The 57220-nt window shown below is 62.1% G+C and carries 53 protein-coding genes, 2 tRNA genes and 1 pseudogene (1 of these 56 only partly in view); 26 read left to right on the top strand and 30 right to left on the bottom strand.

Annotated elements, in window-relative coordinates; genetic code table 11:
- The 3 genes from groL to HS968_RS05770 form a co-directional block, all read left to right on the top strand.
- Window positions 1–1034: the 3' portion of a chaperonin GroEL gene (gene groL / locus HS968_RS05780; protein WP_119694691.1), read on the top strand. It extends 613 nt beyond the left edge of the window; 1034 of the gene's 1647 nt are visible here — the last part of the coding sequence; its start codon lies off the left edge, out of view; its stop codon occupies window positions 1032–1034.
- Window positions 1035–1243: 209 nt separating this feature from the next.
- Complete coding sequence (locus HS968_RS05775) at window positions 1244–1948, top strand: lipopolysaccharide kinase InaA family protein (protein WP_182370528.1); 705 nt, start codon at window positions 1244–1246, stop codon at window positions 1946–1948.
- Between the two features lie 445 nt (window positions 1949–2393).
- A complete protein-coding gene (locus HS968_RS05770; protein ID WP_119694843.1) occupies window positions 2394–2630 on the top strand; it encodes a hypothetical protein in 237 nt (78 codons plus the stop codon).
- Here the strand turns inward: HS968_RS05770 and HS968_RS26315 are convergent, their stop codons facing one another.
- A complete protein-coding gene (locus HS968_RS26315) occupies window positions 2631–3359 on the bottom strand; it encodes a lysozyme inhibitor LprI family protein (protein WP_119694693.1) in 729 nt (242 codons plus the stop codon).
- 256 nt (window positions 3360–3615) lie between these two features.
- Here HS968_RS26315 and HS968_RS05760 point away from each other — a divergent pair, with 256 nt between their 5' ends.
- Window positions 3616–4347 carry a carbonic anhydrase gene (locus HS968_RS05760; RefSeq protein WP_407681642.1) on the top strand — a complete coding sequence of 244 codons (732 nt, stop codon included), beginning with the start codon at window positions 3616–3618 and terminating at the stop codon, window positions 4345–4347.
- Between the two features lie 84 nt (window positions 4348–4431).
- Window positions 4432–5943, top strand: a complete 1512-nt coding sequence (locus HS968_RS05755; protein WP_182370527.1) for a SulP family inorganic anion transporter — start codon at window positions 4432–4434, stop codon at window positions 5941–5943.
- A gap of 268 nt (window positions 5944–6211) precedes the next feature.
- On the opposite strand, the gene HS968_RS05750 is transcribed toward HS968_RS05755, so the two are convergent.
- Complete coding sequence (locus tag HS968_RS05750) at window positions 6212–7039, bottom strand: arylamine N-acetyltransferase family protein (RefSeq protein ID WP_182370526.1); 828 nt, start codon at window positions 7037–7039, stop codon at window positions 6212–6214.
- Between the two features lie 218 nt (window positions 7040–7257).
- On the opposite strand from HS968_RS05750, the gene HS968_RS05745 reads away from it, so the two are divergent.
- Window positions 7258–7653, top strand: coding sequence for a phosphatidylethanolamine N-methyltransferase family domain-containing protein (locus tag HS968_RS05745; RefSeq protein WP_182370525.1), 396 nt, complete (start codon window positions 7258–7260; stop codon window positions 7651–7653).
- A 275-nt stretch (window positions 7654–7928) separates the two neighbouring features.
- On the opposite strand, the gene HS968_RS05740 is transcribed toward HS968_RS05745, so the two are convergent.
- From HS968_RS05740 to HS968_RS05730, 3 genes are all read right to left on the bottom strand, one after another.
- Window positions 7929–9425 (bottom strand): CoA-acylating methylmalonate-semialdehyde dehydrogenase, encoded by a 1497-nt coding sequence (locus tag HS968_RS05740; protein ID WP_182370524.1) that lies wholly within the window; start codon window positions 9423–9425, stop codon window positions 7929–7931.
- A 136-nt stretch (window positions 9426–9561) separates the two neighbouring features.
- Window positions 9562–9855, bottom strand: coding sequence for a cupin domain-containing protein (locus HS968_RS05735; RefSeq protein WP_119694698.1), 294 nt, complete (start codon window positions 9853–9855; stop codon window positions 9562–9564).
- Complete coding sequence (locus tag HS968_RS05730) at window positions 9855–11201, bottom strand: aspartate aminotransferase family protein (RefSeq protein ID WP_119694699.1); 1347 nt, start codon at window positions 11199–11201, stop codon at window positions 9855–9857. The genes HS968_RS05735 and HS968_RS05730 overlap by 1 nt, the downstream gene beginning before the upstream one ends.
- A 190-nt stretch (window positions 11202–11391) precedes the next feature.
- Between HS968_RS05730 and HS968_RS05725 the strand changes: the two genes are divergently transcribed.
- The 9 genes and pseudogenes from HS968_RS05725 (at window position 11392) to HS968_RS05690 (ending at window position 20406) form a co-directional block, all read left to right on the top strand.
- Entirely contained in the window at window positions 11392–12309 is a 918-nt protein-coding gene (locus HS968_RS05725) for a LysR family transcriptional regulator (RefSeq protein ID WP_182370523.1), read from the top strand.
- A 259-nt stretch (window positions 12310–12568) separates the two neighbouring features.
- Window positions 12569–13660: pseudogene (locus HS968_RS26620) on the top strand (HAMP domain-containing protein); the annotation flags it as partial.
- A gap of 42 nt (window positions 13661–13702) precedes the next feature.
- Window positions 13703–14566, top strand: a complete 864-nt coding sequence (locus HS968_RS26615) for a methyl-accepting chemotaxis protein (RefSeq protein ID WP_407681653.1) — start codon at window positions 13703–13705, stop codon at window positions 14564–14566.
- A 154-nt stretch (window positions 14567–14720) separates the two neighbouring features.
- Window positions 14721–15383 (top strand): TetR/AcrR family transcriptional regulator, encoded by a 663-nt coding sequence (locus HS968_RS05715; RefSeq protein WP_182370521.1) that lies wholly within the window; start codon window positions 14721–14723, stop codon window positions 15381–15383.
- A complete protein-coding gene (locus HS968_RS05710) occupies window positions 15383–15967 on the top strand; it encodes an IMPACT family protein (protein WP_119694702.1) in 585 nt (194 codons plus the stop codon). Before HS968_RS05715 ends, HS968_RS05710 begins: the two co-directional genes overlap by 1 nt.
- On the top strand, window positions 15964–16533 hold the full coding sequence (locus tag HS968_RS05705) for a DUF922 domain-containing protein (RefSeq protein WP_182370520.1): 570 nt from the start codon (window positions 15964–15966) through the stop codon (window positions 16531–16533). The genes HS968_RS05710 and HS968_RS05705 overlap by 4 nt, the downstream gene beginning before the upstream one ends.
- A gap of 209 nt (window positions 16534–16742) precedes the next feature.
- Window positions 16743–18290 (top strand): ABC transporter ATP-binding protein, encoded by a 1548-nt coding sequence (locus HS968_RS05700; protein WP_182370519.1) that lies wholly within the window; start codon window positions 16743–16745, stop codon window positions 18288–18290.
- A gap of 11 nt (window positions 18291–18301) precedes the next feature.
- Window positions 18302–19399 (top strand): ABC transporter permease, encoded by a 1098-nt coding sequence (locus HS968_RS05695; RefSeq protein WP_182370518.1) that lies wholly within the window; start codon window positions 18302–18304, stop codon window positions 19397–19399.
- 80 nt (window positions 19400–19479) lie between these two features.
- Window positions 19480–20406, top strand: coding sequence for an ABC transporter permease (locus tag HS968_RS05690; protein WP_182370517.1), 927 nt, complete (start codon window positions 19480–19482; stop codon window positions 20404–20406).
- A gap of 80 nt (window positions 20407–20486) precedes the next feature.
- Here HS968_RS05690 and HS968_RS05685 read toward each other — a convergent pair whose 3' ends face one another.
- Window positions 20487–20951: an REP-associated tyrosine transposase gene (locus HS968_RS05685; protein ID WP_182370516.1), complete on the bottom strand. Its 465-nt coding sequence runs from the start codon at window positions 20949–20951 to the stop codon at window positions 20487–20489.
- Window positions 20952–21043: 92 nt separating this feature from the next.
- Window positions 21044–21460, bottom strand: a complete 417-nt coding sequence (locus tag HS968_RS05680; protein ID WP_182370515.1) for a hypothetical protein — start codon at window positions 21458–21460, stop codon at window positions 21044–21046.
- 82 nt (window positions 21461–21542) lie between these two features.
- Between HS968_RS05680 and HS968_RS05675 the strand changes: the two genes are divergently transcribed.
- From HS968_RS05675 to HS968_RS05640, 8 genes are all read left to right on the top strand, one after another.
- Window positions 21543–21893 (top strand): MerR family transcriptional regulator, encoded by a 351-nt coding sequence (locus HS968_RS05675; RefSeq protein ID WP_119694709.1) that lies wholly within the window; start codon window positions 21543–21545, stop codon window positions 21891–21893.
- 132 nt (window positions 21894–22025) lie between these two features.
- Window positions 22026–23381, top strand: coding sequence for an 8-oxoguanine deaminase (locus HS968_RS05670; protein ID WP_182370514.1), 1356 nt, complete (start codon window positions 22026–22028; stop codon window positions 23379–23381).
- A gap of 270 nt (window positions 23382–23651) precedes the next feature.
- Window positions 23652–24734 carry a BMP family ABC transporter substrate-binding protein gene (locus HS968_RS05665; RefSeq protein WP_179624008.1) on the top strand — a complete coding sequence of 361 codons (1083 nt, stop codon included), beginning with the start codon at window positions 23652–23654 and terminating at the stop codon, window positions 24732–24734.
- A 340-nt stretch (window positions 24735–25074) separates the two neighbouring features.
- Entirely contained in the window at window positions 25075–26037 is a 963-nt protein-coding gene (locus tag HS968_RS05660) for a 2-oxoglutarate and iron-dependent oxygenase domain-containing protein (protein WP_182370513.1), read from the top strand.
- A 110-nt stretch (window positions 26038–26147) separates the two neighbouring features.
- Window positions 26148–27164 carry a class I SAM-dependent rRNA methyltransferase gene (locus tag HS968_RS05655; protein ID WP_182370512.1) on the top strand — a complete coding sequence of 339 codons (1017 nt, stop codon included), beginning with the start codon at window positions 26148–26150 and terminating at the stop codon, window positions 27162–27164.
- A 101-nt stretch (window positions 27165–27265) separates the two neighbouring features.
- Complete coding sequence (locus HS968_RS05650) at window positions 27266–30142, top strand: DUF748 domain-containing protein (protein ID WP_182370510.1); 2877 nt, start codon at window positions 27266–27268, stop codon at window positions 30140–30142.
- Complete coding sequence (locus tag HS968_RS05645; RefSeq protein ID WP_119694714.1) at window positions 30139–30447, top strand: DUF2845 domain-containing protein; 309 nt, start codon at window positions 30139–30141, stop codon at window positions 30445–30447. The genes HS968_RS05650 and HS968_RS05645 overlap by 4 nt, the downstream gene beginning before the upstream one ends.
- Before the next feature lie 13 nt (window positions 30448–30460).
- Entirely contained in the window at window positions 30461–30763 is a 303-nt protein-coding gene (locus tag HS968_RS05640) for a DUF2845 domain-containing protein (protein ID WP_106739019.1), read from the top strand.
- Window positions 30764–30964: 201 nt separating this feature from the next.
- Here HS968_RS05640 and HS968_RS05635 read toward each other — a convergent pair whose 3' ends face one another.
- Window positions 30965–31162 (bottom strand): CsbD family protein, encoded by a 198-nt coding sequence (locus HS968_RS05635; protein WP_074916313.1) that lies wholly within the window; start codon window positions 31160–31162, stop codon window positions 30965–30967.
- Window positions 31163–31220: 58 nt separating this feature from the next.
- Window positions 31221–31574, bottom strand: coding sequence for a BON domain-containing protein (locus tag HS968_RS05630; RefSeq protein ID WP_017675327.1), 354 nt, complete (start codon window positions 31572–31574; stop codon window positions 31221–31223).
- Between the two features lie 521 nt (window positions 31575–32095).
- Between HS968_RS05630 and HS968_RS05625 the strand changes: the two genes are divergently transcribed.
- Window positions 32096–32731, top strand: a complete 636-nt coding sequence (locus tag HS968_RS05625) for a TetR/AcrR family transcriptional regulator (RefSeq protein WP_182370508.1) — start codon at window positions 32096–32098, stop codon at window positions 32729–32731.
- Between the two features lie 69 nt (window positions 32732–32800).
- On the opposite strand, the gene pnp is transcribed toward HS968_RS05625, so the two are convergent.
- From pnp to rlmE, 15 genes are all read right to left on the bottom strand, one after another.
- Complete coding sequence (gene pnp, locus HS968_RS05620; protein WP_119694716.1) at window positions 32801–34906, bottom strand: polyribonucleotide nucleotidyltransferase; 2106 nt, start codon at window positions 34904–34906, stop codon at window positions 32801–32803.
- A 171-nt stretch (window positions 34907–35077) separates the two neighbouring features.
- Window positions 35078–35347, bottom strand: a complete 270-nt coding sequence (gene rpsO, locus HS968_RS05615; protein ID WP_004424394.1) for a 30S ribosomal protein S15 — start codon at window positions 35345–35347, stop codon at window positions 35078–35080.
- A gap of 238 nt (window positions 35348–35585) precedes the next feature.
- Entirely contained in the window at window positions 35586–36506 is a 921-nt protein-coding gene (gene truB / locus HS968_RS05610; RefSeq protein ID WP_182370506.1) for a tRNA pseudouridine(55) synthase TruB, read from the bottom strand.
- A 3-nt stretch (window positions 36507–36509) separates the two neighbouring features.
- Window positions 36510–36902, bottom strand: a complete 393-nt coding sequence (gene rbfA, locus HS968_RS05605) for a 30S ribosome-binding factor RbfA (protein WP_119694718.1) — start codon at window positions 36900–36902, stop codon at window positions 36510–36512.
- A gap of 109 nt (window positions 36903–37011) precedes the next feature.
- Window positions 37012–39498 (bottom strand): translation initiation factor IF-2, encoded by a 2487-nt coding sequence (gene infB / locus HS968_RS05600; protein ID WP_182370500.1) that lies wholly within the window; start codon window positions 39496–39498, stop codon window positions 37012–37014.
- Window positions 39499–39525: 27 nt separating this feature from the next.
- Window positions 39526–41007 carry a transcription termination factor NusA gene (nusA, locus tag HS968_RS05595; RefSeq protein WP_182370499.1) on the bottom strand — a complete coding sequence of 494 codons (1482 nt, stop codon included), beginning with the start codon at window positions 41005–41007 and terminating at the stop codon, window positions 39526–39528.
- A 102-nt stretch (window positions 41008–41109) separates the two neighbouring features.
- A complete protein-coding gene (rimP, locus tag HS968_RS05590; protein ID WP_106739012.1) occupies window positions 41110–41568 on the bottom strand; it encodes a ribosome maturation factor RimP in 459 nt (152 codons plus the stop codon).
- A gap of 127 nt (window positions 41569–41695) precedes the next feature.
- A tRNA-Met gene (locus HS968_RS05585) sits at window positions 41696–41772 on the bottom strand.
- Window positions 41773–41867: 95 nt separating this feature from the next.
- A tRNA-Leu gene (locus HS968_RS05580) sits at window positions 41868–41953 on the bottom strand.
- Window positions 41954–41960: 7 nt separating this feature from the next.
- The gene (gene secG / locus HS968_RS05575) at window positions 41961–42338 is read right to left on the bottom strand and encodes a preprotein translocase subunit SecG (RefSeq protein WP_106739011.1); all 378 of its coding nucleotides are present in this window, start codon (window positions 42336–42338) and stop codon (window positions 41961–41963) included.
- A 3-nt stretch (window positions 42339–42341) separates the two neighbouring features.
- Window positions 42342–43097 (bottom strand): triose-phosphate isomerase, encoded by a 756-nt coding sequence (gene tpiA / locus HS968_RS05570; protein ID WP_182370497.1) that lies wholly within the window; start codon window positions 43095–43097, stop codon window positions 42342–42344.
- Window positions 43098–43162: 65 nt separating this feature from the next.
- Window positions 43163–44500, bottom strand: a complete 1338-nt coding sequence (gene glmM / locus HS968_RS05565) for a phosphoglucosamine mutase (RefSeq protein ID WP_182370495.1) — start codon at window positions 44498–44500, stop codon at window positions 43163–43165.
- A gap of 156 nt (window positions 44501–44656) precedes the next feature.
- Window positions 44657–45508, bottom strand: a complete 852-nt coding sequence (folP, locus tag HS968_RS05560; RefSeq protein WP_182370494.1) for a dihydropteroate synthase — start codon at window positions 45506–45508, stop codon at window positions 44657–44659.
- 8 nt (window positions 45509–45516) lie between these two features.
- A complete protein-coding gene (ftsH, locus tag HS968_RS05555; RefSeq protein ID WP_119694724.1) occupies window positions 45517–47427 on the bottom strand; it encodes an ATP-dependent zinc metalloprotease FtsH in 1911 nt (636 codons plus the stop codon).
- A gap of 176 nt (window positions 47428–47603) precedes the next feature.
- The gene (gene rlmE / locus HS968_RS05550; protein WP_179623994.1) at window positions 47604–48224 is read right to left on the bottom strand and encodes a 23S rRNA (uridine(2552)-2'-O)-methyltransferase RlmE; all 621 of its coding nucleotides are present in this window, start codon (window positions 48222–48224) and stop codon (window positions 47604–47606) included.
- A 90-nt stretch (window positions 48225–48314) separates the two neighbouring features.
- Between rlmE and yhbY the strand changes: the two genes are divergently transcribed.
- Window positions 48315–48626, top strand: coding sequence for a ribosome assembly RNA-binding protein YhbY (gene yhbY, locus HS968_RS05545; RefSeq protein ID WP_106739005.1), 312 nt, complete (start codon window positions 48315–48317; stop codon window positions 48624–48626).
- Between the two features lie 6 nt (window positions 48627–48632).
- Here the strand turns inward: yhbY and HS968_RS05540 are convergent, their stop codons facing one another.
- From HS968_RS05540 to carA, 4 genes are read right to left on the bottom strand one after another with little or no spacing between them, the layout of a single operon-like run.
- On the bottom strand, window positions 48633–49073 hold the full coding sequence (locus tag HS968_RS05540) for a DUF4149 domain-containing protein (protein ID WP_182370493.1): 441 nt from the start codon (window positions 49071–49073) through the stop codon (window positions 48633–48635).
- Complete coding sequence (gene greA / locus HS968_RS05535; RefSeq protein ID WP_119694727.1) at window positions 49051–49527, bottom strand: transcription elongation factor GreA; 477 nt, start codon at window positions 49525–49527, stop codon at window positions 49051–49053. Before greA ends, HS968_RS05540 begins: the two co-directional genes overlap by 23 nt.
- Window positions 49524–52745 carry a carbamoyl-phosphate synthase large subunit gene (gene carB / locus HS968_RS05530; protein ID WP_182370492.1) on the bottom strand — a complete coding sequence of 1074 codons (3222 nt, stop codon included), beginning with the start codon at window positions 52743–52745 and terminating at the stop codon, window positions 49524–49526. Before carB ends, greA begins: the two co-directional genes overlap by 4 nt.
- A 30-nt stretch (window positions 52746–52775) precedes the next feature.
- The gene (gene carA, locus HS968_RS05525) at window positions 52776–53924 is read right to left on the bottom strand and encodes a glutamine-hydrolyzing carbamoyl-phosphate synthase small subunit (protein WP_119694729.1); all 1149 of its coding nucleotides are present in this window, start codon (window positions 53922–53924) and stop codon (window positions 52776–52778) included.
- A gap of 279 nt (window positions 53925–54203) precedes the next feature.
- On the opposite strand from carA, the gene HS968_RS05520 reads away from it, so the two are divergent.
- A complete protein-coding gene (locus HS968_RS05520; RefSeq protein ID WP_182370491.1) occupies window positions 54204–55616 on the top strand; it encodes a DNA cytosine methyltransferase in 1413 nt (470 codons plus the stop codon).
- Window positions 55617–55620: 4 nt separating this feature from the next.
- Here HS968_RS05520 and HS968_RS05515 read toward each other — a convergent pair whose 3' ends face one another.
- Window positions 55621–56352, bottom strand: coding sequence for a PmeII family type II restriction endonuclease (locus HS968_RS05515; RefSeq protein ID WP_119694731.1), 732 nt, complete (start codon window positions 56350–56352; stop codon window positions 55621–55623).
- A 57-nt stretch (window positions 56353–56409) separates the two neighbouring features.
- The gene (dapB, locus tag HS968_RS05510; RefSeq protein WP_182370490.1) at window positions 56410–57213 is read right to left on the bottom strand and encodes a 4-hydroxy-tetrahydrodipicolinate reductase; all 804 of its coding nucleotides are present in this window, start codon (window positions 57211–57213) and stop codon (window positions 56410–56412) included.
- Window positions 57214–57220: the final 7 nt, after the last annotated feature.

Here is a 57220-nt window from a genome sequence, read left to right as displayed (position 1 = left end):
TCAACAAGCCGGACACCATGGTTGCCGAGCTGGAAGGCCCGCTGCTGCTGCTGGTCGACAAGAAGATCTCCAACATCCGCGAGCTGCTGCCAGTTCTGGAAGCCGTTGCCAAAGCCGGCCGTCCGCTGCTGATCGTGGCTGAAGACGTCGAAGGCGAAGCCCTGGCTACCCTGGTCGTCAACAACATGCGTGGCATCGTCAAAGTCGCTGCCGTCAAGGCTCCAGGCTTCGGCGACCGCCGCAAGGCCATGCTGCAGGACATCGCCATCCTGACCGGCGGTACCGTGATCTCCGAAGAAGTTGGCCTGTCCCTGGAAAGCGCCACTCTGGAGCACCTGGGTAACGCCAAGCGCGTTGTCCTGAACAAGGACAACACCACCATCATCGATGGTGCTGGCGCTCAGGTAGACATCGAAGCCCGCGTTGCCCAGATCCGCAAGCAGGTCGAAGAAACCTCTTCCGACTACGACAAAGAGAAGCTGCAAGAGCGTCTGGCCAAACTGGCTGGCGGTGTTGCCGTGATCAAGGTTGGCGCTGCCACCGAAGTCGAGATGAAAGAGAAGAAAGCCCGCGTTGAAGACGCCCTGCACGCTACCCGCGCTGCCGTCGAAGAAGGCGTGGTGCCTGGCGGTGGTGTTGCCCTGGTGCGCGCCCTGCAGGCCATCGAAGGCCTGAAAGGCGACAACGAAGACCAGAACGTCGGTATCGCTCTGCTGCGTCGCGCTGTCGAAGCGCCGCTGCGTCAGATCGTTGCCAACGCTGGCGGCGAGCCGAGCGTAGTGGTCGACAAGGTCAAGCAAGGTTCGGGCAACTTCGGCTTCAACGCTGCTACCGATACCTACGGCGACATGATCGAGATGGGTATTCTCGATCCGGCCAAGGTCACCCGTTCGGCGCTGCAAGCTGCTGCCTCTATCGGCGGCCTGATGATCACCACCGAGGCCATGGTTGCCGAAGCGGCTGATGACAAGGCTCCGGCCATGCCTGACATGGGTGGCATGGGCGGTATGGGTGGCATGGGCGGCATGATGTAAGCCGACCGGCACCCACGCAGTACCAAGAACCCCGCGCTAGTCGCGGGGTTTTTTATGCCTGCGAAAAAGCGCTACCGCTCGGAAAATCCAGAACCGTTTTCTGTGGACTCGGGAACGTTGTTTGCTTATGTTTCTTGGCAACCATGAACGCCGTAGCCCTCGTTCACGAAACGAGTGCTGCGCAAACCATCAAATAGAAGAACAAGAACATGGCCCTTTGCAGCACGAGCGAAATACCTCAGCAAGCCTTCCAGCACTGGTGGCAACAGCAAGGTGAGTGGGTTGAAGAACCCAACGTACGCCGCGGCGGCGAGAGCGGTGTACAGCGCCTACTGGATGAGACCGGCGTGCTCTATGCCAAAAGACAGATCGGCCATATCTATCGCAGCTTCTTGCATCCACAAGGGCGCCCGACCGTCCTGCGCGAGCGCAGTGCATTGTTGGCACTGGATGCGCTCGGCGTGCCTGTTCCCAAGCTGGTCTACTGCGGGGTCGAACATGACCCACAGCAAGGATGGCGCGGCCTGCTGGTAACTGCCGAGCTGGAAGGCTTCGTGGATATCGAAAGCTGGTACGCCCAAGGCGGCCGCGAAGTCTGTGGCGAGGCCGTACATACCCAACTGCTGCAACTTGTCGGCGCAACCCTGGCACGTATGCACCTGGGGCGCTGGCAACATGGTTGCCTGTACGCAAAACATATCTTCGTACGCATCGACGGCGAGACGCCGCAGGTCGCTCTGCTGGATCTGGAAAAAAGCCGCCGCCGCCTGACGCGCGTCCAAGCCGCCCAACACGACCTCCCCCAACTGCGACGCCACAGCCCCTGGGCGGATGCCGACTGGCAACAACTGCTGCAGGGTTATCGCCAGATATTCGCCGACGGCGCCAAGGGTCTCGGCACAGCTCTTGCCTGAGCAAACGTCTGCCGGCCCAATGCCGGCAGAGTTTTATCCGCGTCACCGTGCTTCATTCGCAGAACGCCCACCAGGAAGTGGCTCTACCTCGCACCTTTACACCGGTAACGGGAAAACTTTCAGGCAACTGCAACTGCCAGGGTCGGCTGTTACAAGGGGCTGTAACAGGTACCTAAGGTTACGTTAAGACGTTACCCACACAATGACTGAACCAACCGATAAGGCCCGTGTCCCACCACAGCCCCGGCTGGCGTCCGCTACACGCCAGGGTCTATGCGAAAGTCGTCGAGCGCAGTTCTGACGAAACGTTTTATGAAACATCACCGATACGCAGGCACTTTTGCGCATAGGCCCAAGACCGTTCGTCGCACAGGACGGCGACAAGGCGATAGGTGATCTAGGTTTAGCGAACGGCGTTTGGCAGCGCTTTCAAGGGGTTAGCAAAATGAAATTAGAAATAGCACGAGGTTTGTTCCTCGGCCTTGCTCTAAGCGTGACGGCAATTGCCGCCGCCGCCTGGCAAGAACCCGGCCCGCGCGTCCTGGCAGCGCACGACTGCACCGCCGTAGAGCCCTGCCCCCCAATCCCGTTGCGAAAGCAGATGCCAACCGACGCCAAACCGGACGCCAACCTGCTGGTGCTGATGTTCGGCCTCAGCGGCGCAATGAAGGGCGAACATTGATCAACTCTGGTCACCGCGTACCACCGCCAGCTGGCGGGCGCGGTCGAGCGTCAGGCGTACCAGGCAGTCGTAGCTGAATTCGCCAAATACCGAATAAGGCTGTTGCTCGCCGTAGGGCTTGCATTCGGCATCACGCATGGCAATCCAGTTGCGCTGCGCCTGACGCAAGGCGCTACTCGCCTCATCCGACAATTGCCGCAGACGCTCGCGGTAAGCTGCATTGAGCAACGCATCGGCATCCCCCAGCACCAGCGCATTGATTCCGCCCAGAGCCATCACGTTCTGCGGCAAGGCCTGGGGCATCTCATCATTCCAGTTGTAGAAACCATTGGTCTCCACCCGCAAGCGTGCCGTCGGCCGACTGTAGACGTCGTCATAGAGCGGCTTCAGCTGGCTGCGATAAACCAGTTCCAGGTAGATCGGGTCGCTGGCGCGCTCAGGCCTGGCGAGCAGCGTCTGACTCATTGGCTGAACCGCCCCGCTCCCCTCGTCGATCGTCACCTCAAAGCAACTGTCCGGCGCCAGATGCTCGCCTGCCGCCCTGGCCACCGGACACTGACTGACGATGGACTCCTGATCGGTAGCAAAAGCCTCATCCAGCACACGCACCAGCAGGCGCACTTCCGGAGCCTGAGAAAAGTCGGCATGAACGACAGTGGCAGTGAGCGTGCCTTCGGCAGCAGCGAGCACGGGCGACAGACACAAAGTGATCAGTACGGGGGCGCGCATGAGTAACCTTCCCTGGCAATGGAGTAGAGCGCGCATCATCCCGAGCAGTGCGGCGCCTGGCAAGCCGCCGGGCTCGATGGCGAGCAGTGGTTCTCGCCATACGCCTGCCAGCTCGCCGATAGTGGCGTTTTAGAGCCTCTCGTTCAGTTTTGCTTAAGTAAGAATCCTTATCGTTGCAGCGGAAGTGACCGATTGGTCACAGGCGTTTGGCCAGCAGTCGAGAACGTCACCGATGAAAATCACAGGAGCTGCAACGATGAACTCAACCGCTTCCCGAACCGGCAACACCCTGCGCCCAGTCGCCAAGGACAACGCCCAGGCCGCCCTGCAACAACTGCTGCAGGGCTTTCGGCGTTTTCGCCAGGAGGTTTACCCGCAGCAGCAGGCACTGTTCAAGCGCCTGGCCTCGGCACAGGCGCCCAGTGCGATGTTCATCACCTGCGCCGATTCGCGCATCGTCCCAGAGCTGATCACCCAGAGCGACCCCGGCACCCTGTTCGTCACCCGCAACGTGGGTAACGTGGTGCCGCCGTATGGGCAGATGAATGGCGGCGTCTCCACTGCCATCGAGTACGCCGTACTGGCGCTCGGCGTGCAGCACATCATCGTCTGCGGCCATTCCGACTGCGGCGCGATGAAGGCCGTGCTCAACCCGGCCAGCCTCGATGGCATGCCCACCGTGCGCGCCTGGCTGCGCCATGCCGAGGTGGCGCGCAGCGTAGTGGCGGACAACTGCAATTGCGGCAGCGCCCATGAAACCCTCGGCGTACTGACCGAAGAGAACGTGGTGGCCCAACTCGACCACCTGCGCACCCACCCTTCCGTCGCTGCACGCGTGGCCAGCGGCCAACTGCAGATCCACGGCTGGGTCTATGACATCGACAGCGGCAACATCCGCGCCTACGACGCCGCATCGGGCAGCTTCCTTCCGCTCGATGGCGACGAACAGCCCTGCGCCACCCCACAACCTCGCTACGCCAGCGCCTGACCCAACCGTTCCCCCGAGCCTGCACCGGATGTTGGTGTAGGCACGGGTTGCTTTTGCCCGCAATTCGGGCCAGGAGATCACCTCATGAATGTGTTTCGCACACTGCCACGGGACGCACTAGCGTCCGTCGTGGTCTTTCTCGTCGCCCTGCCACTGTGCATGGGCATTGCCATCGCCTCCGGCATGCCGCCCGCCAAGGGGCTGATCACCGGCATCATCGGTGGCCTGGTGGTCGGTTTTCTCGCCGGCGCACCGCTACAGGTCAGCGGCCCGGCTGCCGGCCTCGCCGTACTGGTATTCGAGCTGGTACGCACCCACGGCATAGCCGCACTCGGCCCGGTATTGTTGCTGGCCGGCCTGATCCAGCTGGTCGCCGGCACCTTGCGCCTGGGCGGCTGGTTTCGTGTCACTGCGCCAGCCGTGGTCTACGGCATGCTGGCCGGTATCGGCATCCTCATCGTGCTGTCACAGGTGCACGTGATGATCGATGCTGCGCCCAGGGCCTCCGGCCTGGACAATCTGCTGGCATTCCCCGGCGCCATGCATGATGCGCTGAGCCTGCTCGGCAGCAATGCCATGATCGCCGGTGCAGTGGGCCTCGGTACCATTGCCAGCATCTGGCTGTGGGAGCGCTTTCGCCCGGCACCGCTGCGCTTTCTACCTGGCGCCCTGGTCGGTGTGACGCTCGCCACCCTGGCCAGCCTGTGGCTCACGCTGCCGGTCAAGCGCGTGGAGCTGCCGGCCAACCTGGGCGATGCCATCGACTGGATCACCCCACAAGGGCTGGCCAGCCTGGCCGATCCGCAATTGCTGGTCGCCGCCCTGGCCCTGGCCTTCATCGCCAGCGCCGAAACGCTGTTGTCCGCCGCCGCCGTAGACCGCATGCACGACGGCCCGCGTGCGCGCTTCAACCGCGAACTGTCCGCCCAGGGCATCGGCAACATGCTCTGTGGCGCGGTCGGCGCCCTGCCGATGACCGGCGTGATCGTGCGCAGCTCGGCCAACGTCCAGGCCGGCGCTCGCGGCCGCGCCTCGACCATCCTCCACGGCGCCTGGCTACTCGCGCTAGTCGCGCTGCTGCCCGGCGTACTGCAGAGCATCCCAGTGGCCAGCCTGGGCGCAGTGCTGGTGTATACCGGCTGCAAACTGGTCGATCCCAAGGCCATGCGCAACCTCGGTCAGTACGGACGGGCGCCTGTGCTCATCTATGCCGCCACGGCGCTGTGCATCGTTTTCACCGACCTGCTGACCGGCGTGCTGGTGGGCTTCGCCCTGACCCTGCTGAAACTGGCCTGGAATGCCTCGCGCCTGCGCATGAAGCTGGTACCAACCGGCCCGAACAGCGCCGAGTTGCGCATGAGCGGCGCTGCCACCTTCCTCCGAGTGCCACAACTGGCCAAGCTGCTGGCCAGCGTCGAGCCCGGCACTTGCCTGCACCTGAGCCTGGCGCGGGTCAGCTATATCGACCACGCCTGCATGGAGCTGCTGGAAGACTGGGGCCGCTCCGCCCGCGCCCAAGGCGGCGGGTTGGAAATCGTTGAAGGTGCGGCGTTGAAGCGTCGGGTGGAAGGTCGACAGCGCACGGCACTGGCCTGATCGCACTACGGTTCACTCGCGTAGGGAGAGTGAGCCGGCTCAAAGGATCGCTTGATGGGCTATGGCGTGACACTTTCACCACACATAAATGATGTTGGTGTTCGCCATCCCCCCTAGATTAGGTGCGGGAACTGCTCACACACCATCGCTGAGATCAGTTGGCATCTGAGATTTTCGCGGCTGAAGCCGCTCCTACAGACGGAGATAGGCTCGGGCGGTGGCTAAAGTCCTCTCATCCAAAATCGGTGATGCCATCCGGCCCTCCCTTTTATGCCCCCGCAATCAGCCGCTCGATGATCCCCCGCTGCTCAGGATGCTCCGGTACCTGAATGCCAAACTCCTCGCGCAGTACCTCCAGCACCTCATCGACACTCCGCAACTGCACCCGCTCACTCGCCAGCCCCAGTCGGTGGATGGCGAAGCTGCCGTTATTCAGGGTCTTGCGCAAGCCTGGGCCGGTGCGCGCGGCGATCATCTGGCCGAGGAAGGGAGAATCCGGATGGGTACACACGTACCAGTTGCCCACCACGTAATCGATATCCGCCACCTTCTGCAGATCGAACACGTACATCGCCCGCCAGCTACCCGCCACCAGCGCTCGCAGGGTGTAGGTGCCGTCCGCCAGCGTCAGGCGGTAGGACTCATGCGGCGTGGCCTGTTCGGCCTCGCTGTCGAGCAGCAAGGGGCCGGTCGGCACCATACCGCCGAAGCCGACGTCGGTGATGTAGCGCACGCCACCCAAGGTCACCAGCACCAGCATATGGGTGCGAGCCGGCAAGGCATCTTCCGGCCCGCCCATGACCACGCGCCCGGTCAGCCCGCGTGCGTCGAAACCCAGCGCCTGTAGCAGCAGGAGAAACAGGCGGTTGAGCTCGAAGCAGTAACCGCCACGGCCCTGGCGCAGCAGTTTGTCCTGAATCGCTGCGGGTTCGACCTCGACCGGTACGCGCAGCATGGTCGACAAGGTTTCGAAGGGAACTTCAGCGGTATGCCGCGCCTGCAGCCCGCGCAGGGTGTCGAGGGTAGGGGGTGGCGCCGAGGAATAACCCAGCCGCTCGAGGTATGCGTGTAGATCCAGCATGAATGGTTCGGTCATTGTCCTTCTCCCTTTTCTACCTGCCGGCTGTTTTACCAGAGGCGACCAAGGGGAGATATGTATAGGGTCGATAGTCAAAAGGCCGATTCTGCGAACGGACTTTCGCTTTATCGCTGCACAAGGGACTTGTTTTTAGGGGAAATTCGGCACCCGATAATGGCCATAAGCCTTTATAGTACGCGCCCCTTTTTAGCACTCACGACAGGGATGTAATCCAGATGTCTTCCTTCAAGTCCGCCGCCATGCTGGCAGCCGCGCTCATCGTCAGCGGTTGCTCCACTGCCACCTGGGTCAAGCTCCCCAGCGAGAGCACCCTCATCGTCAACGAGCGCCCGACGCCTCACAAAGAAGGCCTGGTCAAGACTCGTCCATTTTCGTGGGGCGCAGCAGGCGGCGTGCCTTATCGGCTGGAGGACAAGCAAGCCCATGTCATCCAGAGTGGTCGCCTGAAGACACGTTTCCGCGTCGCCTCGATCTTCTGGCCTCCGGTCGGCATCGCCTACTGGCCGATGGGCTTCGGCCAGCGCTGCTATGACTTGACTGGCCCGCAGCCGCAAACCTGTACCTATCAGGATCTGGTCGACCTGCGCAGGAACCACCGCCTGTCCCGCTAACGAAAGGGGCTGATGTCGATCAGGTAGCACTCGATGCCTGCGCGGATGGGGTACGCCGATAGCAGATGCGCCGACTTCGGTGCGCACGGCGCACCCTACGTATCGATCGCCGGGTACGTCAGTGATGGGATGCAGGTGTCGCTCAGTCCGTATCAGCCAATACCAGTCGTATTGCACGCTCGCGCTCTCAACATGTGAGCTGGAGCGGTGATCTGGCGGCACAACGAAAAAGGCCGGTCTTACGACCGGCCTTTTCATTCAAAGCCTCAGCTCACTCAGCCATTACTAGGGAAGGCGAACTGCGCGGCCTCGTGGCTCTTGCGCGCCGGCCAGCGTTGGGTGATGGCCTTCTTGCGGGTGTAGAAGCGCACGCCGTCCGGGCCGTAGGCGTGCAGATCGCCGAACAGCGAGCGCTTCCAGCCGCCGAAGCTGTGGTAGCTGACCGGCACCGGCAGCGGTACGTTGACGCCGACCATGCCCACTTCGATCTCGTCGCAGAACAGACGCGCCGCTTCACCGTCACGGGTGAAGATGCAGGTGCCGTTGCCGTACTCGTGATCGTTGATCAACTGCATGGCCTCTTCCAGGCTGCCGACGCGAACGATGCATAGCACCGGGCCGAAGATTTCGTCGGTGTAGATGGTCATCTCCGGGGTCACCTTGTCGAACAGGGTGCCGCCGACGAAGTAACCGTTTTCGTTGCCAGCGACCACCAGATCACGGCCATCGACCACCAACTTGGCGCCCTGCTCGACACCCGCGTCGATGTAACCCTTGACCTTGTCACGCGCGGCAGCGGTAACCAGCGGGCCCATGTCCAGGCCGCAGGAGGTGCCGGCACCGATCTTCAGTGCCTTGATCTGCGGAACGATCTTGTCGACCAGCGCGTCGGCGATCTGGTCGCCCACGCACACGGCCACGGAGATGGCCATGCAGCGTTCGCCGCAGGAGCCATAGGCCGCGCCCATCAGCGCGCTGACAGCGTTGTCCAGATCGGCATCGGGCATCAGCACGGCGTGGTTCTTGGCGCCGCCCAGAGCCTGTACGCGCTTGCCGCGCTTGGTGCCTTCGCTATAGATGTACTCGGCAATCGGCGTGGAACCGACGAAGCTCAGGGCCTTGACCTCGGGCGCTTCGATCAGCGCATCGACCGCGTCCTTGTCGCCGTTGACCACGTTCAGCACGCCCTTGGGCAGGCCGGCCTGGTTCAGCAGCTCGGCGATGAACAGGGTAGAACTCGGGTCACGCTCGGACGGTTTGAGGATGAAGCAGTTGCCGCAGACGATGGCCAGCGGATACATCCACAGCGGCACCATGGCCGGGAAGTTGAACGGGGTGATGCCGGCAACCACGCCGACCGGCTGCAGGTCGGTCCAGGCGTCGATGTTCGGGCCGACGTTACGGCTGTATTCGCCCTTGAGGATTTCCGGGGCGGCGCAGGCGAACTCGACGTTCTCGATGCCACGCTTGAGCTCACCAACGGCGTCTTCGATGGTCTTGCCGTGCTCGGCGCTGATCAGTGCGGCGATTTCGTTCTCGTTCTGCTCCAGCAGTTGCTTGAAGCGGAACATGATCTGCGCGCGCTTGGCCGGCGGGGTGTTGCGCCAGGCCGGGTAGGCAGCCTTGGCGGCATCGATGGCCAGTTGCATGGTGGCGCGGTCAGCCAGACCGACCTGGGTGGTGGAGTCACCGGTGGACGGGTTGTACACCGGAGCGGTGCGGCCGCTACCGGCAACCAGTTCGCCGTTGATCAGGTGCTTGATTGTGCTCATGGTTATTCTCTGCTCGCTGGAACGGAAAGGGGTTGGCGGGACGCTCCCGCGGCGGCGCCTGAGCGCCGGATTGTCACTAGGGCCACCGACTGTAACGCCTGCACTGCAGCCAGCGCCTGTGCGCGTGCCCGCACGGTCATGGCGATTTCAGCTCGATTTCGATGAAGGCCACTTCGTGCGCGCACGGGTTGATCACGTTGTGCTCGGTACCGATCTGCCGCGTGTAGCTCTGACCGAGCACCAGCGGCGCACGCCGCTCGCCTTCGGGCGTCTCCAACAGCAGCTCACCATCGGTGACCGGTACCACGACATATTCCATGCCGTGGCGATGCCAGCCGGTCTCGGCACCGGGGGCGAAGCGCCACTCGGTGACGATGACCTTGTCGGTGTCGAGCTGAACCGTGGCAACGGCCTTGGCACGTTCGCTCATCAGGCGATCCCGTTGAGGGCGTCGCCGACGGCGTTGAACACGCGGTCGAGGTCTTCGATCTTGGCGTTGAAGGTCGGGCCGAACTGCAGCGTGTCGCCACCGAAGCGCACGTAGAAACCCGCCTTCCACAGCGCCATGCCGGCCTCGAACGGACGGATCACGGCGTCGCCGTCACGCGGGGCGATCTGCAATGCGCCAGCCAGGCCGCAGTTGCGGATGTCGATCACGTGCTTGGCGCCCTTCAGGCCATGCAGGGCGTTCTCGAACTTCGGCGCCAACTCGGCGGCCTGCTGGATCAGGTTCTCGCGCTTGAGCAGCTCCAGAGTCGCCAGACCGGCGGCGCAGGCCACCGGGTGGGCCGAGTAGGTGTAGCCGTGGGTGAACTCAATCATGTGCTCCGGCGACGGCTGCTGCATGAAGGTGTTGTAGATCTCGCTGCTGGCGATCACCGCGCCCAGCGGGATGGCGCCGTTGGTGATCTGCTTGGCGACGTTCATCAGATCCGGAGTCACACCGAAGTACTCTGCGCCACTCCACTTACCCATGCGACCGAAACCGGTGATCACTTCGTCGAAGATCAGCAGGATATTGTGCTGCGTGCAGATCTCGCGCAGGCGTTGCAGGTAGCCCACCGGCGGCACGATGGCACCAGCCGAACCGGACATCGGCTCGACGATCACCGCGGCGATGTTGGAAGCGTCGTGCAGCTCGATCAGCTTGAGCAGCTCGTTGGCCAGCTCCACGCCACCGGTCTCGGCCATGCCCTTGGTGAAGGCCATGCCCGGTTGCAGAGTGTGTGGCAGGTGGTCGGCGTCCATCAGTTGGCCGTACATCTTGCGGTTACCGCCGATGCCGCCCAGCGCGGTGCCGGCGATGTTGACGCCGTGGTAGCCACGGGCACGACCGATGAAACGCGTCTTGGAGGCCTGGCCCTTGAGGCGCCAGTAGGCCTTGGCCATCTTCACCGCGGTGTCGGCGCACTCGGAGCCCGAGCCGGTGAAGAACACGTGGTTGAGCTCGCCCGGCATCAGGTCGGCAACCTGCTCGGCCAGCTTGAACGACAGCGGGTGGCCATACTGGAAGCCCGGCGAGTAGTCGAGAGTGCCGAGTTGCTTGGCCACGGCTTCCTGGATTTCCTTGCGCGAGTGGCCGGCGCCGCAGGTCCACAGACCGGACAGGCTGTCATAGACCTTGCGGCCCTGATCGTCGACCAGCCAGCTGCCTTCGGCACCGACGATCAGGCGCGGGTCACGCTGGAAGTTGCGGTTGGCGGAGAACGGCATCCAGTGCGCATCCAGCTTGAGCTGGCTGGCCAGGGACGGGGTTGCGGTCTGCGGCATGTTCATCGGGGTGGCCTCGGCAGTGGCGGCATGATCGGGAACAGCGTGGGAGGGGTTTTAGCCGCGAAAATCGACAGCAATCGCGGCTCAAGCCACTCCTACGAAGGGAGTGAATCAGTTGCCAGCAAAGGTGCCACGGGCATAGAGTCAGTAAAACAATACTTTTCTTAACCTCAGTTCAAGGCTTACTAAACAAATGAGCAGCCGCCGCCCCGATCCGCTGGCCCAGGTCAGCGACTTTGAAATCCGCCTGCTCAAGCTGTTTCGCAGCGTAGTGGAATGCGGCGGTTTTTCCGCGGCGGAAAGCGCCCTTGGCATCGGCCGCTCGGCCATCAGCCAGCAGATGAGCGACCTCGAGCAGCGACTCGGTCTGCGCCTGTGCCAACGTGGACGCGCCGGCTTCGCCCTGACCGAGGAAGGCCGCGAGGTGTACCAGAGCACCCTGCAATTGCTCAGCGCGCTGGAGAGCTTTCGCACCGAGGTCAACGGTCTGCACCGTCATTTGCGCGGCGAACTGAACATCGGCCTGACCGACAACCTGGTGACCATCTCGCACATGCGCATCACCAATGCCCTGGCGCGTCTCAAGGAGCAAGGGCCGGAGGTGCGCATCCACATCCGTATGACACCACCCTCGGAAGTGGAACAGGGCGTGCTCGACGGGCGCCTGCACATCGGCGTGGTGCCACAGGTGGGCGCCCTCTCCGGCCTGGAATACCAGGCGCTGTACGACGAGCGCTCGCTGCTCTACTGCGCCGTCGGCCACCCGCTGTTCTATGTCGATGACCAGCAGTTGGAGGACGAACGGCTCAACGCCCAGGAAGCGATCGCCCCGACCTTCCGCGTGCCACCCGAAGTGCAGAGCCATTACCAGGCGCTCAACTGCACGGCCAGCGCCTCGGATCGTGAAGGCATGGCCTTCCTCATCCTCACCGGGCGTTACATTGGTTACCTTCCGGATCACTACGCCCAGGCCTGGGTACAGCAGGGACGACTGCGCGCGCTCAAGGCCAGCAGCCGCTACTACGACATCAACCTGGCAGCGGTGACACGCAAGGGGCGACGTGCACACCTGGTGCTGGAAAGTTTTCTCGACGCGCTGGCCGAGGCCTGATTTACGCACCAGCACGGCGCATCGAACACCAAAACAGGGCACATCTTTCGACACACCACCCCATCAGGCTTACAGGCATTGCGAGCGCGCCCGATCGGGATCGCGGCAACATCTAGCTATTGATGTCAGCTTCACGTCGCCATATAAATGACGGCAAGTTTCTTGCTGGCAAAACGCCAGAGAGGCTCGCACCTCCGTCATTCTCCGCTGCCTTGGCCGTACGCTTGGCTGTCGTAATTCCTGGTTTTCGAGGCTTAAGATGTTCTTCTTCAAACCGGTTCTGACGTTGATGAACCGCGCGCGCTACGCCCACAAGTTTCTGCTGATCTTCACCGTTTTCATGCTGCCCTATTGCTGGCTATCGCTGAGCAAGCTGGCCGATGTGAATGCGACCCTGGAGCAGTCGCGCCATGAGCTGCATGGCCTGCAGACCATCGAGCAATACCTGCCGGTGTATCGCCAGGCCCTGGAGCAGGCCGGCATGCACGTGATCGGCTATGCGCGTAACAAGGATGACGCCAAGCAGGAAATCGAGCGCCGCAGCCAGGCGCTGGTAAGCAGCATCGGAAGGCTCAATGCCTGGCTCGATGGCAGCCAGTTCGCCGGCATGAAGCTGGCCGAAACCGACCCCGGCTACGCCGTGGACAAGAAGTTGTCGGTGCAGGGCCTGAGTTCGCAGATGATCGAGCACGCCAGTTCGGTGCATGACCTGAGCGCCAACATGCGCGAGATCGCGGCCGTTTCCAAGCTGAGCCAGGACAGCAACCCACGCATCTACCGCAACGTGGATCTGCTGCTCAACCAGATGCTGCCGCTGTACGAGACGCTCAACCAGACCCGCGCCTATGCCAGCTACATGACCGCCTACGGCTTCCTCGAGTCCTCGTCGCGCCCGGCCATCGTCAACCAGCTCAACACCCTGCAGCGCTATGCCGATGGCATCGAGGCCAAGGGCAATGCCGAGGCGCAGCAACTGATGAGCGAAGCCGCGCGCAGCGGCGCCGAACAGTACAAGCGCGAGATCATCGACACCTATACGCAGAGCGGCTACTTCGACCAGAACGCAGTGGAGCAGTGGCTGCAACGCTATGAATCCTACGCACCGCAGGTCGCCGAGCTGGACAAGGCCAGCAACCTGCTGCTGGCGGAAACCGCCGGGCTGCTGCAGGCCCGCGCCGACGCCAACCTGCGCGAGCTGGTGCTGTGGGCCGGCACCCTGTTGCTGGTGGTGATGGTGCTGGTGTACCTGTTCGTCGGTTTCTACCTGTCGGTACGTGGCGCCATCCGCGACCTGACCAGTGCCACCCGGCGCATGGCCGAAGGCGACCTGCGCCAGCGCGTGCAAACTGACGCGCGCGACGAGCTGGGCGACCTGGCCCAGGACTTCAACGAAATGCAGACGCGCATGAGCGAGCTGATCGCCCAGGTCGCGCGCTTCTCCGAGACCACCCTGGACAAGGCGCAGAGCGTTAGCGACAGCGCCTCCACCAGCCAGCGCAGCGTCGAGCGCCAGGCCAACGAACTGGAACTGATCGCCACCTCGATGAGCGAGCTGGTCAGCAACGTCCAGGAGGTCAGCCAGAACTCGCACGTGACTGCCGACAAGGCCAACACGGCCGGCGAGAAGTGCCGCGAAGGCCGCGTGCAGGTCGATCACGCCGTGTCGCGCATCAACCAGCTGTTCAGCGAGATGGACGACTCCATCGGCGCCATCACCTCGGTGGAAAAGGAAAGCGAGGAGATCGCCAAGGCCGTCGACCTGATCAAGAGCGTCGCCGAACAGACCAACCTGCTCGCGCTCAATGCCGCCATCGAGGCCGCACGCGCCGGCGAACAGGGCCGCGGCTTCGCCGTAGTGGCCGACGAGGTGCGCAGCCTGGCGATTCGCTCCCACGAGCTGACCGGCGAGATCGACCAGACCATCGCCCGTCTGCGCCAGCAGGTCGGCAGCGCGGTCAAGACCATTCGTGGCAGCCACCAGAGCGCAGCGCAGAGCGTCGAGCAGATCACCCTGACGGCGAGCATCTTCGAGCAGATCACCGGCAGCATGGATCAGATCATCGATCACAACATCCAGATCGCCTCAGCCGCCGAGCAGCAGGCGGCGGTCGTGCAGGGCGTCGAACAGAACACCCTGGAGATCAAGAGCCTCAGCGACAGCAATGCCCATGAGGCACAAAGCACGGTGAACGTCAGCGACGAGCTGACCGGCATGACCCGCAACCTGCATGGCCTGATCGCCAACTTCAAGGTGTGACCGGCGCCGTCGTGGGCACAACCTGCCCACGGCGACACCCGCAAGGTGATGCGCCCGACGTAAACCGGCTTTTTCACGCCGTAACGCTTGTCACCCGGCCTAGGCTGGGGTATCTGTGCAGTCGCTCCGCTCCCAGATCAGCTCGGAATCGCCCATGACCTTCGAAGTCCCCGCCCACAGCGCCAACGGCAAGCCCGCCGGGCGCATTCGCCAGAAGAACGAAGAAGCCATCATCAAGGCTGCCGAGGAAGAGTTCGCCCGGCACGGCTTCAAGGGCACCAGCATGAACACCATCGCGCAGAACGTCGGCCTGCCCAAGGCCAACCTGCACTACTACTTCAGCAACAAGCTGGGCCTGTATCTGGCGGTACTGAGCAACATCCTCGAACTCTGGGACAGCACCTTCAACAACCTGACCGTCGATGATGACCCGGCCGAGGCACTGGAGCGCTACATTCGCGCCAAGATGGAGTTCTCTCGCCGCCAGCCGAAAGCTTCGCGCATCTTCGCCATGGAAGTGATCAGCGGTGGCGACTGCCTGTCGCAGTACTTCAACCAGAACTACCTGGACTGGTTCCGTGGCCGCGCCGCCGTGTTCGAAGGCTGGATCGCCGCCGGCAGGATGGATCCGGTCGACCCGATACACCTGATCTTCCTGCTGTGGAGCAGCACCCAGCATTACGCCGACTTCGCTTCGCAGATCTGCCGTGTCAAGCAGTGCTCGCGCCTGACCAAGCAGGACTTCGAGCAAGCCTCCGATCAACTGGTGCAGATCATCCTCAAGGGCTGCGGCCTGAAGCCCGCCGTCAAAGCCTGATGGCGTTCACCCTGCTCGGCCCCTGCGAATACCGCGAGGAGATTCGCAAGAGCCGTTTCATCGCCCTCGCCGCACCGATTGCCAGCGCGGCCGAGGCGCAAGCCTTCATCGACGACCACAGCGACCTGGCTGCCTCGCACAACTGCTGGGCGTGGAAAGTCGGCAACCAGTACCGCTTCAACGACGATGGCGAGCCGGGCGGCACGGCCGGACGGCCGATCCTCGCCGCCATCGAAGGGCAGGATTGCGACCAGGTGGTGGTGCTGGTAATCCGCTGGTACGGCGGCATCCAGCTCGGCACCGGCGGCCTGGCCCGCGCCTACGGCGGCAGCGCAGCCAAATGCCTGCAGGCCGGTGAGCGGCGTGAACTGGTGCTGCGCCAGGCCTTCAGCTGCCACCTGCAGTTCGCTGAACTGCCAGTATTCAAGGCGCGCCTGAACGAGTTCGACAGCCTGATCGAACGCGAGGACTACGACGCCACGGGCGCACGGCTGCAACTAGCCGTCGCACCAGCCGAGCATGCAGCCCTGGAGCGATTGCTGGGCGATATCAGCCGGGGCCGCGAACGTCTGAGGGCACCATGAAACGGACGACTATTGCGCTCCTACCGTTGTTGCTGTGGCTGGCCCTACCGGTGCAGGCCGATGTGCAGGAACACCTGCAGAAGCAGTACTACGACCTGCAGGTGGCCTCCGGCCAATCCCTCAGCCGCGCCCTCGACCAGGCCTCGCCGATTCACGAGAACGGCCAGGTATTCCACGCCTACACGCGCTGGAAGGTGCAGTGGAATTTCTGGTGGCGCGAACAACGCGATGGCCGCTGCCAGATCGATCTCACCCGCACCCTGTTGAACGCCAGCATCACCCTGCCCCGCCTTGGCGGCGGTGATGCACAGCAGCGTCAGCGTTTCGAGCAATACCTCAGTGCCTTGCGCGAGCACGAGCTGGGCCACTATCGCATCGGCCAGGCCGCTGCCGCCGAAATCGATGCGGCCCTGCTGGCAACGCCGGAATACCCCAGTTGCGCCGAGTTGCAGCAGCAGGCCAACCAGCGCGCCAACGCCATCCTGCAGCGCTACGCCGAGCAGGAGTGGCAGTACGACCAGCAGACCGGTCACGGCCGCAGTCAGGGCGCCTGGCTGCAGGACTGAACCTTTCCCACGGATCGCCATGCGCACCGACACCACCCGCCATAGGCGCTCGAATGCGGTGCGCATGGCGCACCCTACGGGGTGGCGCGCACCAATCCCGCGCATGGATCAAATCGGGCGACAGGCGCGAATAGGCTCGCCTGGCTTTTCTGACCTCCTGGCCAGGTTTTTGCTTTAGCCCCGCTCAGTTATTGCCATGAGCGTTTCCCATGTCCGCCTCACCTGATGCCCCGCGCCTGCAGCTGACAGCCATCAGCAAGCAATACCCCGGCTGCCTGGCCAACGACCGTATCGACCTGGCCATCGCCCCCGGCGAGATCCGCGCCCTGCTGGGTGAGAACGGTGCCGGCAAGAGCACGCTGATGAAGGTCATCTACGGTGTGACCCAGCCCAGTAGCGGTGAAATCCGCTGGCAGGGCGAGCGGCTCACGATGCGCGACCCGGCCATGGCACGCAACCTGGGCATCGGTATGGTGTTCCAGCATTTCTCGCTGTTCGAGACCCTGAGCGTCGCCGAGAACATCGCCCTGGCGATGGGGGCGGATGCCGGCACGCCGAAGCAGTTGGAGCCGAAGATTCGCGAGGTGTCGCAACGCTACGGCATGGCGCTGGAGCCGACCCGCCTGGTACACAGCCTGTCCATCGGCGAGCGCCAGCGGGTGGAGATCGTGCGTTGCCTGATGCAGGACATCAAACTGCTGATCCTCGACGAGCCCACCTCGGTGCTCACCCCGCAGGAGGCCGATGAGCTGTTCGTCACCCTGCGCCGCCTGGCCGCCGAAGGCTGCAGCATCCTCTTCATCAGCCACAAGCTCGGCGAGGTGCGCGCGCTGTGTCAGAGCGCCACGGTGCTGCGCGGCGGGCGGGTGTCCGGCCATTGCGTGCCGGCAGAATGCAGCGACCTGGAGTTGGCGCGGCTGATGGTCGGTGATGCCGAGGGCCTGGAAAGCAGCTACCCGAAAGTCAGCGGCGGCCTGCCACGCCTGCGTGTCGACGACCTCAGCTGGCACAACCCCGATCCCTTCGGCTGCTCGCTCGAACGTATTCGTCTGGAAGTACGCAGTGGCGAGATCGTCGGTATCGCCGGCGTGGCCGGCAATGGCCAGGACGAGCTGCTCGCGCTGCTCAGCGGCGAAACCCGCCTGCCCCGTGGCGAACGCGAGCGGGTCAGCCTGGATAGCGCGCCAGTGGCCAATCTGCACCCTAATGCGCGGCGCCAGCTGGGCCTGGCTTTCGTGCCGGCCGAACGCCTCGGCCACGGTGCGGTGCCGGAGATGAGCCTGGTGGACAACGCCCTGCTCACCGCCTTCGGCCAGGGCCTGGTCAAGGGCGGCCTGGTGCAGCGCAGCAAGGTACGTGCGCTGGCCGAGCAGATCATCCAGCGCTTCGCGGTGAAGACGCCGGATGCCGATACGGCGGCGCGAAGCCTGTCCGGCGGCAATCTGCAGAAGTTCATCCTGGGGCGCGAGATTCTGCAGAACCCGAAACTGCTGGTGGCCGCGCACCCGACCTGGGGCGTGGACGTCGGCGCCGCTGCGGCCATCCACCGCGCGCTGATCGCCCTGCGCGATGCCGGCGCGGCGATCCTGGTGATCTCCGAAGACCTCGACGAGCTGTTCCAGATCAGCGACCGCATCGGCGCACTGTGCAGCGGGCGCCTGTCGCCGCTGGCCGAGACAGCGCAGGTATCCACCGTGGAAGTCGGCCGCTGGATGGCCGGTGAATTCGATCAACCCGCCGCCGCTGCGGCCTGCTGACGGAGCCCGTCATGCTGTTATCCCTGGAACCGCGCGGCCAAGAGTCGCGCCCCATGCTCTGGCTGTCGCCGCTGCTGGCCGCAGCCCTGACCCTGGTGAGCGGCGTACTGCTGTTCGCCCTGCTTGGCCATGACCCGCTGGAGACCCTGCATACGCTGCTGATCGCGCCGGTCAGCGACGGGTACGGCGTGTCCGAACTGCTGGTCAAGGCACTGCCGATCCTGCTCTGCGCCCTCGGCTTGGCAGTCGCCTACCAGGCGCGCATCTGGAACATCGGTGCCGAAGGCCAGTTGCTGATCGGCGCCCTGGCCGGCAGCGCCATGGCCCTGCAACTGATCGACTGGGAAAGCCGCTGGGCACTGGCCTGGGTGGTGCTGGCCGGCACCTGCGCGGGCGCGGCGTGGGCCGGGCTCACCGCCTGGCTGCGTACGCAGTTCAACGCCAACGAAATCCTCACCAGCATCATGCTCAACTACATCGCGCTGAACCTGCTGCTGTTCTTCGTGCATGGGCCGCTGAAAGACCCCGCCGGTTTCAACTTCCCCGAATCGGCGATGTTCGGCGATGCCAGCCGCCTGCCGCTGGTCAGCGAGGACGGGCGCCTGCATGGCGGCCTGTATCTGGCGCTGCTGGCCCTGGTGGCGGTGAGGGTGCTGCTGCACAAGAGTTTTCTGGGCTTCCAGATCAAGGTGCTGGGCCTGGACAAGCGCGCCGCCGGCTTCGTCGGTTTTCGCGAGAAGCGCCTGGTGTGGTTCGCCCTGCTGGTCAGCGGCGCCCTGGCCGGCCTGGCTGGCGTCGGCGAAGTGGCCGGACCGATTGGCCAACTGGTACCACAGGTCTCGCCCGGCTACGGCTATGCGGCGATCACCGTGGCCTTTCTCGGCCGCCTCAACCCGCTCGGTATCGTTGCCGCCAGCCTGCTGATGGCGCTGCTTTACCTGGGCGGCGAGAACGCGCAGATGAACCTCAACCTGCCGCAGGCGATCACCCAGCTGTTCCAGGGAATGATGCTGTTCTACCTGCTGGCCTGCGACGTGCTGATCCTCTACCGGCCGCGGCTGAAGTGGAAATGGACGAAGCGCGAGAGCCTCGCTGAAGCGACCACCTGACTGTGGGAGGGGCTTTAGCCGCGACAAAAGCTCGCCGCTGAAGCGCCTCCCACAAAGAGCATGAATGCAAAGGAATCCCCATGGATCTCGATCTGTTGACCAATATCTTCTACGCCATGGTGCGCACCGGCACGCCGCTGCTGCTGGTGGCTCTGGGCGAGCTGGTGTGCGAGAAGAGCGGCGTGCTCAACCTCGGCCAGGAGGGCATGATGCTGTTCGGCGCGGTGATCGGCTTCATCGTCGCCTTCAGCACCGGCAGCCTGTGGCTCGGCGTGTTGCTGGCGATGGCTGCCGGCATGCTGCTGTCGCTGCTGTTCGCCGCCGTGGCGCTGGGTTTCAACGCCAACCAGGTGGCCACCGGCCTGGCCCTGACCATCTTCGGCGTCGGCCTGTCCACCTTCGTCGGCGCTGCCTGGGTCGGCAAGCCGCTGTCCGGTTTCGAGCCCATCGTCATTCCGCTGCTGTCTGACATCCCGCTGATCGGGCGCATGCTGTTCGCCCAGGACGTGCTGATCTACCTGTCCTTCGCCCTGTTCGCGCTGGTGGCCTGGGTGCTGCTGAAAAGTCGTATCGGCCTGATCATCCAGGCTGTTGGCGAAAACCCGGACGCCGCCAGCGCCATGGGCCTGCCGGTGCTCCGCGTGCGTACCCTAGCGGTGTTGTTCGGCGGCGCCATGGCCGGCTTGACGGGCGGCTACCTGTCGCTGGCCTACACACCGATGTGGGCGGAGAACATGACCGCCGGCCGTGGCTGGATCGCCCTGGCACTGGTGGTGTTCGCCAGTTGGCGCGTATTGCGCGTACTGCTCGGCGCCTACCTGTTCGGCCTGGCCAGCATTCTGCACCTGGTGGCGCAGGGCATCGGCCTGTCGATCCCATCGAACCTGCTGGCCATGCTGCCCTACGTCGCTACCATCGTGGTGCTGGTGCTGCTCTCGCGCGACGCGATCAAGACCCGGCTGTATGCGCCGGTGTCACTGGGTCAGCCGTGGCAGCCAGGGCATTGATGCGCCCATGAATCGCGGCTGAAGCCGCTCCTACACAAGCGACGCACACCCCGTAGGAGCGGCTTCAGCCGCGATCAGTGCTAGAGCCACACAGCATCCCATAATGGGTAGTCCGCCACCCGCTTCACCAGGCCTGCCCGCACAGGATTGGCAATCACATAACGTGCGACAGCCCGTAAATCCTCTTCCTGACGCAAAGCACGATCATGGAAACCGTGCTGCCATAACGGACCATACCGAGACAAACGCTGATTGATCCGGCGCGCGCTGCGGCCTTTGATCCGGCGCATCAACTCGTCCAGAGTCGTACGCTCCAACTGCACCAGCCAATGCAGATGATCAGGCATCACCACCCACGCCAGTGAATGCACCAGACCGATCTCATGAGCCTCACGAAGCTCGGCGACCAATAGCCGCCCGAGAGCAAAATCCTGGAGCAGCGCTTCGCGACCATGCAGTACCGCCGTCAGCAAGTAGACGCGACCGGATTCGGAATAACGTCCACGACGTAGTGCTCCTGCATGCGGTTTGTCTGAACGAAGCATTCCTTTGCCTCCTGATCGTGATTGGTTCTGTATAGCAGTTGATCGCGGCTGAAGCCGCTCCTACAAAAACAACATGCCCTGTAGGAGCGGCTTCAGCCGCGAAAAGCTAGCTGCGGCGATTTAACCGGCCACAACTGCGCCACACCCCAGGCCAATTCGAAGACCAGGAAGATCGCGATCAGAGGCGTTGCGCCGTGCATCAGCGCGTAGATCTGCCAGGTAGAGAACAGCAGGCGACCGGCCGCGTCATAGCGACCGAACACCGCTTTCGGATCGCGAATACGCAGCACCGACCAGACACAGATGATCGAGCCCATCAGGTTGCCCAGCAGCATATGCATCGGCTCGAAGACCGGCAGCGCCCCCGGTAGGCCGAGGCCGTGGTGCAGGCTTTGCAGCAGGCCGTGCAGCGCCATGAAGCTCCATGGCGTGGCGAAGGGGGCGGCCACCAGCAGGTCGTACCAGCCACTGGCCCGTACCAGGCGGCGATAGTGTTCGGGGGTCCACATGGGTGTTGCTCCAGTCATTGAAGGAGCACCTAGGCTAAGGCCTGGAGTATGCTCCAAGGTCAACACCCCACCGAGTGAAAAGATGCGAATCGGAGAACTGGCCGAAGCCTGCGAAGTGAGCCGCGACACCCTGCGCTTTTACGAGCAACGCGGGTTGATCGCCGCACGACGCAGCGCCAACGGCTACCGCGACTACCCCGTCGAGATGGTGCAGCTTGTCACCTACATCAAGACCGCGCAGCGCCTGGGTTTCAGCCTTGGCGAGATCAGCCAGCATGTCGGCGGCCTGTGGCAGGCCACCGACCCGGATCAAACCGTGACCCAATTGCTGCAAGACAAGCTGACGCTGATCGAAAACCGCATCGACGAGTTGCAGCAACTGAGAAACGAACTGCTGCAGCGCCTGGCCACCACCTGCCCGCTGCGCGCCTGACGTCCGCATCCGATTGTCTGCCGAGCAAGAATTCAGCTATCGTCGCCTCGCGTCATTTCTGACGAACCTGGATCAGCAGACAGGGTCAACACTGAGCTGGCTTACCTGAAATCAACCTCAGAGGAGCCACTCATGGCTGCTACTCGACTCTGGATCAAGAACCCTCTCGCCGTTTTCACCGCTAACCATCACGACGCCTCTGGTGGTCTGGTAATCGAAGATAGCCGTATCGTCGAACTGCTCGGTGCCGCCCAGCAACCCGCTCAACCCTGCCAGCAGACGTTCGATGCCAGTGCGCATGTGCTGCTGCCGGGCCTGATCAATACCCACCATCACTTCTACCAGACCCTTACCCGTGCCTGGGCGCCGGTGGTCAACCAGCCGCTGTTCCCCTGGCTGAAGACGCTGTATCCGGTATGGGCGCGGCTGACACCGGAAAAGCTGGCTCTGGCCAGCAAAGTGGCGTTGGCCGAGCTGCTGCTGTCCGGCTGCACCACCGCTGCCGATCATCACTATCTGTTCCCCGGTGGACTGGAACAGGCCATCGATGTGCAGGTGAACGCGGTGCGCGAACTGGGTATGCGCGCCATGCTCAGTCGTGGCTCGATGAGCCTCGGCGAGGCCGACGGCGGCCTGCCACCACAGCACACCGTGCAGAGCGGCGAGGCGATCCTGGCCGACAGCCAGCGTCTGATCGAGCGCTACCATGAGCGCGGCGATGGCGCGCAGATCCAGATCGCCCTGGCGCCCTGCTCGCCCTTCTCGGTAACCCGCGACATCATGCGCGCCAGCGCCGAAATGGCCGAGCAGCTGGACGTACGTCTGCACACCCACCTGGCCGAAACCCTCGACGAAGAGGACTACTGCCTGCGTCAGTTCGGCCTGCGCACCGTGGACTATCTGGAAAGCGTCGGCTGGCTCGGGCCGCGCACCTGGCTGGCGCATGGCATTCACTTCAATGCCGAGGAAATCGCCCGCCTTGGCGCCGCCGGCACCGGTATCTGCCATTGCCCGTGCTCGAACATGCGCCTGGCCTCGGGCATCTGCCCCGTACATGACCTGGAGGCAGCCGGTGCACCGGTCGGTCTGGGCGTCGACGGTTCGGCCTCCAACGATGCCTCGAACATGATTATCGAAGCACGCCAGGCGCTGTATATCCAACGCCTGCGCTACGGTGCCGAGGCGATCACGCCCGAACGCGCGCTGGGCTGGGCCACCCGTGGCTCGGCACGCTTACTCGGACGTAGCGATGTCGGTGAACTGGCCGTTGGCAAGCAGGCTGACCTGGCGTTGTTCAAGCTGGACGACCTGCGCTTCTCCGGCAGCCACGATCCACTCTCCGCGCTGCTATTGTGCGGTGCAGATCGTGCCGATCGGGTGATGATCGGCGGCAGTTGGCGAGTAGTCGACGGACAGATCGAGGGGCTCGATGTCGCTCAATTGATCGCCGATCACAGCCAGGCGGCGAGGCAGCTGGTAAGCGGCTGACGCCATACCGTGGGGTGCGCCATGTGTACCGAGAAACTGCCGGTACGCACGGCCTGGGCGGCCCCGCGACACCCTACGGTTTGCAGCAGGACGCTCGCACCACAACGCAGCATCTGCACGTCAGTCGCACCAATAGCGCTCCACACCATCCCTCGCCCTTGCCCGCAAAGGCTTCCAGCACGGCTATCTGTCTTATTGGTCAGCTTTTTGCAGTCATGGGATCAGCCAACCAACGGCCATCCCGACATCAAGACTGGAGCTCCACCCACCATGTTCGAGAAGAGCAAGAAACCACTGCTGCGCACCCTCGTTGCCGCCCTGGGTTTTGGCGCCATGCTCAGCGCCTCCGCCGCCGATCCGCTAAAGGTCGGCTTCGTCTATATCGGCCCCATCGGCGATCACGGCTGGACCTACCAGCATGAGCAGGGCCGGCAGATGCTGATCAAGGAACTGGGCGACAAGGTCACCACCAGCTACGTGGAAAACGTGCCGGAAGGCGCAGACGCCGAACGCGTGATCCGCAACATGGCCAAGGGCGGCTTCGACCTGATCTTCACCACCTCCTTCGGCTACATGAACCCGACGATCAAGGTGGCCAAGCAATTCCCCAAGGTGACCTTCGAGCACGCCACCGGCTACAAGCAGGACAAGAACGTCGGCACCTACCTGTCGCGCTCCTATGAGGGGCGCTACGTCGGCGGCTTCCTCGCGGCGAAAATGACCAAGACCAAAAAGGTCGGCTACATCGCTTCCTTCCCGATACCCGAGGTGATCCGCGACATCAACGCCATCCAGCTGGCCCTGGACAAATACAACCCGGGCACCGAGATCAAGGTGGTATGGGTCAACACCTGGTTCGATCCGGGCAAGGAATCCGACGCCGCCAACGCGCTGATCGACCAGGGCGTGGACGTGATGTTCCAGCACACCGACAGCCCGGCGCCGATCCAGACCGCCGAGCGTCGCGGAATCTACTCCGTCGGCTACGCCTCGGACATGGCGCATTTCGGGCCGAAGGCCGTGCTCACCTCCATCGTCAACGACTGGGGCCCGCACTACGTGAAATCCGCCCAGGCGGTGATCGATGGCAACTGGCAACCGCAGGACTTCTGGGGCGGCCTGGCCGAGGACACCATCGAGCTGCCGATCAGCGACCTGGTGCCTGCCGACGTGAAGAGCGAAGCCGAGCAGATCATCGCCGATATTCGCAGCGGCAAGTTCCACCCCTTCACCGGTCCGATCAAGGATCAGAGTGGCGTCGAGAAGATTCCAGCCGGCGTAACGGCAACCAATGCCGAACTGGCCTCGATGAACTACTACGTGGAAAACGTGAAGGCCGAGCTGCCGAAGTAAGCTGCTGGTGGGTTTCACCCGCCCTACGGTCTGTAGGGCGGGTGAAACCCACCACCAAGCCAATACCGATGCCGTCCCTGCTACCGGCAGAACCGCATCAAGGGGATCTCATCCGAGGTCTCTTTCCGCTGCCCTGGAGCCTGTCGGACTCAACCGTTCGTCGCGAGGGGAATCCGGTTTGAGACAGTTTTGTCGCTTTTCCGAGGCGAATAGCCCGCTATTTAACGAGGGAAAGCGGCAAAAATGGCCAAAGCCGGGTTTTCCGCAGCAGAACAGTGTTGGGTTCGACAGGCTCCCTAGTACGAGAAGACTCGCAGCACCGCCCCACCCGAGGCTCAACATGAACGCATTACCCATCATCGATATCGCCCCTCTGTACAGTGACGACGAATCCGCCTGGCCCGCCGTGGCCGAACGGATCGACCGCGCCTGCCGCGAATGGGGTTTCTTCTACATCGTCGGCCACCCAATAAGCAGCGAACGTATCGACACCCTGCTCGGTGCAGCGAAGCGCTTCTTCGCCCAGCCTACCGAGGAAAAGCTCAAGATCGACATCACCCAGACCGCCCACCATCGCGGCTACGGCGCCATCGCCACCGAACAGCTCGACCCGAGCAAGCCGAGCGACCTGAAGGAAACCTTCGACATGGGTTTCCATATGCCCGCCGATCATCCCGAAGTGCTGGCCGGCAAACCGTTGCGTGGCCCCAATCGTCACCCCGACGAACCCGGCTGGGCTGCACTGATGGAGCAGCACTACGCCGACATGCAGGCACTGGCCACTACCCTGCTGCGGGCCATGGCGTTGGCCCTGGATATCGAACCGGAGTTCTTCGACAAGCGCTTCCATGAGCCGATCAGCGTGCTGCGCATGATCCATTACCCACCACGCCAGACGGCCAGCTGCGCCGGGCAGCAAGGCGCCGGTGCGCACACCGACTATGGCTGCATCACCCTGCTCTACCAGGACGAAGCCGGTGGCCTGCAGGTACGTCCGCGCCATGGCGACTGGATCGACGCGCCACCGATTGCCGGCAGCTTCGTGGTCAATATCGGCGACATGATGGCGCGCTGGAGCAACGACCGTTACACCTCCACACCACACCGTGTGATCAGCCCGCTGGGGGTGGATCGCTACTCCATGCCATTCTTCGCCGAACCGCATCCGGACACCCTGATCGACTGTTTGCCGAACTGTTCCAGCGCCGACAACCCGCCAAAATATTCGCCGGTGACCAGCGCCGAGTACCTGCTGTCGCGCTTCGCCGACACCTACGCTTACCGGCGTGAGGAACAGGGCTGACAGCCCGCTGCGGGTTCCTGGCACTCGTTGTCGCCAGGAACCCGGGAAACCGTAAAGACGCCCTGATTTTCTTGATAAACTGCCGCCTTCCTTTCTCCGAGATGCCGCGCATGTCCGCTCTTGACCAGGCGCTGCGCGCCGCCCTCGACGCCCGCGAAAACCTGCTGGACGAACTGCACGCGCAAGGCACCGACTGCTATCGCCTGTTCCATGGCAGCCAGGAAGGTGCCCCGGGCCTGACCGTCGACCGCTACGGCCCACAACTGCTGGTGCAGAGTTTTCACCAGCCGCTGGAGGCAGATGCCCTGCAAAGCCTCGCGACCATTGTCGAGCAGCGCCTCGGCCAGCCCCTGTTGCTGGTCTACAACGACCGCTCGCAACGTAACTCACGCATCGACCGCAATCCTCACGCGTTCGAAGCCGAAGAGGCGGCGCTGGCGGATCTGATCGGGCACGAATGGGGCCTGAACTACCGGGTACGCGGTCGCCACACCGGGCAGGATCCATTGCTGTTTCTCGACCTGCGCAACGCCCGCGGCTGGGTCAAGGCCAACAGCGCCGGTAAATCCGTACTCAACCTGTTCGCCTATACCTGCGGCGTCGGCCTGTGCGCGGCAGCCGGCGGCGCGAGCGAAGTGACCAACCTGGACTTCGCTCAGAGCAACCTCGCCGTAGGCCGTGAGAATGGCCAGCTCAATCCACAACTGCCAGCCATGCAGTTCATCCAGTCCGATTACTTCCCCGCCATCCGCCAAATGGCCGGCCTACCGATCAACAGCCGCCGCGGACAGAAGCTGCCGAACTACCCACGCCTGCAAGCTCGTCAGTTCGACCTGGTGTTCCTCGACCCGCCCGCCTGGGCCAAGAGCGCGTTCGGTACCGTCGACCTGCTGCGCGACTACCAGAGCCTGCTCAAGCCGGCGCTGCTGGCCACTGCCGATGGTGGTGCGCTGGTGTGCTGCAACAACCTGGCGAAAGTGGTGATGGAAGACTGGCGCGAACAGGTGCTGCGCTGCGCGGAAAAACTCGGCAGACCCGCGCGCGACTGCCAGGTGCTGGCGCCCGCCGTGGACTTCCCCTCCCATGACGCCAGGCCGCCGCTGAAGACGCTGATCCTGCAGTTTTGAGCCCGCTGCGAAAATAATTGCGCCCCACCACGCACGACCGGAACCGAACTGGCGTGCCATACTCCAAGTCATCCCTTCGTCTGGATAGATGACGCCAAGCCATGCCCAAAGGACTGAAGCGCGCGCTGAGCGCACTGTTGATCGCCCTCTTTCTCTACAGCCTGATCGGCTTCCTGATTCTGCCAGGCATCGCCCTGCGCATCGCCAACCAGCAACTGGCGCAGTACGCCACCGTGCCAGCATCGCTGCAGCGCCTGCAGCTCAATCCCTTCAGTCTGGAGCTGAACCTGTGGGGCCTGCGCATCGGCGAAGCGGGCCAGGAGCATCTGGCGTTCGAGCGCCTCTATGCCAACCTGCAAAGCGACAGCCTGTGGAGCGGTGCGCTGCACCTGGCCGCGGTCGAGCTGCAAGGGGCGCGCACCGCCGTGCTATTCGACAAGGACGGCACGCTGAACCTCACTCAATTGTTCCGCTTGCCGGAAACTACCGAGGAAAAACAACCGAGCAGCGGCGATCCCTTCCCACTGCGCATCGACACCATCGTCCTGCAGGAAAACGCCCTGCGCTTCCAGGATCTGCGCCCGAGCGAGCCGGTGGAATTCGCCTACGACGCCCTCGATCTGAAACTGCACAACCTCAGCACCTTGCCCGAAGACAACGCCGAGATGACCCTCACGGCCAGCGGCCCGAATGGTGCGAAGATCGACTGGCAGGGCCAGGTCAGCCTGACACCGATCACCTCCAGCGGCAGCCTGAAGATCAGCGACGGGCGCCTGAGTACCTTCTGGCCCTACGTGCGCGACGCCGTACCGCTAGTGCTCAAGGAAGGCCTGGTCGACCTCAGCAGCGATTACCGCCTCGACCTTTCCAAAGGTACCGAACTACAACTGAGCAAGGTCGCCATCCAGCTCGCCCCCTTTGCCATCGATGATCCGGACGGTAAACCGCTGGCGCGCCTGCAACGACTCGAGGTCACCGATACCAGCCTGGATCTGGCCAAACAGCAGGTGGTGGTTGGCCAGGTGCGCAGCCAAGGCCTGGAAGCCTGGGCCGCCCGCGAGGCCGATGGCCAGCTGGATTGGCAGAAGCTGTTTGCCGGTAAACCACAACCCGCGAGCGAAGCCGCGCCCGAAGCGCAAACCGAGACCAAGCCCTGGCAGGTGCTGCTGCAGGACGTACAACTGCGCGACTACAAGGCCCACCTGGCGGACCGCGTACCCAAGGAGAATGTGGCGCTGGAAGTCGGCCCGCTGAATCTCGATCTGAAAGATTTCGACAGCCTTGGCGACAAGCCTTTCAACCTCAAGCTGGATACCGGTCTGGGCAAGCAGGGCAAGCTGCAGGCCGCAGGCGACGTACAACTGACCCCAACCACGGCCCGGCTCAAGGTCATCACCCAGGATATCGACCTGCGCCTGGCCCAGGCCTACCTCAACCCCTTTATCCGCCTGGAACTGCGCAGCGGCCTGCTCGGCAGCGACCTCGACGTACAACTCAAGAGCACCGAGCCCTTGGCGCTGAGTGTGACCGGCAGTGCCAAGGTCGATCAGTTGCATACCCTCGACACCCTGCGCGAACGTGACTTCCTGCGCTGGAAACAGGTACGCGTCAACGGCCTCGACTATCGCCATGGCGACAGCCTGGCCATCGAGCGGATCGAACTGGATCAGCCCTACGCCCGCTTCGTGATCAACGAGAACCTCACCACCAACGTCAGTGACCTGATCGTGCCGCAACCCGCCGCTGCCGGCTCAGCTCAGCAGGACACCGGCAAACCGCTGGCAATCCGTATCGGCGGTGTCACCGTCAACGACGGTTCGGCCAATTTCGCCGACTTCAGCCTGACCCCCAGCTTCGCCACGGCCATTCAACAGATGAACGGCCGCATCGGCACGCTCGACAATCAAAAGCCGCAGGCCGCCAGCGTCGACATCAAGGGCAAGGTGGATCGCTACGCGCCGATGAGCATCAAGGGCCAACTCACCCCCTTCGATCCGCTCAACAGCCTGGACATCGCCACCAGCTTCAAGAACGTCGAACTGACCACCATCACCCCCTACTCCGGCAAGTTCGCCGGCTATCGCATCCGCAAAGGCCGCCTCAATCTCGACCTGCATTACCGCATCGAGAAAGGCCAGCTCAACGCCGAGAACAAGGTGCTGGTGGAAAACCTGCAACTGGGCGAACGGGTCGACAGCCCCGATGCAGTGGATCTGCCAATACGCCTGGCAGTCGCCCTGCTCAAGGACACCCAGGGCAACATCGCCCTCGAGCTGCCGGTACAGGGCGACTTGAACAACCCGCAGTTCAGCGTCATGCCCATCGTCTGGCAAACCCTGCGCAACCTGGTGCTGCGTGCAGCGCAGGCGCCGTTCAAGTTCATCGCCGGTCTGGTTGGCGGCAGCGATGTCGACCTCAGCACCGTACCATTCAGCCCGGGTTCGGCGGAGCTGGAAGGCGACGCCCGCCAGGCACTCGATACCTTGGCCAAGGCGCTGCAGGAACGACCCAACCTGCGCCTGGAGGTGGAGGGCCAGAGCGCGCAAGCCAGCGACGGCCCGCTGCTGGCCGAACAACGCCTGCAGCGCGAGTTCCGCGAAAGCTGGTACAAGGTGCTGCAACGCCGTGGCGACAAGGTACCGGCCAGCCCGGATGAGCTGGCGGTCGATGAGGACGAACAGGCCGCCCTGCTCGAAGGCATCTATCGCACCCGCCTGAAACAGCAGCCTCCGTCCGAATGGAGCGAGCTCAACGCCGCGCAGCGCACCCAGAACATGCGCCAGGCCGTGCTGGACTCCTGGGCTCAAAGCAAGCTGTTACTGCGTCAGTTGGCTCAGCAACGCGCTGCAACGATCAAGGACTACCTGGTGGAACAGGGCGGGTTGTACGATGAACGTGTCTACCTGATCGATGTCAACCTGGCTGAGCCCGAGGCCAATGGACGCGTGCTCACCGCCCTGCATCTGGACAGTCAATGATCATGCGCAGCTTGCCCTTCATCCCGTTTGCCACCCTGTTCGCATGCCTGATCAGCGCTACCGCGCAGGCTGATACCATGCGCTGCGGTAGCGCCCTGGTCAGCCTCGGCGACCGCCCGTTCGAAGTCGAACGCAAATGTGGCGCGCCGGTGCATCGCGACCCGATCGGTTACACCCTGGGTTCCTACGACCGCCGCGAATACATGATCGAAGAATGGGTGTACGGCCCGAGCAACGGTATGCTCAGCATCCTGCGCTTCGAAGGCAACCGCCTGACCGCCATCGAACGGCGCCGCGAACGCTGAGCAGGAGATTCCCATGCACAAACTCGGATACCTGCTCGTCATGCTGTGCCTGCCGCTTGCCGCCGAGGCCTCCTCCACCTATCGCTGTGGCAGCGCCCTGGTGAGCAAGACCGCGCCCAGTGCGGAAGTGCTGAGCAAGTGCGGCGAACCCGCCAGCCGCGACTTCATCGGCTACAAGGAGGTCGTCGATACCTATGGCTTTCGCAATGAAGTGAGTGTCGAGGAATGGGTCTACGGGCCGAAAAGCGGCATGTACCACTTCCTGCGCTTCGAAGGTGGTCGTCTGATCGAGATCCGCAGCAAACGCGGCAGCTGACGCCAGCCCTGCACAGGGCGCCGCACATCAGCGCATTCTCTGGCAAGCGCGGACACAGTCCGCCCCTTGAACAGCAAAAGACCCCACCGGTCACACCGGTGGGGCCTTTGAGCATCCATGCCTGTCGCTATCCGTGCTGATACGACGTCCGTGCCTGTAGCCATCCGTGCTCGTGCGGCATCCGTACCAGGCTATCCGTACTTAGAGCTTGTCGCTGAAATCGCGCAGCTCTTGCTGGGCCTTTTCCTTGGTCCAGCCGTAACGTTCCTGCAGTTTGCCGGCCAGGTATTCGCTGTGGCCTTCGGCGACGTCCAGGTCGTCATCGGTCAGGTTGCCCCAGCGCTCCTTGATGCGACCGCTGAGCTGCTTCCATTTGCCTTTGATGATGTCGCTATTCATGGTCATTCTCCCAGTGACAGGGGGATGGGGCCGGGCCTAGACCCGGCCGGCACGGTTATCAGTCAGCCGTTTTCAGAGCATCGGCGGAGACGTCACGCACGCCTTCGATTTCCTTGGTCTTGGCAATGGCCAGATCACGTTCGGCGTCGGTCGCTACCACACCGGACAGGGAAACCACGCCTTGGTTGGTCTCGACCTTGATGTCCAGAGCACTGAGGTTCGAGTCAGCGACGAAGGTGGACTTCACCTTGCTGGTGATCCAGGTGTCGGATACAGCCTGCTCGGCTTTATCCACAGTATCGTTGGCTGCCAGCATGGTCGGCTCGGCGGCGAAAGCTGCCGAAGCCAGAGACATGCTCAGCACAGCAGCGGTCAGGGTGGTAGCGGCAAAACGGTTGATTGGCTGTTTCATGGTTCGACTCCTGTACATTCCAGACAATCTGCAAACCAACTCCTGGCTGCAGGTTCACCAGTACTATCGCAAGCGCTGTGCCAGTTTTTTAAAATAAAATAAATACTTTAAAAACAAAGACTTATAAAAATAAAGACATAGCCTTTTGATTGCATTTCGCCGACTTGAAGAAAATAGCCCGGGCAATTTGCATGATCCGCAATTCATTCAGGGAGCCGAAGCTGATGGACGCGCTCCGAAACGCGATCTCCTGGCTCATGGCACGACCAAGAATGGTTATACGGCCTCACTTCACGCTGGGGCAGATATGAAATAGAGAAGACGCAGCCCCCTCGCGCCAAGCCAAACGCATTACTTATGCGGGCGCCAAAGCGCCGACCGCCGCCTGAACGGTGCCTGTCTGCACAACGCGTTGCAGGCAATCTCTGCCGATATCTGGGTTCTACGCAATACCCGAACGCCATAGGCGCACAGCGGATGTGGCATATTGCCCAGGCGCGACAACCGGTTCCCAAAGCCCCATGGATAAACCCGAGAAAAGCAAACCAGCTCGCGGCCGCCCACGAACCTTCGACCGCGAAGCCGCACTGGCCAAAGCGACCCACCTGTTCTGGCGCCAGGGCTATGCAGCGACCTCCATCGCCGACCTCACCGCGGCCATGGGCATTGGCTCGCCCAGTCTGTATGCGGCCTTTGGCTCGAAAGAGACGCTCTACGCCGAAGCCATCGACTATTACGGCAAGACCTATGAAGGGCTGGTGTGGGGCAATTTCTGCGCCGCGCCCACTGCCCGAGAAGCGATAACGGCCCTGCTGGTGGATTCTGCGGCCACGTTTACCGGGAATCTCGTCGAGGTTCCTCACGGCTGCATGGTGGCACTCTCGTCAGTGGCCAGCGAAGGTCATATCGAGCTTGGCGAACATGTCCGCTCAGCCCGTGCCGTGACTTGCGAACGCATCGAAGCACGCATTCGCCAGGCCATCGAAACAGGCGAGCTGCCACCTTCGACCGACGCCCATGCTCTCGCCCGCTTCGTACAAACTCTGCAAAGCGGCATGTCGCTGTTGGCCCGTGACGGCGTAGGCAAGACAGAACTGAGCGCAGTGGCGCTGCTGGCGATGCAGAGCTGGGACGCCCATATCAGGGGCACGCAGTAATCGCTGGAGAACAGGCATGAAAAAGGGCTCCCGCGGGAGCCCTTCTCATTGCAGCGAACGAACCGTCGCTTAAACGCCGGAGGCCTTGGCGGCCGCTACGTCCTTGATCGACAGTTTGATACGGCCGCGGTTGTCCACGTCCAGTACCAGCACTTCGACTTCCTGACCTTCTTTCAGAACGTCGGTCACTTTCTCTACGCGAGCATCGCTGAGCATGGAGATGTGAACCAGACCGTCCTTGCCCGGCAGGATGTTGACGAAGGCACCGAAGTCAACGATGCGCTCGACCTTGCCGACGTAGATCTTGCCGATCTCGGCTTCGGCGGTGATGGCCAGTACGCGCTGCTTGGCAGCCTCGGCGGCTTCCTTGGTTTCGCCGAAGATCTTGATCGAGCCATCGTCTTCGATGTCGATCGAGGCCTTGGTCTCTTCGCAGATCGCGCGGATGGTGGCACCACCCTTGCCGATGACGTCGCGGATCTTGTCCTGGTCGATCTTCATCGCCAGCATGGTCGGAGCGTTTTCCGACAGCTCGCTGCGCGATTGGGCGATGACCTGGTTCATCTGGCCGAGGATGTTCAGGCGAGCTTCCAGCGCCTGCTCCAGGGCCTGCTCCATGATCTCTTCGGTAATGCCCTGGATCTTGATGTCCATCTGCAACGCAGTGACGCCTTTGGCGGTACCGGCTACCTTGAAGTCCATGTCGCCCAGGTGGTCTTCGTCACCGAGAATGTCGGTCAGGACGGCAAACTTGTCGCCTTCCAGAACCAGCCCCATGGCGATACCGGCAACCGGCGCCTTCATCGGCACACCAGCGTCCATCAGGGCCAGGGAAGCACCGCAGACCGAAGCCATGGAGGAAGAGCCGTTGGACTCGGTGATTTCCGATACCACGCGGATGGTGTACGGAAACTCGTCAGCGCTCGGCAGCATGGCGGCAACGCCACGGCGGGCCAGACGGCCGTGGCCGATTTCGCGACGGCCAGTGGCGCCCATGCGACCACACTCACCGACCGAGTACGGCGGGAAGTTGTAGTGCAGCATGAAGGGGTCTTTCTTCTCGCCTTCGAGGGTATCCAGCAGTTGCGCGTCGCGCGCGGTACCGAGGGTAGCGACGACCAGCGCCTGGGTTTCGCCACGGGTGAACAGGGCCGAGCCGTGGGTCTTGTCCAGAACGCCGACTTCGATGTTCAGACCACGAACGGTGCGGGTGTCACGACCATCGATACGCGGCTTGCCGTTGACGATGTTCTCGCGCACGGTGCGGTATTCGATTTCGCCAAAGGCTTCCTTGACCTCGGCAGCGGAAGGCACGCCTTCTTCGCTGGCGAACTTGGCCACGACCTGATCACGCAGCTCGCCCAGACGCGCATAGCGATCCTGCTTGATGGTGATGGTGTAGGCCTGGGAGATGGCCTCGCCGAACTCGCCACGAATGGCGTTCAGCAGAGCGGTGTTTTCCGGCTTTGGCTGCCAGTCCCAAGTCGGCTTGCCGGCTTCGGCAGCGAATGCCTTGATGGCGCTGATGACGGACTGGAACTCATCGTGGGCGAACAGTACGGCGCCCAGCATTTGATCTTCGGTCAGTTCCTTGGCTTCCGATTCCACCATCAGAACGGCGGTTTCGGTACCGGCCACGACCATGTCCAGGCTGGAGGCCTTGAGCTGTTCGTAGGTCGGGTTCAGCAGATAGCCGGCTTCCGGGTGGAAGGCGACGCGTGCGGCGCCGATCGGGCCGTTGAATGGGATGCCGGAGATGGCCAGGGCAGCCGAGGTACCGATCATCGCAGCGATGTCCGGATCGGTCTTCTTGCTGGTGGAAACCACGGTGCAGATGACCTGCACTTCGTTCTGGAAACCTTCCGGGAACAGCGGACGGATCGGACGGTCGATCAGACGCGAGGTCAGGGTCTCTTTCTCGGAAGGACGTGCTTCACGCTTGAAGAAACCGCCAGGGATCTTGCCGGCAGCGTAGGTTTTTTCCTGGTAGTGCACGGACAGCGGGAAGAAGCCTTTGCTCGGGTCGGCGCTTTTGGCACCGGTGACAGCGACCAGCACGCTGACATCGTTATCGACGGTCACCAATACGGCGCCGCTGGCTTGACGGGCGATACGGCCAGTCTCGAGGGTGACGGTCGACTGACCGAACTGGAATTTCTTGATTACCGGGTTCACGGTGTTTTCCTTCTCTTTGTTGCCTTGGGGGAAATCGGAAAGAGGCGCGGGAGTCGGACCCGATGCATCCCTCGGAAAGCCAAAAGCTGGAAGCCCAGCGTCACGAGGTGAGGATCACTCCCCACTCGCGACGCCGAACTCCCAGCTTCCAACTTGTGCAGCTCGCGTCTATTAACGACGCAGGCCCAGGCGACCGATCAGGGCGCTGTAACGACTGGTGTCTTTACCCTTCAGGTAGTCCAGCAGCTTGCGGCGCTGGTTAACCATACGGATCAGACCACGACGGCTGTGGTGGTCTTTGCCGTTGGCCTTGAAGTGGCCTTGCAGCTTGTTGATGTTGGCGGTCAGCAGGGCAACCTGCACTTCCGGGCTACCGGTATCGCCTTCAGCTTGCTTGTAGTCGTTAACGATCTGGGCTTTTTCTTCAACGCTGAGTGCCATGTTGGCTTCCTCTCATCTGGAAACTGCTGAAGCAGTCTCAATAGGCCGGGAATCGCTTCCCGTGTTTTAAAAAGAGGCATGACCGTGCCTACTAACAGCCACCCTCGTAATCCTGACCCCGGCATCTGCCAGTTCCAGGTTTTCAGCCTTCTCGGCCGAACCATTCGCGTTACCGGCAACTCCGATAACGCCTGTCGACGCAACGCGTCGGTATCCATTCAATCCGGGCTGTAGCCCGTTACGCGCCGGTGTAGATCAGCCGGCGCGGCGCAATACGACCGTCATCGCTCACTTCACCAATACCGATGAAGCGGCCGTTGTGATCCTGCACCCGCACCATGCCGAACTTCGGCGCTTCCGGTGCTCGCACCGGTTGCCCTTGCAACCAGTAGAACGCGCTGTGCTCGGAGAACTGCAGCAGCGGCCAATCCTGCAGGCCACTGTCAGCCGGTAACAGGAAGCGATCCAACGCCTCGTTGCCACCTTCGGCGTGTGCAGCCTCCAGCTCTTCCAGGGTCACAGTACGTGACAGGTCAAACGGGCCGGCCTTGGTACGACGCAACTCGGCGACATGTGCACCGCAGCCCAGCAACTGGCCGAGATCCTCGACCAGCGTACGAATATAGGTGCCTTTGCTGCAGTCGACGGCCAGACGAACCTGCTCGCCTTCACATGCCAGCAATTCCAGGCGCGCAATAGTAACAGAACGCGCTTCACGCTCCACTACTTCCCCTGCACGGGCCAGTTTGTAGAGAGGCTGGCCATCTTTCTTCAGCGCCGAGTACATCGGTGGTATCTGCTTGATTTCACCCCGAAAGCGCGGCAACAGCGCCTCGATCTCGGCGCGACCGACGGTCACCGGGCGGCGCTCGATGACCTCGCCTTCGGCATCCCCAGTGGTGGTGGTGACACCAAGCTGGGCGACGGTCTCGTAGCCCTTGTCGGCATCGAGCAGATACTGGGAGAACTTGGTCGCCTCACCGAAGCACAACGGCAGCACGCCGGTCGCCAGCGGGTCGAGGCTGCCGGTGTGGCCGGCCTTTTCCGCATTGAGCAGCCAACGCACCTTCTGCAGCGCCGCGTTGGAAGTAAAACCGTGGGGCTTGTCCAGCAGGATGATGCCGTCGACCTTGCGGCGAATACGTTTGACCTGCGCCACGCCTTACTCCTTGGAACCGGCAGTGTCGTCGTGCAGACGATCTTCCGCCACGGCACGCTCGATCAGCGCCGACAGGTGAGCACCGCGCTGGACGCTCTCGTCGTAGTGGAAATGCAACTGCGGCACGCTGCGCAGCTTCATCGCCTTGCCCAACTGCATGCGCAGGAAACCGGCTGCATCGTTGAGCACCTTGAGGCTCTCGGCGACGGCATTGGAGTCGTCCTGCCCCATAACGGTGATGAAGACCTTGGCGTGGCCGATATCACGGCTGACGTCGACCGCAGTAATGGTCACCAGCCCCAAACGCGGATCCTTGACCTCACGCCGGATGAGCTGGGCCAGTTCGCGTTGCATCTGGTCGCCGATACGCTGTGTACGGCTGTAATCTTTGGCCATTTTCTACTTACCTTTACTTCGTCCGCCGTCTATTCGCCAGCGGACTCAAAAGCGGCAAACGCCCGGCCGCGCGAATGCGGGGCCGGGCGTTGCGTGTTGCGACTCGCGATTACAGGCTGCGAGCCACCTGGACTTTCTCGAACACTTCGATCTTGTCGCCGACCTTGACGTCGTTGTAGCTCTTCACGGCGATACCGCACTCCATGCCGTTACGCACTTCGGCGACGTCGTCCTTGAAGCGACGCAGGGATTCCAGCTCGCCCTCGAAGATCACCACGTCTTCACGCAGTACGCGGATCGGACGGTTACGGAAGACAGTGCCTTCAATGACCATGCAACCGGCGACCGCGCCGAACTTCGGCGAACGGAACACGTCACGCACTTCGGCGGTACCCAGGATGTTCTCGCGAACATCGCTGCCGAGCATACCGGTGAGCGCCTTCTTGACGTCTTCGATGATGTCGTAGATGACGTTGTAGTAGCGCATGTCCAGGCCTTCGGCCTCGACGATCTTGCGCGCACCGGCGTCAGCACGGACGTTGAAGCCGAACAGCACGGCATTGGAGGCCAGCGCCAGGTTGGCATCGGATTCGGTGATACCACCGACGCCGCCACCGACCACACGCACTTGCACTTCGTCGTTGCCCAGGGTGCTGAGCGAGCCTTGCAGCGCTTCCAGAGAACCACGCACGTCGGCCTTGAGGACGATGTTGAGGGTTTTCTTCTCTTCCTGGCCCATGTTCTCGAAGATGTTTTCCAGCTTGCCGGCGTGAGCACGGGCCAGCTTGACCTCGCGGAACTTGCCTTGACGGAACAGAGCAACTTCACGGGCCTTCTTCTCGTCGGCGACCACGGTCATGTCGTCACCGGCATCCGGCGTACCGTCGAGGCCGAGGATTTCGACCGGGATGGACGGGCCAGCTTCCTTGATCGGCTTGCCGTTCTCGTCAAGCATGGCGCGCACGCGGCCATAGTTGACGCCGACCAGCACCATATCGCCCTGACGCAGCGTACCGTCCTGAACCAGCACGGTGGCAACCGGGCCACGGCCCTTGTCCAGGCGCGACTCGACCACGACACCACGACCCGGTGCCGACGGCGTGGCTTTCAGTTCGAGAACTTCGGCCTGCAGCAGTACGGCTTCGAGCAGTTCATCGATGCCGGTACCCGCCTTGGCAGAAACCGGTACGAACGGCGCATCACCGCCCCACTCTTCCGGGATCACGTCGAGAGCAGCCAGGCCGTTCTTGATGTTGTCCGGGTTGGCTTCCGGCTTGTCCATCTTGTTCACCGCGACCACGATCGGCACGCCAGCCGCTTTCGCGTGCTGTACGGCTTCCTGGGTCTGCGGCATCACGCCGTCGTCAGCAGCGACGACCAGGATGACGATGTCGGTCGCCTTGGCACCACGTGCACGCATCTGGGTAAACGCGGCGTGACCGGGGGTGTCGAGGAAGGTGACCATGCCGCGCTCGGTTTCCACGTGGTAGGCACCGATGTGCTGGGTGATACCACCCGCTTCACCGGAAGCCACCTTGGCGCGACGGATGTAGTCGAGCAGCGAGGTCTTGCCGTGGTCGACGTGGCCCATCACGGTCACGACCGGCGCGCGGGACACCGCCTCGCCTTCGAACTTCAGCGACTCGGCCAGGGAGTCTTCCAGAGCGTTATCGCTGACCAGCTTGACCTTGTGGCCCAGCTCTTCGGCGATCAGCTGGGCAGTTTCCTGATCCAGCACCTGGTTGATGGTCACCGGAGTGCCCATCTTGAACATGAACTTGATGACTTCGGCGGCCTTGACCGACATCTGCTGAGCCAGATCGGCCACGGTAATGGTCTCGCCAATTGCCACGTCGCGCACTACCGGGCCGGCCGGAGCCTGGAAGCCATGCTGGTTGCGCTTCTTCATCTTCGACTTGCCGCGGCCACCACGACGGAAACCGTCGCTTTCTTCATCGACGCTACGTGGAGCGACGCGCGGAGCCGGCGCCTTCTCCTTGGTAGCAGGGCGATGCTGGGTGTGCTTGCGATCGCGGCGCTCGTCTTCGTCGGAGCGGGCCTTCTCGGGGCGACGCACTTCTTCTTTCTTGCGCTCGACCTCGACCACAGGAGCGGCAACAGCCGGCTCGACTGCAGCGGCTACCGGAGCCTGAGCCTCGGCAGGCGCAGCAGTGGCGCTAGCGGCCTGGCGTTTGGCTTCTTCTTCGGCCTGGCGCTTGGCCTCTTCCTCGGCTTTCAGGCGAGCGGCTTCAGCCACAGCGCGCTGCTCTTCGAGCTCACGCTGCTTTTCGGCTTCGAGCTCTTCCGGGCTGCGCTTGACGAAGGTCTTCTTCTTGCGCACTTCTACGCTGATGGTCTTGCTACCCGCCACACGCAGGGTGCTGGTGGTCTTGCGCTGCAAGGTAATCTTGCGCGGCTCTTCGACCTTGTCGCCGTGACTGCTCTTGAGATGGGCCAACAGGGCCTGTTTCTCGCTATCGGTCACTACTTGTTCGGCACTGTTGTGGGACAGCCCAGCTTCACGCATCTGCTGCAGCAGGCGTTCCACCGGAGTGTCGACCACTTGGGCCAGTTCTTTCACCGTGACTTGCGTCATGCATCTTTCTCCTCAGGCCGCAACCGCTTATTCGAACCAGTGGGCTCGAGCGGCCATGATCAGCTTGCCGGCACGTTCTTCTTCGATGCCGTCGATGTCGAGCAGGTCGTCGATCGACTGCTCGGCCAGGTCTTCACGGGTAATCACGCCGCGCAGCGCGAGCTCGAGAGCCAGCGCCTTGTCCATGCCTTCCAGCTCCAGCAGGTCATCCGCTGGGTGGGCATCTGCCAACTTCTCCTCGTTGGCGATCGCCTTGGTCAGCAGACGATCCTTGGCCCGTGCACGCAGCTCATTGACGATGTCCTCGTCAAAGCCATCGATGCTGAGCATTTCTTCCATGGGTACGTAGGCAATCTCTTCGAGACTGGTGAACCCCTCTTCGACCAGGACTTGGGCCAGTTCTTCGTCGACTTCCAGCTCGTCGATGAAGGACTGCATGATGTCGCCGGTTTCTGCCTGCTGCTTGGCCTGGATGTCCGATTCGGTCATCACGTTCAGCGTCCAGCCGGTCAGTTGGCTGGCCAGGCGTACGTTCTGACCACCACGACCGATGGCCTGGGCCAGGTTGTCTTCGCCAACGGCGATGTCCATGGCATGGGCATCCTCATCGACGATGATCGCCGCCACTTCAGCCGGCGACATGGCGTTGATCACGAACTGCGCAGGGTTGTCGTCCCACAGCACGATGTCGACACGCTCGCCGCCCAGCTCGCCGGAAACGGCCTGAACACGCGAACCGCGCATGCCGATGCAGGCGCCTTGCGGGTCGATACGCTTGTCTTTGGAGCGCACGGCGATCTTGGCGCGCGAACCTGGGTCACGGGAGGCAGCCTTGACGTCGATCAGGCCTTCGGCGATTTCCGGCACTTCGATGCGGAACAGCTCGATCAGCATTTCCGGCGCGGTACGCGACAGGATCAGCTGCGGACCACGGTTCTCGGTGCGGATTTCCTTGAGCAGTGCACGCAGACGCACACCAACGCGGAAGGTTTCACGCGGGATGATGTCTTCGCGGGCCAGCAGCGCCTCGGCATTGTTGCCCAGGTCGACGATGACGCTGTCACGGGTGACCTTCTTCACGGTACCGGAGATGATCTCACCCAGGCGTTCGCGGTAGGCATCGACCACTTGCGCACGCTCGGCTTCGCGCACTTTCTGCACGATCACCTGCTTGGCGGTCTGGGCGGCGATACGACCGAACTCGATGGACTCGATCTTCTCTTCCAGCACGTCACCGATCTTGGCCTTGGCCTCGACGGCTTGCGGCATGTCCTCGGTCACCTGATAGGCCGGATCTTCGAACTCGGACTCATCGACCACGGTCCAGCGACGGAAGGTTTCGTAACTGCCGTTCTGCCGATTGATCGACACTCGCAGGTCGACTTCGTCCTCAAAACGTTTCTTGGTCGCGGTCGCCAGAGCCAGCTCCAGCGCCTCGAAAATCACGCCAGCCGGTACACCCTTTTCGTTGGATACCGACTCAACAACTAGCAGTACTTCTTTGCTCATCGTACGCCTCGCCTTTCGCAATCCATTGGATTTGCGCAATCCGCGTTACCTGCGTCCCCGCATCAAATTGCGAGATCTACGCACCGACGCGGAATTCGCGTCTCAATCAAACCGGGGGATAATGTTGGCCTTGTCGATCAGATCGATCGGCAGCAGATATTCGTGGTCATCCACCTGCACCACCACGTCCTGCTCCTCCACACCACGGAGGAGGCCCTGAAAGTTGCGTCGACCATCGAAAGGCGAACGCAGCTTGATTTTTACCTGCTCACCGACATGCATCGCGAACTGTTCGAGGGTGAACAGCGGCCGATCCATGCCAGGAGAAGAAACCTCAAGGGTGTACTCCGAGGTAATTGGATCCTCGACATCCAGTACACCACTGAGCTGACGGCTGACGATCTCGCAATCGTCGATGAGGATGCCATCGGCTTTGTCGATATAGACACGCAGCAACGAATGACGCCCCTGCGACAGGAACTCGATGCCCCAACACTGATAACCGAGTGCTTCGATTACCGGGGCCAACAAGGCCTGCAACTGTTCTAGCTTGCTCGACACTTAACGGCCCTCGCGCATGCTGTGCAAATAAAAAATGGGCGAAACGCCCATCCCTTCAACCCACCCAATGCAGGTGGACGATATCTTTCAGCTAACAAAAAGCCCCTGAAAAGGGGCCTGCTGAAACTGGTTGCGGGGGCTGGATTTGAACCAACGACCTTCGGGTTATGAGCCCGACGAGCTACCAGACTGCTCCACCCCGCGTCAAAGCTGGGCCGGAATTATACGGCTGCCCCCAACAGGGGTCAACCAAGACTCCAGCAACAAGAAGGCCCGCAAACTGCGGGCCTTCTTGAGTATGGTACCGAGGAGGGGACTCGAACCCCTACAGCCTATGGCCACTACCACCTCAAGGTAGCGTGTCTACCAATTCCACCACCTCGGCAAAACGGTTACTGCTCTGGAGCCTCCGGAACATCCGACGCATCGGATGCTGGCGCTTGCTCTTCGAGCACCGGCACGTCTTCGACTGCCGGCTTTTGTTGAACTTCCAGAGCCGCTGGATCTGGCAGACCAACTTGAGTCAATCCTTCAGCTTTTTCTTTAGCAAAGTACGCTAAGCCCAAGCTAGTAGTGAAAAAAGCCGCGGCGAGTATAGCAGTAAACTTACTCAGAAAGGTAGCAGAACCTTGGCTTCCGAATACGGTTGCCGAAGCACCCGAACCGAACGACGCGCCAGCGTCCGCACCCTTACCCTGCTGCAACAGCACCAGTACCACAATACCGATCGCACCCAGCAGGTGCAGAACAACAATGACTGTTTCCAGCATTCTTCAGTTTCCTGCAGCGCGACAGATCGCACCGAATTCATCCGCATTCAGAGAGGCTCCACCCACAAGCCCCCCATCGATATCCCGCATACCGAACAACTCGGCTGCACTGGCGGCCTTCACACTGCCGCCATAAAGAATTCTCAGCCCACTCGCAACATCGGCACTCAGCTGCGCAACTTGCGCGCGAATGGCCGCATGCACTTCCTGAGCCTGCTCAGGCGTAGCGGTCAGCCCAGTACCAATGGCCCAGACCGGCTCGTAGGCAACCACAGCATTTACCAGCGACTCGACACCCAGAGCATCGATCACCGCAGCCAACTGGCCACCTACTACACCCAGCGTTGCATTCGACTCACGCTGCTCGCGGGTCTCGCCGAGACAGAGAACAGGGATCAACCCCGCCGCCTGCACCGCTGCAAACTTGCGAACGACCATCTCATCGCTTTCGCCCAGAATCAGACGACGCTCGGAGTGGCCTACCAGCACCAGCTTGCAACCGCCATCGACCAACTGGCTTGTCGCCAATTCGCCGGTCAAGGCACCCTGCTCAAGCTGCGCCGCACAATCCTGCGCCCCAACCTGCACCGCACCGTCAGCCAGACCATCGACGACCTGAGCGACATGCAAACTTGAGGGGAACACCGCGACATCGACATCAGCAGGTAACACCTGCCGACGCAACCCTTCGATCAGCTCTGCGACGCTGGCGCGGGTACCGTGCATTTTCCAGTTACCGGCGACCAAGGGGCGACGCATGTTTTACCTCGTCGATCAAAGAGGGCGCAGATGTTACCCAAGAGCACCCTCGGTAGCAAGCTCAATCAAGCACAGACTTCAGCAACAATCTTAGCCAATTCATCGGCATAGCTGCGCACCTGGCCCTCATCATCACCCTCGACCATTACCCGCACCAGCGGCTCGGTACCCGACTTGCGCAACAGCACGCGACCACGGCCAGCCATGCGCTCGGTTACGCGTGCACAGGCCTCCTTCACGGAAGGGTGCTCCAGCGGATCGGCCGCACCAGCCAGGCGCACGTTGACCAGCACCTGAGGACACTTCTTCAGAGCCGTGCGCGCCTCCACCAGCGTCTGCTGGCGACGCTTGAGCGCCATCAGCACTTGAAGCGCAGCGATGATCGCATCCCCCGTGGTCGTGTGCTGGAAGCACACCAGGTGCCCCGAATTTTCACCACCGAGCAACCAGTTGCGCGCCAGCAGCTCAGCGATCACATAGCGATCACCGACCTTGGCACGCACAAAGGGAATGTTCAGCTCGGCCAGCGCCAGCTCCAGCCCCAGATTACTCATCAAGGTACCGACTACACCGCCGTGCAAGCGACCACGCTCCTGCAGATCACGCGCAATGATGAACAGCAGCTCATCACCATCGACCATCGCACCATACTGATCGACCATCAGCACACGATCAGCATCACCATCGAAAGCGATACCCAGATCAGCGCCGTGCGCCAGAACCTCAGCTTGCAAGCCCGCAATATGCGTCGAGCCACAGCCATCATTGATATTGAGACCATCAGGCTGCGCCGCCATCACCTTCACTTCGGCGCCCAATTCACGGAACACGCTGGGCGCGACCTTGTAGGCGGCGCCATGAGCGCAATCGACGACGATCTTCAGGCCCTTGAAGCTGGTACCGCTGGGCACGCTGCCCTTGCAGAACTCGATATAGCGACCCGAGGCATCGTTGATGCGCGAGGCCTTGCCGATACCGGCCGATTCGACCACGGTCATCGGCTGATCGAGCAGCTCTTCGATCATCAGCTCCACATCATCGGGCAACTTGGTGCCCTCACTGGAGAAGAACTTGATGCCATTGTCGTCATGCGGATTGTGCGAGGCACTGATGACGATACCGGCATCAGCCTGGAAGGTACGGGTCAGATAGGCAATTGCCGGCGTCGGCATCGGGCCGAGCAACTGCACATCAGCACCGGCTGCAGCAAGTCCAGCCTCCAACGCGGACTCGAACATATAGCCGGAAATGCGCGTGTCCTTACCGATCAGAATGCGGCACTTGCCCTGCTTACGAAATGCCATACCCGCCGCCCAGCCGAGCTTGAGCATGAAATCCGGGGTAATGGGAAACTGCCCGACGCGCCCCCGAATACCGTCGGTGCCGAAGTACTTTCTAGCCATAACGCTTTCCTTGTTAGCAGGCTGCTGAAAAACTACCTGCGTTGTCTGGCCGTTGTTAAAAACAGCCTCAAAATGCTCATTTACAGCGCGTAAACTGCGCTTTCTCGGCTGTTTTTGCCTAGGTCAGACTGCCTCGCCTACGTTTTCAACAGCCTGCTAGTGCGCCGCGTCAACCGCAGCGATCATGCGCACCACATCGACCGTTTCGGCAACATCGTGCACACGCAGAATATGTGCGCCCTTGGTCAGGGCCAGCGCGGCCAGCGCCAGGCTGCCATAGAGCCGCCCACCCACCTCATGACCGAGCACCTTGCCGATCATGCTCTTGCGGGAAACGCCAACCAGAAGCGGTCGACCCAGCACAGAGAGCCGATCCATATGCTTGAACAGGGCGAGATTGTGCTCCAGGGTCTTGGCAAAACCAAAGCCTGGATCGAGCACCAGCCGCTCGGCGGGGATACCGACGGTCGCACAGGCCGCCATGCGCTCGACGAGGAAGTCACGCACCTCGACCAGGATGTCCGGATACTCAGGGTTGTCCTGCATATTGCCGGGCTCGCCGCGCATGTGCATGAGGCACACGGGCAAACCGGTGTCGGCAGCCGCATCCAATGCACCGTCACGTTGCAGGGAACGCACGTCATTGATTAAGCCAGCGCCAAGCCGCGCGGTTTCACGCATGACCGCGGGCGTGGAGGTATCCACGGAAATGATCACGTCCAGCTCACGCGCAATGGCCTCGACCACAGGCGCAACACGCTCAAGCTCCTCGACGGGGGAGACTACCCGCGCACCAGGGCGAGTGGACTCGCCGCCGACATCGATCAGCGTAGCGCCAGCGGCAACCATATCGGCAGCATGACGCAGCGCCGCATCGCGCTGAGCGAAGCGGCCACCATCGGAAAAGGAATCGGGCGTGACATTGAGAATACCCATCACATGCGGACGGGACAAATCAAGAAGCCGGTTGCCACAGGGCAACCGGCTCGGGTGTAGCGTTTGAGACATATGAAACCTTAGTGCTCGGCAGCCGGGCCGCCGATTGGCTTCTCGGGACGAGGCGTCTCGTCGACTTTCGGTTGCGGCGTACCGGAATCACCATCACCCCAACCGCGCGGCTCGCGCGGTACGCGGCCATTCATGATGTCGTCGATCTGCTCGGAGTCGATGGTCTCGTACTTCATCAGCGCTTCAGCCATGGCATCGAGCTTGTCGCGATTCTCCACCAACAGCTTCTTCGCAGTGGCATAGCACTCGTCGATGATGCGGCGAACTTCCTCGTCGATCTGCTTGGCCGTCTCGCCAGAGACGTTGCTGGCCTGGCTGCCCATGCTGCGTCCGAGGAACACCTCACCCTCTTCCTCGGCATACATCAGCGGACCGAGTTTCTCCGACAGGCCCCACTTGGTGACCATGTTCTTGGCCAATTGGGTAGCACGCATGATGTCGTTGGAAGCACCGGTAGTGACGCCATCGAAGCCCAGGGTCATTTCTTCGGCGATACGACCACCGAACAGCGAGCAGATCTGACTGGTCAGCGCACGCTTGCTCAGGCTGTAACGATCCTCTTCCGGCAGGAACATGGTCACACCCAGCGCACGACCGCGCGGGATGATGGAAACCTTGTAGACCGGATCATGCTCGGGCACCAGGCGACCGACGATGGCGTGCCCCGCCTCGTGGAACGCAGTGTTGAGCTTCTCCTTGTCGGACATGACCATGGTCTTGCGCTCGGCGCCCATCATGATCTTGTCTTTGGCCAGTTCGAATTCCTTCATCTCGACCAGACGCTTGCCGGCACGAGCGGCGAACAGCGAGGCCTCGTTGACCAGGTTGGCCAGGTCGGCACCGGAGAAGCCCGGCGTACCACGTGCGATAACGGCCGGCTGGACGTCGTCACCCATCGGCACTTTGCGCATGTGCACTTTCAGAATCTGCTCGCGGCCACGAATGTCCGGCAGACCGACCACTACCTGACGGTCGAAGCGGCCCGGGCGCAGCAGCGCCGGGTCGAGTACGTCCGGACGGTTGGTCGCAGCGATGACGATGATGCCGTCGTTCATTTCGAAGCCATCCATCTCAACCAGCAACTGGTTGAGCGTCTGCTCACGCTCGTCGTGACCACCGCCCATGCCGGCGCCACGATGGCGACCCACGGCGTCGATCTCGTCGATGAAGATGATGCATGGCGCGTGCTTCTTGGCTTGGTCGAACATGTCACGGACGCGGGAAGCCCCCACGCCGACGAACATTTCCACGAAGTCGGAACCGGAAATGGTGAAGAACGGTACTTTCGCCTCACCGGCAACGGCCTTGGCCAGCAGCGTCTTACCGGTACCCGGCGAGCCGACCATCAGCACGCCGCGCGGGATGCGGCCACCCAGGCGCTGGAACTTGCCTGGATCGCGAAGGAATTCCACCAGCTCGCTGACCTCTTCCTTGGCCTCGTCGCAACCAGCGACGTCAGCGAAGGTGGTCTTGACCTGGTCTTCGGAGAGCAGGCGCGCCTTGGACTTGCCGAAACTCATCGGCCCACCCTTGCCGCCAGCACCGCCCTGCATCTGGCGCATGAAGAACATGAACACCGCGATGATCACCAGAATCGGGAAGCTGGCCACCAGCAACTGAGTCCAGATGCTCTGCTGCTCAGGCTGTTTGCCCTCGATCACCACATTGTTGTCGATCAGATCACCGATCAGGCCACCGTCCTGGATCGCCGGACGGATGGTCTTGAAACCTTCGCCGTCGGTGCGCTTGCCGGTGATCACGTAGCCGTCGACGGTCACGCGCTCGACGCGCCCTTCCTTGACCTGCTCGATGAATTGCGAGTAGCTCAGCGTCTGTGGCTCGCTCGGACTGGAGAAGTTGTTCATCACGGTGACCAGTACGGCCGCGATGATCAGCCACAGGATCAGATTCTTTGCCATGTCGTTCAATTAGCTACCCTCTGAAGCAGGCCTCGTGGCGAAGCGAGCTTCCCATGACGACCAATGATATACCGACCTAACTTACACCAAACGCCCGCTTCTGGCAGGCACCGTCTGTAACCCTTTATGAGGTTTCGACGGTTGAGACCTGCCCAGAGACCGCCAGTTTCCTTGTCCTAACCGCGAAAACCGCGGGCCAGCAAATATTGTTCGCGGGAACGATCACGCGACGACAGCGGTTTACGCATCTGCACCTTGTCGAACGTCTCACGCACCTGCTTGTGATAAGCGTCAAAACCTTCGCCCTGGAAGATCTTGATCAGAAAATCGCCGCCCGGACGCAACACGCGGCCGGCCAGATCCAACGCCAGCTCGCACAGATACATCGCACGCGCCTGATCGGCGGTTCTCACCCCACTCATATTGGGGGCCATGTCGGAAATAACAAGGTCGACCGGATTTTCGCCGATGGCCTCGAGAATTCGCGCGAATACCGCATCGTCGGTGAAATCGCCCTGAATGAAGGTGACATCGGGGATGCTGTCCATCTCCAGAATGTCGGAGGCGATCAGCCGCCCCTTGTCGCCGATCACCCGGCTGGTCACCTGCGACCAACCGCCAGGCGCGGCGCCAAGGTCGACCACGGTCATGCCGGGGCGCAGGATGCGATCCTTCTCCTGGATTTCCAGCAGCTTGTAGCTGGCGCGCGAACGGTAGCCGTCCTTCTGCGCCATCTTCACGTAAGGATCGTCGAAATGTTCTTTCAGCCAACGCTGGCTGGTCTTGGAACGTGCCACTGAAACCTCTGACTCAACGGGTCATGAATAACTGCGCGGGCTCGGGTAAGATAGGCGCCGTTTTCCAGACCGAATTAGGTACTAACGATTATGCCGCTCACTCAAGAGCAGAAGAAACAATTCAAATCTATCGGCCACCACCTGAAACCTGTATTGATCGTGGCTGACAATGGTTTGACCGAGGGCGTGCTGGCCGAATTGGATCGAGCACTGAACGATCACGAGCTGATCAAAGTGCAGCTGCGCCTCGCCGAACGCGAAGATCGCCAGGCCGCCATCGGCGCACTGTGTGAAGCCGGACGTGCCGAGCTGGTACAGAGCATTGGCAAGGTGGCGATACTCTATCGCAAGAATCCCAAGCCGAACCGCAACCTCTCCAACGTCATCCGCTACCAGGGCTGATTACCCTCAGCCCTGACGCTCTCGACCGGGCACGGGCTGTAGCACCAGCAACAGCCCGGAAAACGCCATCACCAGATAGCTGAAGCGTAGCCAGTAACTGGCGTCCTCCAACAGCTTCGGCGCCAGCCAATAGCTGAATGCCATGAGTGCGACGGTCAGCAACAGCTGACCACGCATGTCCCGCCACAGGCTGGCGAATCCCTCGCAACGCAACAGCACCGCACTCTGTAGGCCGACGCATACAGCCGTCAAAGCGACCAGCAGCGGCACCAGATGCGAGGCAATTTCCTGTACCAGCAAAGGCGCCAGGCCGAACTGGCCGATGGCCGGCAGCATGACGAACTGCCATGTCCACAAGCCGCCCACCCATAGCGGCAGGGCCAGCTGCCAGGCCATGGCAGCCGGCTTCGACGCGCCCTGCAACCTAGATGTGGCGGACTTCGACAATCTCGTACTCAACCAGGCCGCTGGGAGTCTTCACCGCCACCACATCACCCTCGCTCTTGCCCACCAGGGCACGGGCGATAGGCGAGCCAACGGACAGCTTGCCCTGCTTGATGTCGGCTTCGTCCTCACCCACGATCTGGTAGGTCACGCTTTCATCGGTCTCGACGTTGGCGATTTCCACCGTGGTACCGAAGATCACTTTGCCAGTGTGCTCGATGGTGGTGACATCGATGATCACGGCGTTCTGCAGACGGCCTTCGATATCACGCACACGTGCCTCGACCATGCCCTGCTCTTCGCGGGCGGCATGGTATTCGGCGTTTTCCTTGAGATCACCCAGCTCGCGAGCCTCGGCGATCGCCTGACTCAGTGCGGGGCGACGCACCTTGGTCAGGTGCGCCAGCTCTTCTTCCAGGGCGCGAGCGCCCTGGACGGTCATGGGATATTTGTTCATGCCTTGATTCCTGCATGCAGATCCTGCAGCCGGCGCACGGTTTTCTCCGGGCCGAACTTGAGCGCTTCACAGACCGCCTGACCAGCCGCGATGGTGGTGGTGCAGTAGATCTTGTGCTGCAGGGCGTTACGACGGATCGAGTAGGAGTCAGCAATCGACTGACGCCCCTCGGTGGTGTTGATGATCAGGGTCACTTCATCGTTCTTGATCATGTCGACGACATGCGGACGACCTTCGGTCACCTTGTTCACCCGGCGTACTGGCAGACCAGCAGCCTCGATCACCTTGGCAGTACCAGCAGTGGCGACCACTTCGAAGCCCAGCGCAACCAGGTCGCGGGCGACCTGAACAGCTTCCGGCTTGTCGTCTTCGCGCACGCTGATGAACGCGCAACCGGAGTTCGGCAGGATCTCGCTGGCACCCAGCTGAGCCTTGGCGAAGGCTTCGCCGAAGGTGTCGCCAACGCCCATGACCTCACCGGTGGATTTCATTTCTGGGCCGAGGATCGGGTCGACGCCCGGGAACTTGGCGAACGGGAACACCGCTTCCTTCACGCTGAAGTACGGCGGGATGATTTCCTCGTTGTAGCCCGCTTCGGCCAGGGATTTGCCAGCCATGACGCGAGCAGCGACCTTGGCCAGGGATTCGCCCACGCACTTGGAAACGAACGGCACGGTACGCGAGGCACGCGGGTTCACTTCGATGACGTAGATGTCTTCACCCTGAACGGCCATCTGCACGTTCATCAGACCAACGACGCCGAGCTCCAGGGCCATTTTCTTGACCTGGTCACGGATCTCGTCCTGGATGTGCGCCGGCAGCGAGTATGGCGGCAGCGAGCAAGCGGAGTCACCGGAGTGCACGCCGGCCTGCTCGATGTGCTGCATGATCGCGCCAATGACAACGCTCTCGCCGTCGCTGACCGCATCCACGTCCACTTCGATGGCGCAGTTGAGGAAGCGATCCAGCAGCACCGGGCTGTCGTTGGAGACCTTCACCGCTTCACGCATGTAGCGCTTGAGTTCTTCTTCCTGGTAGACGATTTCCATCGCCCGGCCGCCCAGTACGTAGGACGGACGCACCACCATCGGATAACCGATGTTCTTCGACAGCGCCAGAGCCTCGTCTTCGCTGCGTGCGGTGGCGTTGGCCGGCTGGCGCAGACCGAGGCGCTGTACCATCTGCTGGAAACGCTCGCGGTCTTCGGCGCGGTCGATGGCCTCGGGGCTGGTGCCGATGATCGGTACACCCGCCTCTTCCAGCGCGCGGCAGATTTTCAGCGGAGTCTGACCACCGTACTGGACGATGACGCCTTTCGGCTGCTCGACGCGGACGATTTCCAGTACGTCCTCCAGGGTCACCGGCTCGAAGTACAGGCGATCAGAGGTGTCGTAGTCAGTGGAGACGGTTTCCGGGTTGCAGTTGACCATGATGGTCTCGTAACCGTCTTCACGCATGGCCAGCGCGGCGTGTACGCAGCAGTAGTCGAACTCGATACCCTGGCCGATGCGGTTGGGGCCACCGCCGAGGATCATGATCTTGTCACGGCTGCTCGGGTTGGCTTCGCACTCTTCCTCGTAGGTCGAGTACATGTAGGCGGTGTCGGTGGCGAACTCAGCGGCGCAGGTATCCACGCGCTTGTACACCGGCAGCACCTTGAGCTTGTGGCGATGGGCACGCAGGCTCTTCTCGGAAACGCCGAGCAGCTTGGCCAGGCGCGCATCGGAGAAGCCCTTGCGCTTGAGCTTGAACATCAGATCGCGGTCGATGGCCGACAGGCCCAGGGTCTGTACGGTGGCCTCGTCCTTGATCAGATCTTCGATCTGTACCAGGAACCACTCGTCGATGCGGGTCAGCTCGAATACTTCGGCAACGGTCTTGCCGGCGCGGAAGGCATCGGCCACGTACCAGATACGGTCGGCGCTGGGCACGGTCAGCTCACGGCGCAGGGTGCTTTCGGCTTCCGGATCGTTCAGGTCGAGCTTCGGATCGAAACCGGCAACGCCGACTTCCAGGCCGCGCAGGGCTTTCTGCATGGATTCCTGGAAGGTACGGCCGATGGCCATGACTTCGCCGACGGACTTCATCTGGGTGGTCAGGCGGGCGTCGGCTTTCGGGAATTTCTCGAAGGCGAAGCGCGGCACCTTGGTCACCACGTAGTCGATGGCCGGCTCGAACGACGCCGGGGTACGACCGCCGGTGATGTCGTTGCTCAGCTCGTCGAGGGTGTAACCGACAGCCAGCTTGGCGGCGATCTTGGCGATCGGGAAGCCGGTGGCCTTGGAAGCCAGCGCCGAGGAGCGCGACACGCGCGGGTTCATCTCGATGACGACCATGCGCCCGGTGTTCGGGCAGATGCCGAACTGCACGTTGGAGCCGCCGGTTTCCACGCCGATCTCGCGCAGTACCGCCAGCGAGGCGTTACGCAGGATCTGGTATTCCTTGTCGGTCAGGGTCTGGGCCGGAGCAACGGTGATCGAGTCGCCAGTGTGCACACCCATCGGGTCGAAGTTCTCGATGGAGCAGACGATGATGCAGTTGTCCTTCTTGTCGCGGACCACCTCCATCTCGTATTCCTTCCAGCCGATCAGCGACTCGTCGATCAGCAGCTCGCTGGTCGGCGACAGGTCGAGACCGCGGGCGCAGATTTCTTCGAACTCTTCACGGTTGTAGGCGATGCCGCCACCAGTGCCGCCCATGGTGAAGGACGGACGGATGATGCACGGGAAGCCAACCTTCTCGAGCACGCCGTAGGCGTCTTCCATGCTGTGTGCGATACCCGAGACCGGGCAGGCCAGGCCAATGTCCTTCATCGCCTTGTCGAAGCGCGAACGGTCTTCAGCCTTGTCGATGGTGTCGGCGTTGGCGCCGATCATTTCGACGCCGAACTTCTCCAGCACGCCATGGCGCTCCAGATCCAGCGCACAGTTCAGCGCGGTCTGACCACCCATGGTCGGCAGCAGGGCGTCCGGCCGCTCCTTCTCGATGATCTTGGCCACGGTGGCCCACTTGATCGGCTCGATGTAGGTGGCGTCGGCCATGGCCGGGTCGGTCATGATGGTGGCCGGGTTGGAGTTCACCAAGATGACGCGGAAACCTTCTTCCTTCAGCGCCTTGCAGGCCTGGGCGCCGGAGTAGTCGAACTCGCAGGCCTGGCCGATGACGATGGGGCCGGCGCCGAGGATCAGGATACTTTTGATGTCTGTACGTTTTGGCATGGTCTTCTCGAATTCTCTGCTCGGCGGGGCTTAGCGGCGTTTGGCCATCTCATTGATGAAACGGTCGAACAACGGCGCAACGTCGTGCGGGCCAGGGCTGGCTTCAGGGTGGCCCTGAAAGCTGAAGGCGGCCTTGTCGGTACGCTCGATGCCCTGCAGGGTGCCGTCGAACAGCGACTTGTGGATCGCGCGCAGGTTACCCGGCAGGCTGGTTTCATCCACGGCAAAACCGTGGTTCTGGCTGGTGATCATCACCACGCCAGTATCGAGATCCTGCACCGGGTGGTTGGCACCGTGGTGGCCGTGGCCCATTTTCAGGGTCTTGGCGCCGGAGGCCAGGGCCAGCAACTGGTGGCCGAGGCAGATGCCGAATACCGGGATGTCGGTTTCCAGCACGTCCTTGATCGCCTGGATCGCGTAGTCGCACGGCTCAGGGTCGCCTGGGCCGTTGGACAGGAACACGCCATCGGGATTCAGCGCCAGCACTTCACTGGCCGGGGTCTGCGCCGGCACCACGGTCAGGCGGCAGCCGCGCTCGACCAGCATGCGCAGGATGTTCAGCTTGACGCCGTAGTCGTAGGCGACCACGTGATAAGGCAGCTCGCTGGCCGGGATTTCCGGGTGGCTGTCGTTTTTCAGATTCCACACGCTGGAGCGCCACTCGTAGCGCTCGGTGCAGCTGACCACCTTGGCCAGATCCATGCCCTTGAGGCCAGGGAAGCTGCGGGCCAGCTCCAGCGCCTTCTCTTCGGTAGCGTCATCGCCAACCAGGATGCAACCGTTCTGCGAACCCTTCTCGCGCAGGATGCGGGTCAGGCGACGGGTATCGATGCCGGCAATGGCGACGGTGCCATTTTCCTTCAGGTACTCGTCCAGCGGCTGCTTGTCGCGCCAGTTGCTGGAAATCAGCGGCAGATCACGGATGATCAGGCCGGCGGCCCATACGCGATTGGACTCGGCGTCTTCCGGCGTGGTGCCGGTGTTGCCGATGTGGGGGTAGGTCAGGGTAACGATCTGCTGGGCATAGGAAGGATCGGTAAGGATTTCCTGATAGCCGGTCATGGCGGTGTTGAACACCACCTCACCGATGGTCTGGCCATCGGCCCCGATTGATTCGCCGCGAAAGATGCTGCCGTCAGCGAGGGCCAGAATGGCGGGTTTAGGGGCTGGCTTAGTCAAGAAGACCTCCGTCTCGATCAAGGCTTGAAGCAAACGCAGATTGTAAAAAAGCGGGATGACGTGTGAAGGTCATCCCGCTTTTTTATCAGAGCCATTTCTGCGTAACTTTTAGTGGACACACTAAAGCGGGAAGCTTACAGGAAAGAGCCAAAAATCGAAAGTCGAAAAGGGCAAAAAGGCATACCCGCTTCCCACCGGCGAGCCTGAGACAGGGTTGACAGCGCTGAGACGCCAGGAAACCATTGGTACTTCTTACAGGTTTCGCATGAGAAACCCCTGATGAGTACCAAGATCAGCATCGAAGATGCTGCACGCCAGCTCCACATAAGCCCTCAGCGCACCCGCACGCTCTGCCGCACTCAAGCACTGCGAGCCGAGCGAGTCGGCAAGACCTGGATCATCGACCAGGAAAGCGTGACCCAATACGGATTAAGAACAGCACACATGATTGCAGAGGATCATCCTGCCTATCACGCGCCCGAGCGCAGCAAGAGCAGCCCTGTCGCGCTGAGTTTTTTCTCCGGCGCCATGGGTCTCGACCTTGGCATGGAGAAGGCCGGTTTCGACATACGCCTGGCCTGCGAATTCGATAAGTACTGCCGCCAGACCATCGCCCTGAACCGCCCCGACACAGCGTTGCTGGGCGATATCAACAGTTGCTCCGCCGAGCAGGTGCTCGAAGCTGCCGGCACGCCACGCGAGGCTATCGACGTCATCATCGGCGGGCCGCCCTGCCAGGCCTTCAGCACGGCCGGCAAACGCAAGGCCTTCAATGACGAACGCGGCAACGCCTTTCTCAAGTTCATCGATCTGGCGCTGGAGATCAGGCCACCCTATATCGTCATCGAGAACGTACGCGGCCTGCTGTCCTGCCCGATGGATCACCGCCCACATGACCAGCGCGGCCCGGACTTCCCCGACCTGTCCCTCGACGAGATGAAGGGCGGCGCACTGAACTTCGTCCTGAGCAAGCTGAGCAATGCCGGCTACGCCACCTCGTTCAACCTGTACAACTCGGCCAACTTCGGCACGCCACAGATTCGTGAGCGCGTCATCATCATCTGCTCACGAGATGGCAAGCCTGCGCCCTTCCTGACACCGACCCACAGCGAGGACGGTGCTCAAGGGCTGCCGGCCTGGCGCACTGTCCGCCAGGCGCTGGAGGGACTGAACAGCCACAACCACCTGAACTTCCCGGAAAAGCGCCTGCGCTTCTATCGCTTGCTCAAGGCCGGGCAGAACTGGCGCAACCTGCCCGAGGATCAGCAGCGTGAAGCACTGGGCAAATCCTACTTCGCCGGAGGCGGCAAGACCGGCTTTCTGCGTCGCCTGGCCTGGGACAAACCATCACCCACCCTGGTAACGCACCCTGCCATGCCGGCCACCGACCTGGCGCACCCGGAAGCGGATCGTCCGCTGTCGATCGAGGAATACAAACGCATCCAGGAGTTTCCGGATGACTGGCAACTGGCCGGGCCACTGATCCAGCAGTACAAACAGGTCGGCAATGCCGTGCCGATCAGCCTGGGACATGCCGTCGGCAAACTGTTGCGGGATCTGCTGGCAGGCAAGGCAAAAGAGGCACCACGCCATTTCCGCTTCTCGCGCTACCAGGCCACCTGCCATGAAGAATGGCGCAAGGCCTTCGAGCAGCAACGACGCAAGGCGCAACTGGAGCTGGCGATCAGCTGATGACTCAGGCCTCGGAATTGAAACGCAGCAGGCGCGTCCAGTCGATGGCGCCCTGCTCGTCACAGAATTCGAGGGTGAATTCACGGGTGAACTTGTTGATCATCTGCCCGTAGCTTTCAGCGAACTCATCGTTGCGTTCGCGCGCCTTGAAGCCCAGCGGCTCGATCAGCTCCACGTAGAGTTGGTCGTCCCCCGAGATGAATGACCAGAAGCGCTGACCGCAGTACTTGTAGTAGCTGCCTTTGTCCGGGTTGTTGTCGCGGCCATAGCAGCAGCCATTGACGGCGACGACCTGCAAGCCGGAATTGCCCGTGCGCAAGGTGCGCTGCGCGGTCAGGAAATTGGTTTTCATCTGACCGATCTGCGAACTGTTGCCCCAGTTCGGGCCGGACTTGATGGCCACGATGTAGCGCCGTCCGTCGCGGTCGAACTCGAGATCGACGCCGGTAATACCGGACTTCCAGCCACCGTAGACCTGGCCATTGATGAAAATGGCCAGTCCCTCCAGCCAATCACCGAACAGCGTCTCCTCGTTGGAGGAAATGTGCGCATCGACGATGCCGCGAATGATCTGCTCCGCGGTCAGCACGTGCTTGGCCCTGTACATGTAGGGGTTCTTGCGCTTGAGCACATCCTTGAGTTTCAGGCGCCCCAGACTGGCGATGCGCTTCTCGTGGAAGGCACCAATGTTCAGTTCGACGTAGCGGGCCACGTCATCCAGATTCAAAGGCGTCATCAGTTACCCCGGAACATCCATGCACGAGCGGGAGGCAAGCTCCCGCCTCCCTTTGCCCTATTTCAGGCCCAGCACATCCTGCATGTCGTACAGTGCGGCATCACGCCCCTGCAGCCACAGCGCCGAACGCACGGCGCCCTTGGCGAAGGTCATGCGACTGGAGGCCTTGTGAGTGATCTCCACACGCTCGCCATCGGCGGCGAACAGCACGGTATGGTCGCCCACCACGTCACCGGCACGCACGGTGGCAAAGCCGATGGTTTCACGTTCGCGCGCCCCGGTCTGGCCTTCGCGGCCATACACAGCGACCTTCTGCAGATCACGGCCTAGGGCATTGGCGACCACCTCCCCCATACGCAGGGCAGTGCCGGAGGGTGCATCCACCTTGTGCCGGTGGTGGGCTTCGATGATCTCGATATCCACGTCGTCACCCAGCACGCGGGCAGCGGTATCCAGCAACTTCAGGCAGAGGTTGACGCCCACGCTGTAGTTGGCGGCAAAGACGATGGGAATCTGCTTGGCGGCCTCATTCAGCAGCTGTTTTTCCTCAGGGGAGAAACCGGTAGTGCCAATGACCATGGCCTTGCCGGCCTGACGGCAGACTTCCAGGTTCTTCAGGGTTACCGAGGGGTGGGTGAAGTCGATCAGCACGTCGAAATCGGCAACCGCCGACGCCAGGTCGCCAACCAGCTTCACGCCGATCTTGCCCAGGCCAGCTAGCTCACCGGCGTCGGCGCCGATCAGGCTGCTATCGGGACGATCGATGGCGGCCTTGAGCGCGGCGCCCTCGGCCTGCTGTACGGCTTCGATCAGAATCTTGCCCATGCGCCCGGCGGCGCCCATTACTGCGATACGTTGCATAACAATT

Source organism: Pseudomonas berkeleyensis (assembly GCF_014109765.1).
Classification (GTDB): domain Bacteria; phylum Pseudomonadota; class Gammaproteobacteria; order Pseudomonadales; family Pseudomonadaceae; genus Aquipseudomonas; species Aquipseudomonas berkeleyensis.
Note: the sequence above shows the minus strand (reverse complement) of the source record. Positions and strands in the feature narration are given on the sequence as shown.

Excerpts from the sequence above, each read along its gene's own strand:
- HS968_RS26315 (WP_119694693.1), bottom strand. The coding sequence starts at position 3,359 with ATGCGCGCCCCCGTACTGATCACTTTGTGTCTGTCGCCCGTGCTCGCT.
- infB (WP_182370500.1), bottom strand. The coding sequence starts at position 39,498 with ATGACGCAAGTCACGGTGAAAGAACTGGCCCAAGTGGTCGACACTCCG.
- yhbY (WP_106739005.1), top strand. The coding sequence starts at position 48,315 with ATGCCGCTCACTCAAGAGCAGAAGAAACAATTCAAATCTATCGGCCAC.
- HS968_RS05730 (WP_119694699.1), bottom strand. The coding sequence starts at position 11,201 with ATGAACATGCCGCAGACCGCAACCCCGTCCCTGGCCAGCCAGCTCAAG.
- HS968_RS05630 (WP_017675327.1), bottom strand. The coding sequence starts at position 31,574 with ATGAAACAGCCAATCAACCGTTTTGCCGCTACCACCCTGACCGCTGCT.
- HS968_RS05625 (WP_182370508.1), top strand. The coding sequence starts at position 32,096 with ATGGATAAACCCGAGAAAAGCAAACCAGCTCGCGGCCGCCCACGAACC.
- HS968_RS05700 (WP_182370519.1), top strand. The coding sequence starts at position 16,743 with ATGTCCGCCTCACCTGATGCCCCGCGCCTGCAGCTGACAGCCATCAGC.
- HS968_RS05650 (WP_182370510.1), top strand. The coding sequence starts at position 27,266 with ATGCCCAAAGGACTGAAGCGCGCGCTGAGCGCACTGTTGATCGCCCTC.
- HS968_RS05680 (WP_182370515.1), bottom strand. The coding sequence starts at position 21,460 with ATGTGGACCCCCGAACACTATCGCCGCCTGGTACGGGCCAGTGGCTGG.
- HS968_RS05750 (WP_182370526.1), bottom strand. The coding sequence starts at position 7,039 with ATGACCGAACCATTCATGCTGGATCTACACGCATACCTCGAGCGGCTG.
- HS968_RS05515 (WP_119694731.1), bottom strand. The coding sequence starts at position 56,352 with ATGACGCCTTTGAATCTGGATGACGTGGCCCGCTACGTCGAACTGAAC.
- rpsO (WP_004424394.1), bottom strand. The coding sequence starts at position 35,347 with ATGGCACTCAGCGTTGAAGAAAAAGCCCAGATCGTTAACGACTACAAG.
- folP (WP_182370494.1), bottom strand. The coding sequence starts at position 45,508 with ATGTCTCAAACGCTACACCCGAGCCGGTTGCCCTGTGGCAACCGGCTT.
- dapB (WP_182370490.1), bottom strand. The coding sequence starts at position 57,213 with ATGCAACGTATCGCAGTAATGGGCGCCGCCGGGCGCATGGGCAAGATT.
- nusA (WP_182370499.1), bottom strand. The coding sequence starts at position 41,007 with ATGAGCAAAGAAGTACTGCTAGTTGTTGAGTCGGTATCCAACGAAAAG.
- carB (WP_182370492.1), bottom strand. The coding sequence starts at position 52,745 with ATGCCAAAACGTACAGACATCAAAAGTATCCTGATCCTCGGCGCCGGC.
- HS968_RS05755 (WP_182370527.1), top strand. The coding sequence starts at position 4,432 with ATGAATGTGTTTCGCACACTGCCACGGGACGCACTAGCGTCCGTCGTG.
- greA (WP_119694727.1), bottom strand. The coding sequence starts at position 49,527 with ATGAACAAATATCCCATGACCGTCCAGGGCGCTCGCGCCCTGGAAGAA.
- HS968_RS05735 (WP_119694698.1), bottom strand. The coding sequence starts at position 9,855 with ATGAGCGAACGTGCCAAGGCCGTTGCCACGGTTCAGCTCGACACCGAC.
- rbfA (WP_119694718.1), bottom strand. The coding sequence starts at position 36,902 with ATGGCCAAAGATTACAGCCGTACACAGCGTATCGGCGACCAGATGCAA.
- HS968_RS05715 (WP_182370521.1), top strand. The coding sequence starts at position 14,721 with ATGACCTTCGAAGTCCCCGCCCACAGCGCCAACGGCAAGCCCGCCGGG.
- ftsH (WP_119694724.1), bottom strand. The coding sequence starts at position 47,427 with ATGGCAAAGAATCTGATCCTGTGGCTGATCATCGCGGCCGTACTGGTC.
- HS968_RS05740 (WP_182370524.1), bottom strand. The coding sequence starts at position 9,425 with ATGAGCACAATCAAGCACCTGATCAACGGCGAACTGGTTGCCGGTAGC.
- HS968_RS05635 (WP_074916313.1), bottom strand. The coding sequence starts at position 31,162 with ATGAATAGCGACATCATCAAAGGCAAATGGAAGCAGCTCAGCGGTCGC.
- HS968_RS05710 (WP_119694702.1), top strand. The coding sequence starts at position 15,383 with ATGGCGTTCACCCTGCTCGGCCCCTGCGAATACCGCGAGGAGATTCGC.
- HS968_RS05690 (WP_182370517.1), top strand. The coding sequence starts at position 19,480 with ATGGATCTCGATCTGTTGACCAATATCTTCTACGCCATGGTGCGCACC.
- HS968_RS26615 (WP_407681653.1), top strand. The coding sequence starts at position 13,703 with ATGCAGACGCGCATGAGCGAGCTGATCGCCCAGGTCGCGCGCTTCTCC.
- HS968_RS05695 (WP_182370518.1), top strand. The coding sequence starts at position 18,302 with ATGCTGTTATCCCTGGAACCGCGCGGCCAAGAGTCGCGCCCCATGCTC.
- HS968_RS05645 (WP_119694714.1), top strand. The coding sequence starts at position 30,139 with ATGATCATGCGCAGCTTGCCCTTCATCCCGTTTGCCACCCTGTTCGCA.
- HS968_RS05670 (WP_182370514.1), top strand. The coding sequence starts at position 22,026 with ATGGCTGCTACTCGACTCTGGATCAAGAACCCTCTCGCCGTTTTCACC.
- HS968_RS05770 (WP_119694843.1), top strand. The coding sequence starts at position 2,394 with ATGAAATTAGAAATAGCACGAGGTTTGTTCCTCGGCCTTGCTCTAAGC.
- HS968_RS05655 (WP_182370512.1), top strand. The coding sequence starts at position 26,148 with ATGTCCGCTCTTGACCAGGCGCTGCGCGCCGCCCTCGACGCCCGCGAA.
- glmM (WP_182370495.1), bottom strand. The coding sequence starts at position 44,500 with ATGGCTAGAAAGTACTTCGGCACCGACGGTATTCGGGGGCGCGTCGGG.
- HS968_RS05685 (WP_182370516.1), bottom strand. The coding sequence starts at position 20,951 with ATGCTTCGTTCAGACAAACCGCATGCAGGAGCACTACGTCGTGGACGT.
- HS968_RS05760 (WP_407681642.1), top strand. The coding sequence starts at position 3,616 with ATGAACTCAACCGCTTCCCGAACCGGCAACACCCTGCGCCCAGTCGCC.
- HS968_RS05745 (WP_182370525.1), top strand. The coding sequence starts at position 7,258 with ATGTCTTCCTTCAAGTCCGCCGCCATGCTGGCAGCCGCGCTCATCGTC.
- HS968_RS05675 (WP_119694709.1), top strand. The coding sequence starts at position 21,543 with ATGCGAATCGGAGAACTGGCCGAAGCCTGCGAAGTGAGCCGCGACACC.
- HS968_RS05665 (WP_179624008.1), top strand. The coding sequence starts at position 23,652 with ATGTTCGAGAAGAGCAAGAAACCACTGCTGCGCACCCTCGTTGCCGCC.
- HS968_RS05725 (WP_182370523.1), top strand. The coding sequence starts at position 11,392 with ATGAGCAGCCGCCGCCCCGATCCGCTGGCCCAGGTCAGCGACTTTGAA.
- HS968_RS05660 (WP_182370513.1), top strand. The coding sequence starts at position 25,075 with ATGAACGCATTACCCATCATCGATATCGCCCCTCTGTACAGTGACGAC.
- secG (WP_106739011.1), bottom strand. The coding sequence starts at position 42,338 with ATGCTGGAAACAGTCATTGTTGTTCTGCACCTGCTGGGTGCGATCGGT.
- HS968_RS05640 (WP_106739019.1), top strand. The coding sequence starts at position 30,461 with ATGCACAAACTCGGATACCTGCTCGTCATGCTGTGCCTGCCGCTTGCC.
- HS968_RS05705 (WP_182370520.1), top strand. The coding sequence starts at position 15,964 with ATGAAACGGACGACTATTGCGCTCCTACCGTTGTTGCTGTGGCTGGCC.
- HS968_RS05775 (WP_182370528.1), top strand. The coding sequence starts at position 1,244 with ATGGCCCTTTGCAGCACGAGCGAAATACCTCAGCAAGCCTTCCAGCAC.
- HS968_RS05520 (WP_182370491.1), top strand. The coding sequence starts at position 54,204 with ATGAGTACCAAGATCAGCATCGAAGATGCTGCACGCCAGCTCCACATA.
- tpiA (WP_182370497.1), bottom strand. The coding sequence starts at position 43,097 with ATGCGTCGCCCCTTGGTCGCCGGTAACTGGAAAATGCACGGTACCCGC.